At 70.7% G+C, this 56,367-nt stretch carries 49 protein-coding genes and 1 tRNA gene (1 of these 50 only partly in view); 26 read left to right on the top strand and 24 right to left on the bottom strand.

Annotation, left to right across the window (positions count from 1 at the left end):
- Nucleotides 1–107 carry the 3' end of a hypothetical protein gene (locus tag F8271_RS04165; RefSeq protein ID WP_151488244.1) on the top strand. It extends 148 nt beyond the left edge of the window, so only the last 107 of its 255 coding nucleotides appear in the window; its start codon lies off the left edge, out of view; the stop codon is at nt 105–107.
- 207 nt (nt 108–314) lie between these two features.
- Here the strand turns inward: F8271_RS04165 and F8271_RS04160 are convergent, their stop codons facing one another.
- From F8271_RS04160 to F8271_RS04145, 4 genes are all read right to left on the bottom strand, one after another.
- A complete protein-coding gene (locus tag F8271_RS04160; protein WP_151488243.1) occupies nt 315–896 on the bottom strand; it encodes a dihydrofolate reductase family protein in 582 nt (193 codons plus the stop codon).
- 18 nt (nt 897–914) lie between these two features.
- Nucleotides 915–1,388, bottom strand: coding sequence for an SRPBCC domain-containing protein (locus F8271_RS04155; RefSeq protein WP_151488242.1), 474 nt, complete (start codon nt 1,386–1,388; stop codon nt 915–917).
- The gene (locus F8271_RS04150; protein ID WP_151488241.1) at nt 1,385–1,759 is read right to left on the bottom strand and encodes a helix-turn-helix transcriptional regulator; all 375 of its coding nucleotides are present in this window, start codon (nt 1,757–1,759) and stop codon (nt 1,385–1,387) included. Before F8271_RS04150 ends, F8271_RS04155 begins: the two co-directional genes overlap by 4 nt.
- A gap of 137 nt (nt 1,760–1,896) precedes the next feature.
- Entirely contained in the window at nt 1,897–2,457 is a 561-nt protein-coding gene (locus F8271_RS04145; protein WP_151488240.1) for a GNAT family N-acetyltransferase, read from the bottom strand.
- Nucleotides 2,458–2,629: 172 nt separating this feature from the next.
- Here F8271_RS04145 and F8271_RS04140 point away from each other — a divergent pair, with 172 nt between their 5' ends.
- The 3 genes from F8271_RS04140 to F8271_RS32160 all read left to right on the top strand — a co-directional run bounded on the left by F8271_RS04140 (nt 2,630) and on the right by F8271_RS32160 (nt 5,017).
- Entirely contained in the window at nt 2,630–3,217 is a 588-nt protein-coding gene (locus tag F8271_RS04140; RefSeq protein ID WP_151488239.1) for a DinB family protein, read from the top strand.
- A gap of 299 nt (nt 3,218–3,516) precedes the next feature.
- Nucleotides 3,517–4,761, top strand: a complete 1,245-nt coding sequence (locus tag F8271_RS04135) for a cellulose-binding domain-containing protein (RefSeq protein ID WP_151488238.1) — start codon at nt 3,517–3,519, stop codon at nt 4,759–4,761.
- Between the two features lie 109 nt (nt 4,762–4,870).
- Nucleotides 4,871–5,017, top strand: a complete 147-nt coding sequence (locus F8271_RS32160; protein ID WP_192580129.1) for a hypothetical protein — start codon at nt 4,871–4,873, stop codon at nt 5,015–5,017.
- 136 nt (nt 5,018–5,153) lie between these two features.
- Here the strand turns inward: F8271_RS32160 and F8271_RS04130 are convergent, their stop codons facing one another.
- Entirely contained in the window at nt 5,154–5,870 is a 717-nt protein-coding gene (locus F8271_RS04130; protein WP_151488237.1) for a TetR/AcrR family transcriptional regulator, read from the bottom strand.
- 103 nt (nt 5,871–5,973) lie between these two features.
- Here F8271_RS04130 and F8271_RS04125 point away from each other — a divergent pair, with 103 nt between their 5' ends.
- Nucleotides 5,974–6,957: an NAD(P)-dependent alcohol dehydrogenase gene (locus F8271_RS04125; RefSeq protein WP_151488236.1), complete on the top strand. Its 984-nt coding sequence runs from the start codon at nt 5,974–5,976 to the stop codon at nt 6,955–6,957.
- A 52-nt stretch (nt 6,958–7,009) separates the two neighbouring features.
- On the opposite strand, the gene F8271_RS04120 is transcribed toward F8271_RS04125, so the two are convergent.
- From F8271_RS04120 to map, 4 genes are all read right to left on the bottom strand, one after another.
- Nucleotides 7,010–8,245: an RNA polymerase sigma factor gene (locus F8271_RS04120; protein WP_151488235.1), complete on the bottom strand. Its 1,236-nt coding sequence runs from the start codon at nt 8,243–8,245 to the stop codon at nt 7,010–7,012.
- Nucleotides 8,242–8,598, bottom strand: coding sequence for a YciI family protein (locus F8271_RS04115; protein WP_151488234.1), 357 nt, complete (start codon nt 8,596–8,598; stop codon nt 8,242–8,244). Before F8271_RS04115 ends, F8271_RS04120 begins: the two co-directional genes overlap by 4 nt.
- Nucleotides 8,599–8,863: 265 nt before the next feature.
- Nucleotides 8,864–8,995: transfer RNA gene (locus tag F8271_RS04110), tRNA-OTHER, on the bottom strand.
- A 132-nt stretch (nt 8,996–9,127) separates the two neighbouring features.
- Nucleotides 9,128–9,946 carry a type I methionyl aminopeptidase gene (map, locus tag F8271_RS04105; RefSeq protein ID WP_151488233.1) on the bottom strand — a complete coding sequence of 273 codons (819 nt, stop codon included), beginning with the start codon at nt 9,944–9,946 and terminating at the stop codon, nt 9,128–9,130.
- A 102-nt stretch (nt 9,947–10,048) separates the two neighbouring features.
- Here map and F8271_RS04100 point away from each other — a divergent pair, with 102 nt between their 5' ends.
- The 4 genes from F8271_RS04100 to F8271_RS04085 all read left to right on the top strand — a co-directional run bounded on the left by F8271_RS04100 (nt 10,049) and on the right by F8271_RS04085 (nt 14,177).
- A complete protein-coding gene (locus F8271_RS04100; protein WP_151488232.1) occupies nt 10,049–10,315 on the top strand; it encodes a helix-turn-helix domain-containing protein in 267 nt (88 codons plus the stop codon).
- Between the two features lie 140 nt (nt 10,316–10,455).
- The gene (locus tag F8271_RS04095; protein WP_225854148.1) at nt 10,456–12,210 is read left to right on the top strand and encodes a M36 family metallopeptidase; all 1,755 of its coding nucleotides are present in this window, start codon (nt 10,456–10,458) and stop codon (nt 12,208–12,210) included.
- 213 nt (nt 12,211–12,423) lie between these two features.
- Nucleotides 12,424–13,329, top strand: coding sequence for a siderophore-interacting protein (locus F8271_RS04090; protein ID WP_151488258.1), 906 nt, complete (start codon nt 12,424–12,426; stop codon nt 13,327–13,329).
- Between the two features lie 119 nt (nt 13,330–13,448).
- Nucleotides 13,449–14,177, top strand: coding sequence for an alpha/beta hydrolase (locus F8271_RS04085; RefSeq protein WP_347403766.1), 729 nt, complete (start codon nt 13,449–13,451; stop codon nt 14,175–14,177).
- On the opposite strand, the gene F8271_RS04080 is transcribed toward F8271_RS04085, so the two are convergent.
- Nucleotides 14,174–14,968 carry an IclR family transcriptional regulator gene (locus F8271_RS04080; RefSeq protein WP_192580128.1) on the bottom strand — a complete coding sequence of 265 codons (795 nt, stop codon included), beginning with the start codon at nt 14,966–14,968 and terminating at the stop codon, nt 14,174–14,176. The two genes, F8271_RS04085 and F8271_RS04080, sit on opposite strands and share 4 nt — an antisense overlap.
- A 142-nt stretch (nt 14,969–15,110) precedes the next feature.
- On the opposite strand from F8271_RS04080, the gene F8271_RS04075 reads away from it, so the two are divergent.
- Genes F8271_RS04075 through F8271_RS04065 form a run of 3 tightly spaced genes read left to right on the top strand, consistent with a single transcriptional unit; the run spans nt 15,111 to nt 19,575 of the window.
- Nucleotides 15,111–16,322: a fumarylacetoacetate hydrolase family protein gene (locus F8271_RS04075; protein WP_151488228.1), complete on the top strand. Its 1,212-nt coding sequence runs from the start codon at nt 15,111–15,113 to the stop codon at nt 16,320–16,322.
- On the top strand, nt 16,319–17,848 hold the full coding sequence (locus F8271_RS04070; protein WP_151488227.1) for an aldehyde dehydrogenase (NADP(+)): 1,530 nt from the start codon (nt 16,319–16,321) through the stop codon (nt 17,846–17,848). The genes F8271_RS04075 and F8271_RS04070 overlap by 4 nt, the downstream gene beginning before the upstream one ends.
- A complete protein-coding gene (locus F8271_RS04065) occupies nt 17,848–19,575 on the top strand; it encodes an IlvD/Edd family dehydratase (RefSeq protein ID WP_151488226.1) in 1,728 nt (575 codons plus the stop codon). Before F8271_RS04070 ends, F8271_RS04065 begins: the two co-directional genes overlap by 1 nt.
- A gap of 9 nt (nt 19,576–19,584) precedes the next feature.
- Here the strand turns inward: F8271_RS04065 and F8271_RS04060 are convergent, their stop codons facing one another.
- The 3 genes from F8271_RS04060 to F8271_RS04050 are packed head-to-tail and all read right to left on the bottom strand — an operon-like array spanning nt 19,585 to nt 22,523.
- Nucleotides 19,585–20,541 (bottom strand): hypothetical protein, encoded by a 957-nt coding sequence (locus F8271_RS04060; protein WP_151488225.1) that lies wholly within the window; start codon nt 20,539–20,541, stop codon nt 19,585–19,587.
- A 53-nt stretch (nt 20,542–20,594) separates the two neighbouring features.
- Nucleotides 20,595–21,449, bottom strand: coding sequence for a phosphotransferase family protein (locus tag F8271_RS04055; protein WP_225854147.1), 855 nt, complete (start codon nt 21,447–21,449; stop codon nt 20,595–20,597).
- 57 nt (nt 21,450–21,506) lie between these two features.
- Complete coding sequence (locus tag F8271_RS04050) at nt 21,507–22,523, bottom strand: alpha/beta hydrolase (RefSeq protein ID WP_151488223.1); 1,017 nt, start codon at nt 22,521–22,523, stop codon at nt 21,507–21,509.
- Between the two features lie 163 nt (nt 22,524–22,686).
- Here F8271_RS04050 and F8271_RS04045 point away from each other — a divergent pair, with 163 nt between their 5' ends.
- The 3 genes from F8271_RS04045 (at nt 22,687) to F8271_RS04035 (ending at nt 27,426) form a co-directional block, all read left to right on the top strand.
- The gene (locus F8271_RS04045; protein ID WP_151488222.1) at nt 22,687–23,211 is read left to right on the top strand and encodes a GNAT family N-acetyltransferase; all 525 of its coding nucleotides are present in this window, start codon (nt 22,687–22,689) and stop codon (nt 23,209–23,211) included.
- A 495-nt stretch (nt 23,212–23,706) separates the two neighbouring features.
- Entirely contained in the window at nt 23,707–26,610 is a 2,904-nt protein-coding gene (locus tag F8271_RS04040; protein WP_151488221.1) for a BTAD domain-containing putative transcriptional regulator, read from the top strand.
- Between the two features lie 54 nt (nt 26,611–26,664).
- Complete coding sequence (locus F8271_RS04035) at nt 26,665–27,426, top strand: GNAT family N-acetyltransferase (RefSeq protein ID WP_151488220.1); 762 nt, start codon at nt 26,665–26,667, stop codon at nt 27,424–27,426.
- A 42-nt stretch (nt 27,427–27,468) separates the two neighbouring features.
- On the opposite strand, the gene F8271_RS04030 is transcribed toward F8271_RS04035, so the two are convergent.
- A complete protein-coding gene (locus F8271_RS04030; protein ID WP_151488219.1) occupies nt 27,469–30,447 on the bottom strand; it encodes a BTAD domain-containing putative transcriptional regulator in 2,979 nt (992 codons plus the stop codon).
- A 270-nt stretch (nt 30,448–30,717) separates the two neighbouring features.
- Between F8271_RS04030 and F8271_RS04025 the strand changes: the two genes are divergently transcribed.
- Nucleotides 30,718–32,001: an MFS transporter gene (locus F8271_RS04025; RefSeq protein ID WP_225854146.1), complete on the top strand. Its 1,284-nt coding sequence runs from the start codon at nt 30,718–30,720 to the stop codon at nt 31,999–32,001.
- Between the two features lie 66 nt (nt 32,002–32,067).
- Here F8271_RS04025 and F8271_RS04020 read toward each other — a convergent pair whose 3' ends face one another.
- Complete coding sequence (locus F8271_RS04020; RefSeq protein ID WP_225854145.1) at nt 32,068–32,964, bottom strand: alpha/beta fold hydrolase; 897 nt, start codon at nt 32,962–32,964, stop codon at nt 32,068–32,070.
- 339 nt (nt 32,965–33,303) lie between these two features.
- Between F8271_RS04020 and F8271_RS04015 the strand changes: the two genes are divergently transcribed.
- Nucleotides 33,304–35,364: a glycogen debranching N-terminal domain-containing protein gene (locus F8271_RS04015; RefSeq protein WP_225854144.1), complete on the top strand. Its 2,061-nt coding sequence runs from the start codon at nt 33,304–33,306 to the stop codon at nt 35,362–35,364.
- A 40-nt stretch (nt 35,365–35,404) separates the two neighbouring features.
- On the opposite strand, the gene F8271_RS04010 is transcribed toward F8271_RS04015, so the two are convergent.
- Entirely contained in the window at nt 35,405–35,920 is a 516-nt protein-coding gene (locus F8271_RS04010) for an RNA polymerase sigma factor (RefSeq protein WP_192580125.1), read from the bottom strand.
- Between the two features lie 352 nt (nt 35,921–36,272).
- Here F8271_RS04010 and F8271_RS04005 point away from each other — a divergent pair, with 352 nt between their 5' ends.
- Complete coding sequence (locus F8271_RS04005; protein ID WP_255473638.1) at nt 36,273–37,448, top strand: alcohol dehydrogenase catalytic domain-containing protein; 1,176 nt, start codon at nt 36,273–36,275, stop codon at nt 37,446–37,448.
- A 4-nt stretch (nt 37,449–37,452) separates the two neighbouring features.
- On the opposite strand, the gene F8271_RS04000 is transcribed toward F8271_RS04005, so the two are convergent.
- Nucleotides 37,453–37,908 (bottom strand): DUF4333 domain-containing protein, encoded by a 456-nt coding sequence (locus tag F8271_RS04000; protein WP_151488214.1) that lies wholly within the window; start codon nt 37,906–37,908, stop codon nt 37,453–37,455.
- A gap of 16 nt (nt 37,909–37,924) precedes the next feature.
- Entirely contained in the window at nt 37,925–38,617 is a 693-nt protein-coding gene (locus tag F8271_RS03995; protein ID WP_151488213.1) for a hypothetical protein, read from the bottom strand.
- Between the two features lie 233 nt (nt 38,618–38,850).
- Here F8271_RS03995 and F8271_RS03990 point away from each other — a divergent pair, with 233 nt between their 5' ends.
- The gene (locus F8271_RS03990; RefSeq protein WP_007457407.1) at nt 38,851–39,147 is read left to right on the top strand and encodes a WXG100 family type VII secretion target; all 297 of its coding nucleotides are present in this window, start codon (nt 38,851–38,853) and stop codon (nt 39,145–39,147) included.
- A gap of 86 nt (nt 39,148–39,233) precedes the next feature.
- On the top strand, nt 39,234–43,631 hold the full coding sequence (locus tag F8271_RS03985; protein WP_151488212.1) for an FtsK/SpoIIIE domain-containing protein: 4,398 nt from the start codon (nt 39,234–39,236) through the stop codon (nt 43,629–43,631).
- A 72-nt stretch (nt 43,632–43,703) separates the two neighbouring features.
- Here the strand turns inward: F8271_RS03985 and F8271_RS03980 are convergent, their stop codons facing one another.
- Together F8271_RS03980 and F8271_RS03975 are read right to left on the bottom strand one after the other, a co-directional pair.
- Entirely contained in the window at nt 43,704–44,393 is a 690-nt protein-coding gene (locus F8271_RS03980; protein ID WP_151488211.1) for a hypothetical protein, read from the bottom strand.
- Nucleotides 44,390–44,695, bottom strand: a complete 306-nt coding sequence (locus tag F8271_RS03975; RefSeq protein WP_151488210.1) for a hypothetical protein — start codon at nt 44,693–44,695, stop codon at nt 44,390–44,392. Before F8271_RS03975 ends, F8271_RS03980 begins: the two co-directional genes overlap by 4 nt.
- A 203-nt stretch (nt 44,696–44,898) precedes the next feature.
- On the opposite strand from F8271_RS03975, the gene F8271_RS03970 reads away from it, so the two are divergent.
- The 4 genes from F8271_RS03970 to F8271_RS03955 all read left to right on the top strand — a co-directional run bounded on the left by F8271_RS03970 (nt 44,899) and on the right by F8271_RS03955 (nt 48,807).
- Entirely contained in the window at nt 44,899–46,737 is a 1,839-nt protein-coding gene (locus F8271_RS03970) for a hypothetical protein (RefSeq protein ID WP_151488209.1), read from the top strand.
- Nucleotides 46,734–47,312 (top strand): type VII secretion system-associated protein, encoded by a 579-nt coding sequence (locus F8271_RS03965; protein ID WP_151488208.1) that lies wholly within the window; start codon nt 46,734–46,736, stop codon nt 47,310–47,312. Before F8271_RS03970 ends, F8271_RS03965 begins: the two co-directional genes overlap by 4 nt.
- A 278-nt stretch (nt 47,313–47,590) precedes the next feature.
- Nucleotides 47,591–48,091 carry a sigma-70 family RNA polymerase sigma factor gene (locus F8271_RS03960; RefSeq protein WP_225854151.1) on the top strand — a complete coding sequence of 167 codons (501 nt, stop codon included), beginning with the start codon at nt 47,591–47,593 and terminating at the stop codon, nt 48,089–48,091.
- Nucleotides 48,088–48,807: a zf-HC2 domain-containing protein gene (locus tag F8271_RS03955; protein ID WP_151488206.1), complete on the top strand. Its 720-nt coding sequence runs from the start codon at nt 48,088–48,090 to the stop codon at nt 48,805–48,807. Before F8271_RS03960 ends, F8271_RS03955 begins: the two co-directional genes overlap by 4 nt.
- Before the next feature lie 73 nt (nt 48,808–48,880).
- Here F8271_RS03955 and F8271_RS03950 read toward each other — a convergent pair whose 3' ends face one another.
- The 3 genes from F8271_RS03950 to F8271_RS03940 form a co-directional block, all read right to left on the bottom strand.
- Nucleotides 48,881–49,807, bottom strand: a complete 927-nt coding sequence (locus F8271_RS03950) for a hypothetical protein (RefSeq protein WP_151488205.1) — start codon at nt 49,805–49,807, stop codon at nt 48,881–48,883.
- Between the two features lie 109 nt (nt 49,808–49,916).
- Nucleotides 49,917–51,872: a penicillin-binding transpeptidase domain-containing protein gene (locus F8271_RS03945; RefSeq protein WP_370461854.1), complete on the bottom strand. Its 1,956-nt coding sequence runs from the start codon at nt 51,870–51,872 to the stop codon at nt 49,917–49,919.
- A gap of 19 nt (nt 51,873–51,891) precedes the next feature.
- The gene (locus F8271_RS03940; RefSeq protein WP_151488204.1) at nt 51,892–52,620 is read right to left on the bottom strand and encodes a tetratricopeptide repeat protein; all 729 of its coding nucleotides are present in this window, start codon (nt 52,618–52,620) and stop codon (nt 51,892–51,894) included.
- A gap of 397 nt (nt 52,621–53,017) precedes the next feature.
- Here F8271_RS03940 and F8271_RS03935 point away from each other — a divergent pair, with 397 nt between their 5' ends.
- Together F8271_RS03935 and F8271_RS03930 are read left to right on the top strand one after the other, a co-directional pair.
- Entirely contained in the window at nt 53,018–53,788 is a 771-nt protein-coding gene (locus F8271_RS03935; protein ID WP_192580124.1) for a GNAT family N-acetyltransferase, read from the top strand.
- A 239-nt stretch (nt 53,789–54,027) separates the two neighbouring features.
- Nucleotides 54,028–54,270, top strand: coding sequence for a hypothetical protein (locus tag F8271_RS03930; RefSeq protein WP_151488202.1), 243 nt, complete (start codon nt 54,028–54,030; stop codon nt 54,268–54,270).
- Between the two features lie 58 nt (nt 54,271–54,328).
- Here F8271_RS03930 and F8271_RS03925 read toward each other — a convergent pair whose 3' ends face one another.
- Nucleotides 54,329–56,155 (bottom strand): acyl-CoA synthetase, encoded by a 1,827-nt coding sequence (locus F8271_RS03925; protein ID WP_151488201.1) that lies wholly within the window; start codon nt 56,153–56,155, stop codon nt 54,329–54,331.
- Between the last annotated feature and the right edge of the window lie 212 nt (nt 56,156–56,367).

Here is a 56,367-nt window from a genome sequence, read left to right as displayed (position 1 = left end):
CCATCGGGCGGCTGGCTATCCGCCGGGCGGTCGTGCGGGAGCTGCGCGTCGGCCGGTTGGAGATCGATGAGCTGGTGTTTCACAGTCGATCCACTGCCGAGGGATAGACACCTTCCCCCGGCGGGCGAGACGCTACCGCCCGCCGCGTGAAGGCGGATCATGCCGACACGAGCCGTGGTGCCAGCCGTTCACGTGGAGCGGCATCCGTCTCACCGCGCGTCGTGGACCGCGCGGGCGATGTCCTGTCGCACCAGCGCCGCCTCCTCGTCCCCACCTGGTCGGCGTCGTGCCGCAGGGCCTCGCGCGCACGCTGTCTATGCCGTGGGCTGTCGTGCACTGTCGAGAACGCGGTAGTGGAGGTGTACGACGCCGTTGCGGAATCGGCGCTCTGCGAGAAGCTCAAGGTCGGTGCGCGTGCCGGTGGGCAGCCCAGGCTTGCCGCCGCCGACGACCACGGGCCAGACGAGCAGGTGGCACTCGTCGACCAGCCCGGCCGTGAATGCCTGCGTCGCGAGGTCCGCACCTCCCACGGTGAGATCGCTGCTGGCCGTGGCCTTCAATTCCTTGACCGCGGCGGGGTCGAAGCGGCGTTCGAGTCGGGTGTCGGCGGTTGACACCGTGGTGAGGGTCGTGGAGTACACGACCTTGCTCGCCGCCTGCCAGGTGCTCGCGAAGTCGGCCATGAGGTCGGACTGCGCGGCCAGAGCTGCGTCGGTCTCCCAGACGGCCATCGCCTCGTAGAGTCGCCGCCCGTAGAGAAACGTGCCCACCGGCCGAAGGAGGTCGGTGCAGAGCACAAACACCTCGTCGTCCATCGGCATCCAGGCGAACGCGCCGCGTTCGTCCTCAATGTAGCCGTCAAGCGACACGTTCGTCACGTAAATCAGGTTGGCCATGCCTCTCCCTCTCGGTGATCAGCTGCGTGCCTGGACATCTGTCAGCGTTGCGTCCAGCTTGGTGAACGCCTGGCGCCAACCCTCCTCGCTGGGGTTCGCCAGATGGTCGGGGAGCCACTGGCGGATCACCAGTCGCGTCCGTCCGTCCGCCTGGTCGTGGAACTCGAGCCGCAGCCTCGTCTCGAACGGCTCGATGCCATCCTGCAGCCGACCACCGACATGCATGACGCCTGCGAGCAGTTCACCGTCGGCGACGTCGGTGAGGTCGACGTGGATGCGCACGCGAAGGCCGGGGTCGGCGGCGTTGACCTCCGTCCACCGTTGATAGCCGCCGGGGCGTACGTCGAACTCGATCTCGTCGCGCGGCAGTGAGTTGCCGACGGGGCCCCACCACGCCGCCAGGTGGTCGGGGTCGGTGAAGGCTCGGTAGACGAGCTCCCGCGGCGCGTCGAACACACGCGAGATCACGAGCTGCGCAGTTTCCGCTGTCATTCGAGCTCCCTGGGATCGTCGACCATCCGGTCCGATGCCCGTCCGGCGGCCTGCACTGCGGCGAGGTGGGCATCGAGGCGGGTGAGGGACGAGTCCCAGAACCGCCGGTAGCGCTCGATCCAGTCGGCCGCCTCGCGCAACGGGGCAGCCTCGAGGCGGCTCGCGCGCCACTTGCCCGACCGGGACCGCGAGATGAGCGCGGCGCGCTCGAGCACCTTGAGGTGCCGTGACACCGCCGGCATCGAGATGGACAGAGGAGCGGTGAGCTCGGTGACCGTGGCGTCGCGTTCGGCCAGCTCGGCGATGATCGCCCGTCTGGTCGGGTCGGCGAGCGCCGAGAACACGGCGCTGAGCTGGTCGGTGCCAGCCATCGGAAGCCCCCTCATTTAACCAACATGTTAAGCGTATTGGGGCACGAGTGATGTTGTCAACGAACAGGGCGTGAGCCGCGCCGATGGTGCGGTCGGTCGCGCGTGGACAGTCCCGGGACGGCGACGTTCGCCCATCCCTACGGCGCTGCCTCCCGACGCCATGTCTCGGCGAGCAGGGCGTACGTGTAGCCGTCCAGCCAGCCCAGCTCGACGTGCCAGGAATCACCGATGCCGTGCTGCTCACGACGCATGCCGACCTTCTCGAGGATCCGCACCGAGGCGAGGTTGTCCGCGAAGCAGCCAGCGGTGATCCTTCGAATGCCCAGCCGCTCGAACGCGTGCGCCACCACCGCGGTTACCGCCTCGGTCGCGTAGCCACGGCCGCCGTAGGCCGGATCGAAGACGTAGCCGAGTCCGGCCTCCGTCCGCGGCGGCATGCCGGGCTGACCCATGCCGTCGACGACATCGAGCGAAACGGTTCCGATCACCACGCCATCAAGCGTGGCCGCCACGCTGTGGTCGTCGGGGTCTGCTGCCGCGCGCCGCCAGGCATCCCGGAAGGACGCCGGGTCGACCTCCGTGCGGAGGAGCCAACGCGTCACCTCCGGCAGATTGCGGTACTCCAGGATCCGGTCGACGTCCTCGTCGCGCACCGGCCGAAGCTCGAGGCGTTCGGTGCGTAGGGTCGCGTTCTCCATGAGGCGGCACGTTAGTGGACGCACCCCGGCGAGACGCCCGACTATCCGGCCGTCCGGCTGAGCTCGGAGTCGGGCATCCCGGCCGCTTGACCAGGTGGGCGTCATCCAGCTGCTGACGTCGCGATGGTCGCAGGTTGAGGTCGCCCGTGGACTCGTGGCAGGCTCATGGCCCATGATCGATGAGGTCGCGAAGACGTACCTGCACGGCGAGCTGCGGGAGTTGCGCGAGGCGATTCTGTGGAAGCTCGACGGGCTCGGCGAGTACGACATCCGCCGCCCCCTGACCACGACCGGCACCAACCTTCTCGGCCTGGTGAAGCACCTGTCGGCGTGGGAGGCCAGGTACTTCGGTGAGGTCTTCGGACGGCCGTTCCCCGAACCGCTGGCCCGCTGGGACGACGCCGAGGCGCAGGGCAGCGACATGTGGGCGACCGAGCACGAGACGCGCGAGGACGTCGTCGACCGTTACCGGCGCGTGTGGCAGCACTCGGACGCGACGATCACCGCCCTGGCCGTCGACGCACCCGGGTACGTGCCGTGGTGGCCGCGTCCGCAGGTCACGCTGTTCACCATCCTGGTCCACCTGCTCACCGAGACGAGCCGGCACGCCGGACACGCGGACATCCTGCGCGAACAACTCGACGGCTCGATCGGGGTGGCGGGCTGGGACACCGAGGCCCAGCGCGACGCGGCCTTCTGGCAAGCCAGGCGCGCGCACATCGAGCTGGCCGCCAGGGCGGCCGGTCAAGCCGGCGCCTGAGGCGCGTCGCTCACCTGGTGATCGTCGTGGGGGACGCCGGCGCTTGATTAGATGGGCATTCGTCAATAGATTGAGGTTGGGCGCCGCCGGGGTCCGGGTGACCGGGCCGTCGGCGACTGACAGGTCCACCCCGAGCCGGGCACACATCGGTCGTACGCACCGACCAGCCGCCGTGGCGCGCCGCCGCGCCGCACCAGGGCGCCTTGTCGCGCTACACCCCGGGCGCGTTGTCGCGCCGCGTCCGTCCAGGACGCGTCGCCGCGCCGCCACCGTCCCGCTCGATGACAGAAGGACCTCTCATGACGATTCTCCGCGCCCGCCCCGCCCCGACCCTGGCGGTCGTCGCCGCGCTGGCCGCCGCCGGTACCGTGACCGGAACGGCCCTGCTGACCAGCCCGGCCACGGCCGCCCAGGGCTGCCGGGTCGACTACACGCCCAACCAGTGGCCCGGCGGGTTCACCGCCGCCGTCAAGGTCTCACCCGGCGACACCGCCGTCTCCAGCTGGACCGTCACCTGGGCGTACGCGGGAGACGAGCGCGTCACGAACGGCTGGAACGCCACGGTCAGCCAGTCCGGATCGACGGTGACCGCCCGCAACATGTCGTACAACGGCAGCATCGCGGCCGGCGGCTCCACCGAGTTCGGCGTGCAGGGCACGTTCGGCTCCAGCGGCGGCGCGCCGACCGGGTTCAGCCTGAACGGCGTACCGTGCAACGGTGCCGGGCCAACCCCGACAACGGCGCCGCCCACCACCGTGCCACCCACGACGACCCCGCCGACGAGCGCGCCACCGACGACGACCCCGCCGACGAGCGCGCCACCGACGACGACCCCGCCGACCAGCGAACCACCGGTCGGCTGTGCCGGGGCGGTGCTCTGCGACGGGTTCGAGACCCAGACCGGCTCGACGCCGTCCGGCGACTGGGCCGTGGTCAGCCCGGACTGCTCCGGCGCCGGCACGGCCACCATCGACACGACCACCACGCACAGCGGTAGTCGGGCGGTCCGGATCAACGGCGCGGCCGGGTACTGCAATCACGTCTTCATCAGGTCCACGAAGAACCTCGGCGGCGTGGGCAGTGTCCGGTACGGCCGGATCTGGGTACGGCACACCACCGCCCAGCCCACCGAGCACACCACGATGATGGCCATGGTCGACGCGGCCGACGGCAACAAGGATCTGCGGTTGGGCGGTCAGAACGGTGCCCTGCAGTGGAACCGCGCCTCCGACGACGCGACCCTGCCCGAGCAGAGCCCGGCCGGGGTGGCGCAGAGCGTGCCACTGCCCACCAACCGGTGGGCGTGCGTGGAGTTCATGGTGGACGGTGCGGCCGGTCAGCTCCGGACCTGGTTGGACGGCACCGCCGTCACCGGGCTGACCGCGGACGGTGTACCGACGCACGACATCGACGGCCAGTGGTACAACCGCACCTGGCGGCCGCAGCTCACGGACCTGAAGCTGGGCTGGGAGAGCTACGGCGGCGGGGCCGACACTCTCTGGTACGACGACGTCGCGCTCGGGGCCAGCCGGATCGGCTGCTGATTGGGCCGGCCGTCGAGGGGGCATTGGCAGGCAGCGGCGACCACGTCCCGACGGGAGCACCCCGATGGACAGGGTCAACCGCCATCAACCCCGTGAACAAGGAGAGCCCATGTCGGTTCAGGCATTTCTCTACGTCATCGCCGTCATTCTGATCGTGCTCGCCGCCCTGCCACTGCCCACCCGTGGTGTGTCACTCGCGCTTCTGGGTGCCGCCTGCGCCCTGCTCGCGTACGCCTGGCCGGTGATCACCAACTGACCTCGCACTGAGGGAATCGTCGGTGCCGGCAGCCACGTACCCACGTTGCTGCCGGCACCGCGTGCAGACGCACGGGCCCAGCCTCCTCCGTCTGTCCGGGTGGACGGATCGCGGTCAGCGGCTGCCTGCCGATCGCTCACCGGTGTCGGTGCGCCGATGTCCAGCCCTGCTGGTGCAGCCGTTCGATGCCGTCGAGTAGCAGGTCCAGTGCGAACTCGAACTCGAACTGGTCATCGCAGCCCGGCCCGACGACCGACTGGTCGTCGTGGGCGGCCGCCGTGGCGATCTCCGCCAGGTGGGGAAACCGGGCGGCGAATTCCGGCGGCAGTGCGGCCGGTGGTTCGGGATTGGTGGTGCCGGACCGTCCGGCGCGGCGGGAGGCGTCGAACAACTCCTGACTGAAGCCCAGGATCCGGCTGCCCATCGTGTGCATCACGTGGTGGGCGAGGTCCGCGGAGAATCCCCCGGCCTGGAAGGTCCCGACGACCGAGTCGAGGTAGGCGAGGACGGCCGGGGTCGCCATCGTCCGGGACTCGATCGCGAGCGGTGCCCAGGGGTGCCGGCGTAGCGCCTCGCGCGCCGAGAGGACGCGTCGACGAATCGCGTCCTTCCAGTGGGCGTCCGGCTCGGGCGCGTCGATCTGGCCGACGACCACGTCGATCATGCCGTCGAGCAGTTCGTCCTTGTTGGCCACGTGCTTGTAGAGGGCCATCGGCACGACGCCCAGATCATGGGCGAGGTTGCGCATGCTGAGGGATTCGATCCCCGTCTCGTCGGCGAGCGCGACGGCGGCACGCAGGATGCGGTCCCTGCTCAGGGGCGTCCGGCGCAGCGTCCCAGCCTGCTCAGCCATGTCGTCCTCGTCTTGTCCGGCGGTCGTTGAACCATAACCGCCTTGACAGGTATACGGCGTACACCTACCGTTGGTGTACGCCGTACACCCCTGAGGAGGGACCATGAAGGCGATCGTCCAGGACCGGTACGGCCCACCCGAAACGCTCGCGCTCGCCGACGTCCCCACCCCCGTGCCGGCACCCGACGAGGTGCTCGTCCGGGTGGAGGCCGCGGCCCTCAACGCGTACGACTGGCATGCCATGCGGGGTGATCCCCGGATGGCACGGTTGGCCATGGGCCGGTCACGGCCCCGGGCCCGCATCCGAGGCCGCGACTTCGCCGGCCGGGTCGAGGCCGTCGGCGCCCAGGTCCGCGAGGTACGTCCGGGCGACGCCGTCTTCGGCGACCTGGGCGACGCCAACGGCGCGTTCGCCGAGTATGTGTGCGTACCCGAGGCCCTGGTCGCGGCGATGCCGGCGAACCTGACGCCGCACCAGGCGGCGGCCCTGCCCCTGGCGGGCGTCACGGCGCTGCTGGGGCTGCGCGACGTCGGGCGGGTCGGGCCCGGTCACTCCGTCCTCATCAACGGCGCCTCCGGCGGGGTCGGCACCCTCGCGGTGCAACTGGCCAAGACGTTCGGGGCGACCGTGACGGGGGTGTGCAGCGGTCGCAACGTCGACCTGGTCCGCTCCCTCGGTGCCGACCACATCGTCGACTACACCCGGGACGACTTCGCCGACGGCACGCGCCGCCACGACGTCGTGTTCGACCTGGTCGGCAACCGCACCCTCGGCGAGCTGCGGCGGGCGCTGACACCGACCGGGACGCTGGTGCTCTCCGGCGGCGGCGTGTACCGCGGGGGCAGCCTCATCGGACCGGTCTGGCTCATCGCGCGCGGACGGCTGCTCGCGCCACTGGTCCGACACCGCATCGTCACGCTCACGACCGCACCCGGCCGGCACCACCTCGACACGCTCCGCGCCCACGTCGAGGCCGGCCGCCTCACACCGGTCATCGACCGTACCTATCCACTCCACGAGGTCCCCGAGGCCATCCGCTACCTCGAAGGCGAGCACGCGCGGGCGAAGGTCGTCATCACCCTCTGACGCACCCGAGACGGCCCGGCCGGCGCCACCCGCGCGAACGACCAGTGGGCGATCAGCGCAGGTGCCGCCGCACGTCCGTCAACCGCTCGCTGAGGAAGGCACGTTCGACGTCGTTGTCGGTGAGGGTCAGGGCCTCCTCGTAGGCCGTCACGGCCTGCGGCCACTGCCTCAACTGGCGCAGGAAGTCGCCCCGGGCGGCACTGAGATAGCCGTACGTGGCCAGGGCCGGATCGTCGAGCAAGGGTGTCAGCGCGTCGAGCCCGGCGCGGGGGCCGTCGCGCAGCCCGATGGCGACGGCACGGTTGAGGTCGACCACGGGTGAGGGCCACAGCCGGAACAGGGCGTCGTAGAGCCCGATGATCTCGGACCAGTCGGTGTCCTGCCAGGTCGGCGCCTCGGCGTGCACCGCGGCTATCGCGGCCTCCAGGGCGTACCGCGTCGGTGGCCGTCGGCGCAGCGCGTCGGTCAGCAACGCCTGCCCCTCGACGATGAGCTGCCTGTCCCAGCGTGAGCGGTCCTGCTCGGACAGGAGCACGAGGCGCCCGTCGGCGGACATCCGGGTGGCCTGACGTGACGCGTTGAGGAGGAGCAGCGCCAGCAGGGCGCTGATCTCGGCGTCGGTCGGCATGAGCAGGTGCAGCATGCGGGCCAGACTGATCGCGCTGTCGACCATGTCCTGGCGGACCAGGTGCGCGCCGATCGGTGCGGTGTGGCCGGTGGTGAAGATGAGATGGACGACGTCGAGTACCGCGCCGACCCGCTCCTCGAGTTGGTCCGGGCCCGGCACCCGGTAGGGGATCCGTGCCGCGGCGATCTTCTTCTTGGCCCGGGTGATCCGGGCGGCCATGGTGGCCGGCTGCACCAGGAACGCGCGCGCCACCTCGGGCGTGGACAGCCCGCACACCAGGCGCAGGGTCAGCGCGACCTGCGTCTCCCTGGACAACGCGGGGTGGGAGCAGGTGAAGATGAGTCGTAGTCGATCGTCGACGAGGCCGTCCTCCGGGCCGGGCACCGTATCGTCCGCGACGAGCAGCGGCATCTTGCGCCGGAACACCGACTCACGGCGCAGCACGTCCCGGGCCCGGTTGCGCGCGATGGTGGTGAGCCAGGCGCCCGGCCGGTCGGGGATGCCGGTCTCCGCCCAGGTCTCCAGGGCCTGTGCGAACGCGTCCTGGGTGCACTCCTCGGCGAGGTCAAGGTCTCGGGTCAGATGGGCGGTGGTGCTGAACACCTGGGCCCAGTCGCGGCGGTGCGCCCGGGCGACCGCCGCGACGACCTCATCGTTCATCCGTGGTCGACCACCGGACGGATCTCCACGCCGCTGTGCGACGCATGCACCTCGGGAAGCAGTGTCGCCAACGACAGGACCTCGTCAAGATCGGCCGCCTCGAGCAGGTAGTAGCCGCCGAGTGCTTCCTTGGTCTCCAGAAACGGCCCGTCCGTCGTCGTGACCTGGCCGAGTGCGCCCAGCCGCAGCGAGGTGGCCGTGGGCGCCAGCTCCAGCTGCTGCCCGTCGATGATCTGCGAGCCGGCCTTGGCCGCGAACGCCGCGTGGGCGGCGTCGTGGGCCTTCCACTGCTCGTCGGTCATGGCGTCCCACTGCTGAGCGTCGCCGTAGATGAGGACCATGTACTTGGCCATGTCCCATATCCCATCGTCTGCGGGCCCCTCGGTGGTGGGCCTCTACATTACGACGAGCCTGGACGGCGGCAGATCGACAGCCGCCGCGACATTCTGCTCCGACGGCGGAGTGCGGCCGGTGTCAGGTCACGAGCGGTGTCCCGTTGCCAGATAGAGCCGCGCCGCCTGCACGTCGGCGGCGTCGCCGAGACGCAGCAGGGTCACCCGGTCACCGGCCGCGGTGATCAGGGCGTCGTGCGCGGCCAGCAGCTCGGCGTAGGTGTGCTGGCAGGTTGCCGGGGACTCGAACCCCGAACCCTTCGATCCAGAAAGGAGAAGGAAGCACCCCCATCACCGCGCAGGCGGAGAGCGGACGGGCTACTTAGTCGAATGCTCTAGCCAGTCGAGCCAGCGACCCAGATGTCGATCATCGCACCGGCCGCGCCGGCACCGCCATCGAGATTCGGGGTCGCCGCCGCCGTCAGGAGCGCGCCGCCGGCAGCGGACGGTACAGCGGGCCTGACGCCACGACATTGGGCGTGTCCGCCGGTCAGGACGCTGTGGCGGACTGTCCACTGCGATCGCCCGGCCTGGTGTCGTGCCCGGGCCGGCGGGTCAGCACCTGCGGGCCGTCGGCGGTCACCGCGACGGTGTGCTCGGAGTGGGCCGTCCGCGAGCCGTCCGCGGATCGGATCGTCCACCCGTCCGCATCGTATTTGATCTTGTCGGTGCTGCGGCAGAGCCACGGCTCGATCGCGAGCGCCAGGCCGGGCTTGAGCTTCATGCCCCGGCCGGGCCGGCCGTCGTTGGACACGTGCGGGGCCTCGTGCATGGTCCGGCCGATGCCGTGCCCACCGAACTCGTTGTTGACCCGGTAGCCGTAGCGGCGGGCGACCTCGCCGATGGCGGCGGAGACGTCACCGAGCTGATTGCCCGGTCGTGCGGCGGCGATTCCGGCCTCCAGCGCGACCTCGGTGGCCTCGATCAGCTTCAGGTCCTCCGGGGCGGGGGTGCCGACGATGACGGACAGCGCGGAGTCGGCGACCCAGCCGTCGATCCCGACCGCCATGTCGATGCTCAGCAGGTCACCGTCGCGCAGGGCGTACCGGTGCGGCAGGCCGTGCAGCACGGCGTCGTTCACCGAGAGGCACAGGACGTTGCGAAACGGTCCACGGCCGAACGACGGCGTGTAGTCCCAGTAGCAGGACTCGGCTCCGCGCTCCTTGACTCGTCGGCGGGCGTGGTGTTCGAGGTCCATCAGGTTGACCCCGACGGCGGCGACGGCGCGCAGCTCCGCCAGCAACTCGCCGACGAACTGGCCGGTCACGGCCATCCGAGCGATCTCCTCGGTGGACTTCAGTTCGATCATGATCAACCCTCCCTCGCCGTTGCGGTATATTTATACCACGCTGTTCGGGGCTGCCGGCGGGTTGGCATTGCCGGTCCGCGAGGGCGGATCTATCCTGCTCACATGGTCCGCCCACCGCTCACACCCGAACAGATCGCCGCGGGGCAACGCCTCGGAGCGGCGCTTCGGGTCGCGCGCGGCAGCCGCAGCCCCGTCGAGGTGGCCCTGGCGGCCGGCATCTCACCGGAGACGCTGCGCAAGATCGAAGTAGGTCGGCTCCCGGCACCCGCGTTCGGCACCGTCGTCTGCCTCAGCGAGGTGCTCGGCGTCCCGCTCAGCGACCTGGCCGACGTGTGGCTGGCCGACCTGCGTGTCCGCGAAGCGTCCTGAGGGCTCCTTTCCAGGCGGACAACCACTGAAAGACCCGAATCCACCTCGGCGTACGGATCCCGACTCAACCCTGGACGCCGCCGATCGCGTCTCACCCTGCATCCGCACCTGAAGCGAGGCGGATGCGACCTGGAGGCGGCGTGAGTCGGTACGAGGACGACGAACAGTTCCGGCTGTTCGTACAACGGCAGTGGGGGTCGTTGCTCCGAACGGCCTACCTGCTGACCGGCGACCGGGGAACAGCCGAGGACCCGACACAGTCGGCGTTGGAGAAGACCCATCGGCGCTGGGGTCGGGTGCTGCGCAGGGACGCGCCCGAGGTCTACGTACGCCGGGTGATGGTCAACACGGCGATCTCCTGGCGGCGCCGGCGGCGGCCGGTGGAGGTGCCGCTGCTGACCTCCGACGCGCCGACGCCGGCCGCGCGCAGGGCCGCGGTACGGGCCGGGTCGGGTGACTCGGCGGCGACCGTACGCTCCGGAAGCTCGACGTCCGCGACGTTCTCCGACGGTGGCCAGGCCCGCCAGGTCGTCTTCAACACCCAGGCGGGCCCGAGGTTGGCGTGGGAGGTGATCGCCATGGACCAGGGCCAGTTCAGCGTGGTGGACGCCGCCGACGGCGCGGTCCTCTTCCGGCGGAGCCTGGTCGCCAACCACCACGCGACGACGTGGGAGAACTATCCGGGTGCCCCGGTCGGCGGCAGGCAGCACACGGTCAACCTGAACAGGTGGTTGCCACCGAACGCGGGGACCTTGGCGGGCAACGTCGGGCACGTCTACTCCGACGTCAACGCCGACAACGTGGCGCAGCCGTCGGAGGAGGTCCTCCCGGACGCCCGGCGCAGCTTCGACTTCCCGTTCACCGACTTCTCGGGCCAGGTCGGCGCCCCGTGTTCCGCGCAGCGGCAATGCTCGTGGGATCCGGCGGTGCCGTACTCCTGGCAGAGCAACCGGGAGCAGAACGCCGCGCAATTCTTCTCCTACCTGGGGACCTGGCACGACCATCTCGCCGCCAGCCCGATCGGGTTCACCCGGGCGGCCGGCAACTTCGAGGCCGTCGACGGCGACGCGGTCGTCGCCGAGTCGATGGACGGCGCCGACACGGCGAACGGCCTGCCGGACGACCGCCACGCCAACAACGCCAACATGACGACGCCGCCGGACGGCATGGCGCCGCGCATGCAGATGTACCTGTTCGTCAAGTCCGCCAGTGTGCTCGCCGGCAACTCCGGTGACACGGCGGACATCGTCTTCCACGAGTACACCCACGGCCTGTCCGATCGCCTGGTGGTCGACGCCAACGGCAACTCCACGCTGATCAGCGCGCAGGCACTGGCGATGTACGAGGCCTGGAGCGACTGGTACGGCCTGGACTATCTGGTCGACAGCGGTCTGGAGCGCGACGACGCCGTCGACGGTGACGTCCGCGAGGGCGACTACATCCTGGCCGGCCGCTCGGTGCGTAGTGCGGCGATCGACTGTCCGGTGCACAGCGCCGAGGCGATCTGTGCCGGCAACCCCGCCGCCGGCGTCGGCGGTTACACGTATGGTGACTACGGCAAGATTCGCAATTCGCGGACCGTGCCGGGGACCACCGAACCGGAGATCCACGCCGACGGCGAGATCTGGGCGCAGACACTCTGGGACCTGCGTGGCGCGATCGGCAGCCACACGGCCCGCTCGCTGATCACCCGGGCGATGGAACTCTCGCCCGCGGATCCGTCCTATCTCGACATGCGTGACGCGATCCTGCTGGCCGACCGGGTCGTCAACCACGGCCGGGGGCAGCGGGACATCTGGCGGGTCTTCGCCGCACGCGGCATGGGCTTCCACGCGAGCACGGACGGCGCGACGGACACCTCGCCGACCGAGGACTTCTCGCTGCCCTGGAGCTGACGAGCCGGGTGCGGGCCGGCGGGACGTCGCGACTGTCGACGTCCCGCCGGCCTTTCCGTGTTCACGGTGCCGCGTGCCGCGTACCCGCCTTGACAGCGTCCGTGCTGGTTAGGTTAGCCTAACCTCTATCGGGTCTGCGCCGTCGGCGTGATCGGCTTCGTCGGTCTGGTGGCGCCGCACCTGGCCCGCGTGCTCGTCGACCCGAGAGGCAGCATGACCGAGACCCTGCCCATCGCCCCGTGGCGTCTGTTCGCCGTCGAGGTCCGGGCGGTACGCCAGCTCAGTCCCTCCTTCACGCGGGTGACCTTCACCGGGCCCGACCTCATCCGATTCGCCGACAACGGCTACGACCAGCGGATCAAGCTGGCCCTGCCGCTGCCCGGCCAGCGCGGGGTGCACCTGCCCGAGGGGCCGGACTGGTACGCGAAGTGGCGAGCCCTGCCGGAGCACGAGCGCAACCCGGTGCGTACCTACACTGTCCGCGCGGTTCGCCCGCACGCGTCCGAGGTCGACGTCGACCTTGTCCTGCACGGCGACGGCGGCCCAGCCACCCGCTGGGCGCGGCGGGTGCGCCCCGGCGACGAGATCGCCCTGCTCGGGCCGGACGCCGGCTACGACGGTGACCACGGCGGGGTCGAGTTCCGCCCCCCGTCGACCGGAGCCCTGCTGCTGGCCGGTGACGAGACGGCCGTCCCGGCGATCAGCGGCATCTGTGAACGCCTGCCCCTCGACGCGTACGGCATGGTCCTGCTGGAGGTGCCCGACGCCGGCGACGTGTTGCCGCTGGCGGCGCCCCCCGGGATCGAGGTGCGGTGGCTGCCCCGGGGCGAGGGCGCGCACGGCTGTCGACTGGTGCCGGCCGTGGCGGCCGCGGCGGGCGAGCTGCTGGCCGGTGGAACGCCGGTGCCCGCCCAGCCCATCAGTGACGTGGACGTGGACAGCGAGATCCTCTGGGAGGTGCCCGAGGAGGTGTCCCCGTCACGGCTGTACGCGTGGCTGGCGGGGGAGGCGGGCGTCATCCGGACCCTGCGTCGACATCTCGTCGTCGAGCGTGGCCTCGATCGCCGGGCGGTGGCCTTCATGGGCTACTGGCGACTCGGCCGCGCCGACCCCGTCTGAGCCCCAGGCGTCGAAGTCTGCCGACGGTTCGACGTTTCCCGGTCGTACGGCGGGTAATCAGCCGCGCCCACGCGGACGGACGGGCTGCGCACGCGACCCGTCCCGGAGCCAAGGAGCGGATGGCCGTGTCAGACCAACAGCTCACCGTCGTCCTCGTGCACGGCGCGTTCGCCGAGTCGGCGAGTTGGAACGGTGTGATCGAGCGGCTCGGCCCCGCCTACTCCGTGGTGGCCGCCGCCAACCCGCTGCGCAGCGTCGCGGGCGACGCCGCGTACCTGCGCGACGTGGTGCGGGGGATCGGCGGTCCCGTCCTGCTCGTCGCTCACTCGTACGGCGGCATGGTCATCACGGAGGCGGCGGCGGGTGACCCGACGGTGCGTGGCCTGGTCTACGTGAACGCGTTCGCCCCGCAGACGGGTGAGTCCGCGCTGGCGCTGTCCGGCAAGTTCCCGGGCAGCACGCTCGCCGACACCCTGGTCTCCTATCCGGTGTCGACCGGCGGCAACGAGGTGGCGATCGGCCAGGACGCCTACCACGCGCAGTTCGCCGCGGACGTGTCCGACGACCAGGCGGCGTTGATGGCCCGGACGCAACGGCCGGCGACCGAGCAGGCGCTCGGCGAGGCGCTGGCGACGGACACCCCGGCGTGGCAGTCGTTGCCCAGCTGGTTCGTGCTCGGTGACGCGGACCGCAACATCCCGGTCGCCGTACACCGCTTCATGGCCGAACGTGCCGGCGCACGCGGAGTTCGGGAGATCGCCGGTGCCTCCCACGCGATGGCGGTGTCCCGGCCCGGCGAGGTCGCCGAGTCCATCATCGAGGCGGCACGGGGCGTCGGGGCCGCCTAGTCACGGCCACCCCGGCGCGGGCCGTCCGGGTTCTCGGTGGACGGTGGCGTGTGGCCGAGCTCGGACGAGATCCGGTTCGCGGTGTCCAGGAGGAGCGGAAGGTTGCTCTTCAGCTGATCCAGGCTCGCGATGACCTCGATCGCCGTGAGCGAGGCGGCGGCGGTGACCTGCCCGCGTGAATCCCGGATCGGCGCGGCGACGCACATCACGTACGCGTCGTGCTCCCCGTTGTCGGCGGCCCAGCCGCGTTCACGGACGCGGGCGAGTTCGGCGTCGAGGGAGTCGTGGTCGGCGACGGTGGTGGCGGTGAACCTCTCGAGGACGACGTGCGAGAGCAGGCGCTCGCGTTCCTCGGGGGGCAGGTAGGCGAGGATCGTCTTGCCGACGGCGCTCGCGTGCATCGACACCGCCCGGCCTACCCGCGAGGGCAGCTTGACGGCGTCGAACGCCGGGCTGTCGACCTTGTCGATGTAGATGATCTCGTTGCCGGTCAGCTGGGCCAGGTGCACGGTGTGGCCGGTCTCGCGTTGCAGCGCCCGTAGTGGTGCGGCGGCGAGCTGGCGCAGGTCCATCGCGCCGAGCGCGAGCTCGGACAACTCGATCAGCCCGCTGCCGAGCACGTAGGTGCCCGCGCCGGTCCGGCGGACGAAGCGTTCGGCCTCCAGCGTCCGCAGGATCCGCAGGGCCGTGGACTTGTGGACGCCGAGCACGTCCGCCGCCTCCGTGAGTGACAGTGGGCGCTCCGCCGATCGACGGATGAGGTCGATCGCGCGGCGAATCGATTGGGCCACGGGCCAGTTCCCCCTCGCGCGGCTGTCGCGCCGTCGTGTCGTTGCGTCATGTGCAATGTAGTGGATGCGATGCGCAACCACTCCTTGACGCCGTTGCATATGGCGCTACGATCGTTGCAAATTGATCCCTGGGGAGTGGCTCATGACGGTGCCAGAACCCCGAGGGCGGGCCGCCGGCACGGACTGGTTCGGGACCGCTGCCGAGGCGTTACCGGACGACGCCGACCGTGGCGTCCTCATCGGCCGGATCTGGGATCCCCGCGTCGACGGCCCATCACCCGTGACCGTCCGAGACGGCGAGGTCATCGACGTCAGTTCCCGGTTCGCGACCGTTCGGGACATCTGCGAGCTGCCCGATCCCGCCGCGACGGTGGCTGCGCTCGACGGACGGCGGGTGGCCAGCTTCGAGGACGTACTGGCCAACACCGGTGCTGCGACCCGTGACCGCACCCGACCCTGGCTGCTCGCGCCGGTCGACCTCCAGGCGCTCAAGGCGGCCGGCGTCACCTTTCCCGTCTCGATGCTCGAACGCGTCATCGAGGAGCGGGCACGGGGAGACCTGGCACTCGCGGCGGACCTCCGTGGCCGGATGCTCGCCGACATCGGCGCCGACCTGTCCAGCCTGGCGCCGGGGTCGGCCGAGGCGGAGCGGCTCAAGGGTCTGCTGGTCGCCGAGGGCATGTGGAGTCAGTACCTCGAGGTGGGGATCGGGCCGGACGCGGAGATCTTCACGAAGGGCCAGGTCCTCTCCGCCGTCGGCACCGCCGTTCCGGTCGGCGTGCTCGCGGCGTCCAGCTGGAACAACCCGGAGCCCGAGGTCGCGCTCATCGTCCAGTCCAGCGGCCGGATCATCGGTGCCACCCTGGGCAACGACGTGAACCTGCGCGACGTCGAGGGCCGTTCGGCGCTCCTGCTGCCCCTGGCCAAGGACAACAACGCCTCATGCGCCCTCGGTCCCCTGATCCGGTTGTTCGACGACCGGTTCGGCCTGGACCGGGTGCGCGAAGCCGAGGTCGGTCTGACGATCCGCGGCGCGGACGGCTTCCACCTGGAGGCGGTCTCGGAGATGACGCGGATGTCGCGCGACCCGGCGGCCCTGGTGCGGCAGCTGGTCGGCCCGCACCACCAGTATCCCGACGGTGCCGTGCTGATGCTCGGCACCATGTTCGCGCCCATCGAGGACCGGGACCGCCCCGGTGAGGGCTTCACCCACAACGTCGACGACGTGGTGCGGATCGGCTGCCCGGCGCTCGGCACCCTCATCAACCGCGTGCGGCACGCGGAGGAGTGCGAGCCGTGGCAGTTCGGCGTCCGCGATCTCATGGGCAACCTGGCAAGGAGGGGACTGCTGTGAACCTGGTCAGCACGGTCGATCCACGCGATGGTCGACGCCGCGCGACGGATCTCGTCGAGACCGACGAGATCCGGCTGGAGGCGATCACCGCCCAGGCGGCCCGGGCGGCGCGGTGGCTGTCCGACCTGGGGAGACTCGGCAGGGCGGAGCTGCTGGACGCGACGGCCGCCGCCCTGGAGACCCGTCGCGCGGACCTGGTCGCCGCCGCGGTGGCGGAGACCGGGCTGGGCCACGCGCGTCTGGACCAGGAGCTCACCCGGGCGTCGCTCCAGTTCCGGATGTTCGGCGACGTGCTGCGCGACGGCGGGTACGTCGAGGCGGCCATCGACCACGCCGCCGACACACCGATCGGGCGCGGCCCCGATCTGCGCCGGATGCTCGTACCCCTCGGGCCGGTAGCCGTCTTCGGGGCCAGCAACTTCCCGTTCGCCTTCTCGGTCGCCGGGGGCGACACCGCCGCCGCGCTCGCCGCGGGTTGCCCCACGGTCCTGAAGGCCCACCCGTCCCACCCGCTGACGTCACACGCGTCCGCCGACGCGATCGAGTCGGCCATTCGCGACGCGGGCGGTCCCGAGGGCGTCATGACCATCGTGTACGGGGAGCAGCCCGGCCGTTCGCTGGTACGGCATCCCGCGATCCGGGCGGTCGCACTGACGGGCTCCGTGAGCGCGGCCCGCGCCATCCAGGCGGCCATCGACGAACGACCCGATCCCATTCCCCTGTACGCCGAACTGAGCAGCGTGAACCCGATCGTCGTCCTGCCCGGTGCGGCCGCCGACCGGGCAGACCAGATCGCCGAGGGGCTGTTCGCCTCCTTCACGGCCTCGGGCGGTCAGCTGTGCACCAAGCCCGGACTGGCGTTCATCCCGGCGGACCGCGACGGTGACCATCTCGTCGACGGGCTGCGGGCGAGGGTCGGCGCCTCGGGCGGTGCCGTCCTGCTCAACGAGCGGATCCGGGACGCGTACGAGAGTCGGGCCGCGACGCTCGAACGGGCCGGCGCCCGCGTCTCGGCGCGGCCCCACGTCGCACCGGGGGAGGGGTTCACCGTCACGCCGGCGCTGCTGGAGATCGGTCTGTCGGGCCTGACCGCCGAGATCGCCGACGAGTGCTTCGGCCCGCTCATGGTCGTGGTCCGGTATCCCGACGTCGCCGACCTCGACGCGGTGCTGACGACCGTCCCACCGTCGCTGACCGGCTCGGTCCATCGTGGTCCGGACGACGACACCGCTGTCGTACGCCGACTGGTCGACGTGCTCGCCGCCCGCGCGGGGCGCATCGTCTTCGACGGCTATCCCACCGGTGTCCGCGTGTCGTGGGCACAGCACCACGGTGGGCCGTGGCCGTCGACCAACGCCGTGCACACCTCGGTGGGCGCCACGTCGATCCGCCGGTTCCTTCGCCCGCTGGCCTGGCAGGACGCCCCGGACTGGGTCCTGCCCGAGGAACTGCGGGACGGGTACACCGCCATTCCCCGTCGCGTCGATGGACGCTGGGAAGCACGGATGAACAGGGAGGAGCGCTGATGTCGACGACGGATCGTCCGCTGCGCAGCGGACAGTGGTTCGGTGCGGAAGGCCGCAACGGGTTCATCCACCGCTCCTGGATGCGCAACCAGGGGTTCGCGGACGACGTGTTCGACGGTCGCCCGGTGATTGGCATCGCCACCACCTGGTCGGAGCTGACACCCTGCAACGCCCACCTGCGTGACCTGGCCGAGTCGGTGAAGCGCGGCGTGTGGGAGCGCGGTGGTCTGCCGTTGGAGTTCCCCGCGATGAGCCTGGGTGAGCCCCTCATGCGACCCACGACCATGCTCTACCGCAACCTGTTGGCGATGGAGCTGGAGGAGCTGGTCCGGGCCAACCCGCTCGACGGGGTCGTCCTGCTCTCCGGCTGCGACAAGACCACCCCCGGCCTGTTGATGGGCGCGGCGAGCGTCGACCTGCCGACCCTCATGATGACCGGCGGCCCGATGCTCAACGGCAAGTTCCGCGGTCAGGACATCGGTTCGGGCACCGTCGTGTGGCGCTTCACCGAGGAGATGCGGGCCGGCCGGATGAGCGCCGCCGACTGCGCGGAGGCGGAGGTCGGCATGTCCCGCAGCCGAGGTCACTGCATGACCATGGGTACCGCCTCCACGATGGCCTGCGTGACCGAAGCGCTGGGCGTGCAACTGCCGGGGGCCGCCGCCGTGCCGGCGGTCGACTCCCGGAGGTACGCGCTCGCGCACGCCGCCGGACGCCGGATTGTCGACATGGTCGGGCAGGACCAACGGCTGTCCTCGGTGTTGGACCGACGCGCCTTCGAGAACGCGATCCGGGTGAACGCCGCGATCGGCGGTTCCACCAACGCCGTCGTCCACCTGCTCGCGATCGCCGGACGCCTCGGCGTCCCGCTGTCCCTGGAGGACTTCGACACCCTCACCGCCGACGTGCCCATGCTCGTCAACCTGATGCCGTCCGGGGCGTACCTCATGGAGGACTTCGCCTACGCCGGCGGCGTCCCGGCCGTGATGACGGAGATCGCCGGGCTGCTGCACCTCGACCACGTCACCGTCAGCGGGAAGAGCGTGGCCGACAACATCAGCGGCGCCCAGTGCTGGAACCGGGACGTCATCGGCACCATGGCGGAGCCGTTCCAGCCGACCGGCTCGGGCACCGTGGTGCTGCGCGGGTCGCTCGCGCCGTCCGGGGCTGTGCTGAAGGTCTCCGCCGCCTCCGCCCACCTCCTCGCGCACACCGGGCCGGCGCTCGTCTTCGACCGGATCGAGGACTATGTCGTCGCCGCCGACGATCCGGACCTTGCCGTCACCCCCGAGACGGTGATCGTGGTGCGGAACGCCGGACCGCGCGGCTACCCCGGCTTCCCGGAGGTGGGCAACGTGCCGATGCCGCGACGGCTGCTCGCCGACGGCATCACCGACATGGTGCGGATCTCCGACGCCCGGATGAGCGGCACCGGGTACGGCACCTGCATCCTGCACGTGGCACCGGAGGCGTCCGTGGGTGGCCCTCTGGCGCTGGTGCGCACCGGCGACCTGGTCCGCGTCGACGTGCCGACGCGGCGGTTGGACCTCCTGGTCGACGACGAGGAACTCGCCCAACGCCGGTCCGCCTGGCAGCCACCACGGCCGACGGCCGACCGCGGCTGGGCGCGCCTCTACAGCGAGCACGTCCTCCAGGCCGACCGGGGAGCGGACCTCGACTTCCTCGTCGGCGGCAGCGGCAGCGGCGTACCCCGGCACTCGCACTGACCGGAGGTCTCAGCTCTGTTGGTAGTTCACCGCGGTGAACCCGCACGGCTGGTGCAGGTGCAGGTAGTAGGCGCCCTCGCCGAGATCGTCCAGGTCAGCGCCGCCGATCAGACCGACATAGTCCATCGGTTGTCCGCAATCGGGGCAGTCGGGGTGCTCGGCGTCCTGGATCCAGTCCGGCCGGCCGCCCAGCGTCGAGCCGCCCCGGTCCCAGGCACTGGACTGGTAGGGGCTCGCCAGGGCCGGCCCCGGGACCGAGGTCTGCGTCGGCGGGTCCTCCGGCACGGCCGTCTCCGGCGGCAGGTAGCTCGGACGGGTGTTGCCCGCCCACCAGGTGGCGCCACCGCCCGGCGTGACCTGGCTGTAGAGGGTCGTGTAGCAGGCGCAGTTGTGGCAGGTCTCGAACACCAGCCGGCCGGACCAACGCGTGTGTGCCAGCGCGGCGCCGATGGCTGGTTCGGTGGTGTCGAGGTCGGCGGCGACCCAGAGCGGTGCGGCACACCACGGGCAGGTCGGCCCGCCCACACGTCGGGGTTCATCGCGCAGGACCAGGCGGTACGCGGTGTCCCCGCAGAGATCCCGCCGGTCGCCGGTGGGGTCGAGCGTCCAACCACCTTCGAGCGCGTAGCTCAGCGCACCGACGTGCAGCTGGTCCGCGCCGGCCGGCGGGTGCGTCGACCAGCGACGCAGGGCGCTCTCGGCGAGCGGGTGCGCGGTGTGGGCCAGGATCAGCAGCAGATTGTTGAGGTCATCCGTGCTCTGCCCGTCGTCGATCCGCTCGATGACCCGGCGGACCACGCCGGCGTCTGCCGCCCGGTACAACGTCGCCGGCCACCACAGGTCGAGATCGAGCAGAAGCTGATGGTGCGGGACCAGACGTCGCGGGTCGGCGGCGGCGATCTCGCACAACTTTTCCATCGCGTCGTCGTCCTCGGCGGCCGCTCTTTTGATCAGTTCCTCGATCACGAGCGGATGGTAGCCGTGCGGTACGACGAGACGCGCCGCGCTGGTCACCTCGTTCAGGGGTGGGCAGACGAGAGCGCCTCGGCGATCATCCGATGGCCCTGGGCCTCGAACGGCTCGTCACCGACCTGGTAGGCCCAGGCCGCGGTGCCGATCGCCGCGCGGACCCGGTGGCGATGCCAGTCGCCGGCCTCGCGGGGATCGGCGCCGTACCCGTCGAGGAAGGCCACCTCGAGGGCCGGGTCGCGGCGGAAGTCCTGGGCGGCCAGACGGGAGAAGTCCGTGGACGCGGGTCGCATCGCCGCACGGCCGAAGTCGATGACACCCACCAGGCCGTCGTGCACGAGCCAGTTGCGGGGCTGCCAGTCCCCGTGCGTGGGTACGAGGGTCGCGGGCGGCGTCGGCCAGGCGCTGATCTCGGATCGCAGTCGCGACACGGTGGGCGCCGCGATCCGGTGCGGTTGGCCGAGCCACGCCAGCGACTTCTCGTTCTCACGCCGTTCGTGGTCGTCATCCGCGACGGCGGTCTGCGTGTGCAGCAGGGCCAGCAGCTCGCCGGCCTGCCGGTAGGTGGCGGGGTCGTCGGCGTGTTCGCTGCCGAGCACCAGCTCGCCGGGCAGGTACCGGGTGATGAGGATCTTCGCGTCGGCGTCGCCGTGCACCAGCGTCGGCGCGCGACCTTTGCCGGTCCAGGGGCCCAACCAGGTGCGATGGGCGTCAAGTTCCCGCCGGATGTGATGGTCGTCGTCGCCGCCGGCCTTGACGACGAACCGTGATCCGGCGCGGGTCACCTCGAGAACGGTGGTCGTCGTCAGGCCCCAGCTGTGGTCGCGGTCGACGGTCGCGCCCGGGAGCCACTGGTCCACGAGTGCGCGCTGGCGCGCCGAGAGCTTCCCGAGCCCAGAGGTCACGGTGGAGATCATACGAGGCACGCGAGCAGGCGGCGGCGTGCCGCAGTGGGGTGCCGCCTAGGTCCGCTCGGTGCCCTCGTAGAGGTCGAGATAGAACTGCTCGATCTCGTCGGCCCTGCTCCCCAACCCGTCGGGGTCGACGATGTCGTGCCCGATGCCGAACTCACGCGGCAACTCGTGTGTCGAGAACGCGAGGTCGTTCCGGTCGGCGATGCCTCTCGGGATGTCGGTCGCCGCCTGACGGTCGATGACGCCGTCGTTGTCCGAGGTGACGATCGCCAGCTCGCGTAGATGCGGGCACCTCGGGTCGGCCTTGAAGTTGCGGACGACGCGCAGGTACTGCGACAGCGCCGCGGACGAGAAGCCCTCGGAGTCGACCCGGTCGGGGACGAGACCGAAGCCGAACAGGACGGTGAGGGGCTTGACGGCGACGTCGGGCACCCGGTCGGGGTTGGGTGCGTAGAGGGGCGACAGCAGGAGAGCACGATGCACCACGTCGGGACGGTGGCCGATCAGCCAGGTGGCCAACACGCCTCCACCGGAGATGCCCACGACGCCGACCGTGTCGCCCAGGCCAGCCGCGACGTTCAGCGCGTCGTTCGCGGAGTCGACCAGTTCGTAGGCGTCGACCTTCGCGTGCGCCAACCTGTCGGCGACACCGTGTCGGGGCGCTCGTGGCACCCAGACGTTGTAGCCCCGGTCGAAGAACAGCTTGGCCAGTCCGCGGTACTGGTCGGGGCACTCCGTGTGGCCGTGAAGCAGCAGGACGGCCTTCGCGCTCACCCGTCCGTGCGTGAGGAACTGACTCCGGCACTCGGGGAGCACCTGCGGGTCGGCCGTCTCGGCCGCGACGGTCCGCGCCGCCCGATCGCTCGCCGACTCGAAGCTCAGGGTCTCCGGCGTCGCGCGCTGCAGGGCGTCGGTGCGCAGCGGCCACCCGTACACCGTGGCGACGGCCACGACGACCAGGGCGAGGAAGCCGGTCAGTACGAGCGCGACGCGGGTGCGGCGACGGGCACGGACGGGACGGTTCCGGAGACCTCCGGCCAGCTCACTGTCCACCGTGTCCCCCATTTGTGCGCGTCGACGCCGCCATTCTGCCCACCACCCACTGGGCAAACTCTGGAGAAAGTGCGTATCGCCGCCATCGGTGCGGGTTGATCACGTCAAGTTGTGCGGAAGTCCGCGCTGCGAGCATGGCACCTGCCTCACTCCGCCACTCTCCTGGAGCCAATAGGTGCACGACACGATTCTCGACCGACAGCAGGAAACCGCGACCAGGTTGATCGGCGGCTCTCTGGGCAGCGTCACGAGTGCCTCCGGACTGCAATTTCTTCTCCGGCGCGCCACCGCGGACTGCCTGGATCTGGTCAACCGTTTCCATCGTCAGGATTGCTCCCTGGAGAGCCGGGCCGCCCGTTACCACGTCCCCCGCGATCGGATTCGCGTGGCCGAGTGGCGCATGCTGACCAGGGCCGAGGGAGGTTACACCGTCCTGATTTCGCGCCCCGGCCAGAACGATCTGGTCGGGTTGGCGCATCTGTTGTGGCAGGCGTCGGCACCACCGGAGGTCGCTCTGCTGATCGCCGACGCCTGGCAGGGACTGGGCGTCGGCAGGGCCGTCGGCGGGAGGCTGCGCGAGCTTGCGGCCGCGCACGGTCATCCGGTCCTGGGGGCCTGCGTGCGGCCGCAGAACATCCGCGCCATCCGTCTGGCCCGCCGCTTCGGTCTGGAACTCGACGACTCCGCCGACCAGGTGTGAGGCGACTCGCCGTAGATGCTTCCCCGCCGACCAGATGGTAACGGTGAGTATTGAGGACTGGACTGCGGGAGCGCGACCGTCGTCATCCTCATCCTCCTCGTGACGGGATGAAAAGGCAGGCCAGCCAGGGGTGCGGGTGCCTTCCGCGCTCGCCCGCTCGACGCCGAGTTGATTGCCGCGACAGCCGGTCTAGTTGTTGTCAAGAGAATCTTCACTGAGCGTGACTAGCTTGATTCGTGGCTTTGAATCGTGTCAGGGCTCTGGTTTGCGGCAACAGGGGGTTCCCGCAAGCCAGACGCGACGCGGGGGGGAATTCATGCAGAAAACGGGGGGCGAGTGCGTTTTGTCCCGCCACAGTTCGGCTGATACATCGGCGCCAGGGACCAGTGCGTGATCCCAGCCCAGCGCCGTCCATTCGACAGCAATACCCGGCCGGCAGGTGCAGGGGCCGGCCGGATCCACGACGGTGAAGGGGGACCGCTTCGCCTGCAAATCATGGGTCCATTGCGGGTCTGGCGGGGTGCCACCGAACTCGACGCGGGCCCACGGCAGCAACGGTGCCTGCTCGCGCTCCTGCTGGCTCGCGTGGGCCACCCGATCAGCATGACCGATCTGACCGCGCTGATCTGGGGCGCGGACTCACCGCCCAGCGCGGTAAATGTGATCCACAAATACATCGGTGCGTTGCGCCGCCTTCTCGAACCCGACCTGCCGCCGCGTGCCTCCGGGTCCTACCTGTTGCGCAGCGGCAACGGATACCGATTCACCGCGGGCCCGGAGATGCTCGACCTGGTGGCGTTCCGCTGGCGCGTCGCCTCGGCGCAGGCGAGCGTGGCCAAGGGCCGCCCGGACGAGGCGCTGGACTACTACGCCGAAGCCCTGCAACTCTGCCGCGGCTTCGCCGGAGACTCCCTGGCGGACAGCAACCGGGCCGCGGCGACCTTCGCGGGCATCGTGGGCGAATTCTTCGACGCGGTGGTCGACGCGGCCAGGATCGCCGTCCGGGTGCGCCAACCGTCGCGGGTTCTGACACCGCTGCGGCTCGCGGCCGAGATGGATCCGCTGCACGAGGTCGTTCACGCGAGCCTGGTGACGACCCTCGCCGCAGCCGGCCAGCAGGCCGAGGCGTTGGCGGTGTACCGGAAGATCCGCGAGCGCCTCGTCGAGGAGCTGGGCATCGATCCCGGGCACAGTCTCCAGGACGCCCACCGTCAGGTCCTGACCCAGAGCGCCCTGCCGCAGGCCGCCGAGGCGGACTCCGTCGTACCCGGCGTCCGGTCCGACGACGTCCCCGTCGCGCCGCTGGTCCGCCCGGCGCAACTGCCTCCGGACCTGTCGCAGTTCGTCGGGCGGTCGAGCGAGCTCGCCCTCCTGAGCGACCTCGTGGCCGGTATGCGCGACGACGGGAGGACCAGCCCACTGGTGGTGGCGATGGACGGCATGGGTGGCGTGGGCAAGTCCACTCTGGCCGCTCACTTCGCCCGTCTCGTCGCCGACGAGTTCACCGACGGTCAGCTCTACCTCGACCTCCAGGGCGAGCAGGACGACGACGATGCCGTCCGTGCCGGCGACGCCCTGCGCTCCATCCTGTACGCGTTGGGCGTCCCCGCGTCGCAGGTCCCCGACACGTTCGACGCGCGCGTCGGGACGTACCGCAGTTTGACGGCGGGGAAACGCGTTCTGCTGCTGGTGGACAACGTGCGCGATGCCGGGCAGGTTCGTCCGCTGCTGCCGAACTCCGCCGACAGCCTGGTGCTGCTCACCAGCCGGCGTCCGCTGCTCGGACTCGCCGCCTTCGACGGCGCGTACCTGCTGCGTCTCGACGTACCGGATCTCCCGTCGGCCCGGGAACTCCTGGTGCACCGCCTCGAGCGCTGGACGAAACGCAGGATCGGTCAAGCGGACATCGCGATCGTGGACGAGATCACCGAGCTGTGCGGGCGGCTGCCGCTGGCGCTGGCGATCCTGGCCGCTCGCCTCACCGCGCGTCCCACCCTGTCACTGGCGTCCGTCCTTGCCGACCTTCGTGACGGTGCGCGCCGTCTGGAGGCGTTCCCCGGGGGTGTGGGCGCGCACGATCCGCGCACCGCGTTCTCCTGGTCGTACCGGCAGCTCAGCCCCGGCGCGGCCCGGCTCTTCCGGCTACTGGCCGTCTCCCTGACCCCCGGAATCACGGCGCAGGCCTGTGTCAGCCTGTCGGGCCGGGAGTCGGCCAGGACGCACGCCGAACTTGCCGAGCTGACCGAGGCGGCGTTGGTGACCGAACACGAGGACGGACGGTTCACGTCGCACGTGCTGGTCAAGGCGTACGCGCAGGAGTGCCTCCAGGACGTCGAGTCGGCGGAGGAACGCCAGGACGCGGTCTGCCGCCTGCTGCAGTACTACCTGCACAGCAGCTACAACGCGCAGGTGCTGCTCGCACCTCACCGGGTTCCGATCGAGCCCCCGCCGGCGCCGCCCGGTGTCGTGCCCGAACAGCCGGCGACCTACGAGGAGGCCATCGCCTGGTTCGCCGACCAGCGTGAGGTGCTCAAGGAGGCTGTCCGGCTGGCGGAGCACCTCGGGTACGGCATCGTGCCCTGGCAGCTCGCCATCACCATGCAGCAGTACCTGCAGTGGGCCGGGTACTTCCAGGACTGGGAGGACGTGATGCGCGCGGCCCTGCAGGCGGCCCGGGAGGGCGGCGACGAGGTCGGCGAGGCGCACACCCTGCGCAGCCTGGCTGGCGCCCGGTGGTCGTTCGGGGCCAGCGAGGAGACGCTCGACCTGCTGGCGGCCGCCCTGCGGATCTTCGAGGAGCGGGGCATGCGTCTGGAGCAGGCCCTGGTGCACACCAACCTCCACTGGGTGCACGAAGCGCTCGGCCGGCACGGGCAGGCGCTCGTGCACGGCGAGACGGCGTTGGCCCTCTATCGCGAGATCGGCTACCGCCGTGCGGTGACCCTGAGCCTCATGTTGACGGGCAGTTCGCTTGCCCGTCTCGGTCGGCTCGACGAGTCGGCCGCCATGCTGGAGCAGGCCCTCGACCTGCACGAGCAGATCCGTGGCGACCTTGAGGCCGGCTGGGACGCGACGCTGATCGCGATGGAGGGCGAGACGCGGATGGCCATCGCCTCGAACCTCGCCGAGACGGGCCGCGTCCGCGAGGCGGTGGAGCAGTTGGAGTTATCGGCCGAGACCTCGCGGCGGGTGAGCCACCGGCCGAACGAGTTCGAGGCCCTGCACCGGCTCGCCGAACTGTTGATGTCCGTCGGTGACGTCGGCGGGGCGGCAGTGGTGTTCAAACGAGCCGGCGAGGTTCTCGCCAGCTTTCCGGACGGCGGGCCGGAACGGCTACGGGATCGTTTCGCCTGGCTGGCGCAGAAGATACCGTCGGACCACCGCGATGACCAGCGGTAACCTGCCGCCCGGCCACCCGGATCCAGGTGGCCGCGCACTGTCGAGGGGACGGTTATGACCAGCACCGCTGACCGGATGACGGCGGCCTATTTCGACGCCTTCGAGGCGCTCGTGGCGGTGACACCGAAGGGCTGGCACGCCGAGCGGGGCACCGCCCGGGGTTCGCTGACCCACTGCGGCGTGCCGCTGTTGAACGTGGCCTACGACATGACGCCGGAGCCGGATCTCGGGTCGCTCGACGAGGTGGCGACCGAGGTGGGCAGGCAGGGCGCACGGTGGTCGATCATGGTACGGCGTGGCGTGGGCGACGAGGTCGTCGATCTCGCGGCCCGGCACGGGCTGGTCGAGCGCCAGGAGGTGCCGATACTGGGCTGCGCCGTGGACGACCTCGTGTTCCGGGCGAGCGCGGCACAGCGCGAGCTGGTGCACCACGTCGGCGCGGCGAGGAGCGACCTCTACACGGAGATCCTCGCCCAGGGCTTCGAAACGCCCGAGAGCGTCTTCGGACCACTCATGGGCGGCGGCGTGCTCGATGCCGCCTCCATGACCGGATACCTGGCCGAGGACGACGGCCAGCCCGTCGGTACCGGCTTCGGAATCCGGACCCCCGACGCGATCGGTGTCTACAACATCGCCGTCGTCCCGTCCGCACGAGGTCGGGGCCTGGGCCGGGCGATCACCGAGGCGGTGCTGCGCGACGGCGTCGCAGCCGGCGCCCGATGGGCCTTTCTGCTGCCCAGCGTGATGGGCCAGCCGCTCTACGAGTCGATGGGCTTCCGGCTCGTGGACAACTGGACCATGTTCACGGCGCGGTGAGCGTCCGCTCCGGCGGACGACGCCGGAGCGTGGGCAGCCCGGTTACCGTTGCGTGTCCTGTGAGCGCGGCGGGAACTCGGTGACATAGTGCAGCCTGTCGCCGATGTCGCAGACCTTGTCGCGCATCGTCCGGGTGCCGCCGTTCTGCATGGTGTGCATGGCGTCGCAGGCGTTGCGCCACTCCTGGCAGGCCGCCGGCACGTCATCGAGATCGAGGTGCGCCTCGCAGAGCAGGATCGACGCCTGGAAGACACCGGTGCTGTTCTGCGCCTCGACGGCCGCCTCCACCGCCTGCTCAAGTTGCCGGACGGCCTGGTGCTGACGACCCATCTCACCAAGACACTCGGCGAGGGCGAGGCGGATGTCGGCCTCGTCCGTCCTCCACTCGGCCTGCACACTGCGGGCGAGCGCGTCCTGCAGGCACGACAGGGCCTCATCGACAGCGCCCAGCCGGGCGAGTGAGTGTCCCCGGGCCGCCAAGGCCCGGATCGCACCCTGTTCGACACCGGCGGCGCGGTACAGCGCCAGTGCCCTGTCGCTCTCCTCGAGCGCAGACTCGTGTCGGCCGAGCTCGGTGTTGATCCGGTGCAGGGTCGCGTGGACGATCCCCTGTTCCAGGAGCATGCCGTCCTCCGCGAAGACCTCCTGCGCATCCGAGAGCAGGTCGAGGGCCTCGTCGTAGGCGGCGAAGTAGTAGCAGGAGTCGGCGAGGCTTCGCATGGCCTGTGCCGCACCGACCCGATCCCCCCGGTCCCGGGCGGATTTCAGTGCGAGCCGCGTGACGTCCTGCCAGTCGTGGAACCGCCCGCTGCGCTGCAACCACGGCTGCATGGTGAGGGCCAGCTGCCACGGGACGGTGGCGACGTTGCCCTCGGCCGCGTGCCGCACCGCTTCCGGCAACACCTCGCGGTGGTCGTCGAACCACCGCATCGCCTCGCCGTAGCCGGTGGGCCGCTCCGGAACGATCGTGGCCGGCGCCGGTGGCGGGGCGATCATCGAACTCTGCGGCACCAGCGCGGTCGCCGCGTGGTAGCTGCTCTGCAGATAGTGCTGCAGGAGCCGGGTGGTCGCCGCCTCCCGGTCCGACGCGGACTCCTCCTCCAGGAACAGCTCCTGTGCGTACGCCTTGACCAGGACATGGGATGTGAACCGGCCCCTGTCGTCCTCGTCCAGCAGCGCCGCGTCGGCGAGGTCCCGCAGGATGGCGCGGGCGACCCGGGGCTGAGTCTCGGACAGGCTGGCGAACGCCGCGGCCGAGATGCCCGACGCCATGGCGGCGGAGGACAGCCGGAAGAGGCGGGCGGCCTCCGAGCTGAGCTGGCGGTACGACCAGGCGAAGGCGGCACGTGGATCGCGTACGCCTCGGCCGCTGGAGAAGGCCGCGAGCCGTTCGGTCCCGTCGCGGAGCTCGGCAGCCACGTTCGCGAGGGAGAGGTGGGGACGAGCGCTCAGGCGCCCGGCCAGGATGGCCAGCGCCAGTGGGAGGCGACCGCACAACTCGATGATCTCGTCCAGGATGTCGGCCGGAGCGGGGGTTTCCGCCACAGGACGGTTCGGAGCGCGGTCGAGCCGGCGCCGGACCAGCTTGCGGGCGGTCGTCATGTCCGGAGGGTCGAGGTGCAGCAGGTGGGCACCGTCGAGGGCGGAAAGCTCGACGAGCGGCTTGCGGCTCGTCACGAGAACCAGGCTCTCCGTCGAATTCGGCAGCAGCGGGCGTAGCTGCGCCGAGTCGCGTGCGTTGTCGAGGAGCACCAGGACGCGCTTGCGGGCGGTGAGGCTGCGGTAGATGCCGGCACGCGCGGCGAGGGTCTCCGGAACGCTGGACACGTGGACACCCTGGGAGGACAACAGCGACCCCAGGGCATCCCCGGCGGACATGCTCTCGACATCGGTCTGGTCTCCGCGCAGGTCCAGGTACAGCTGGCCGTCGGCGAAGTCACCGGCGACCAGGTGGGCGAAGTGGGCGGCCAGCGTGGATTTGCCGACCCCGCCCATCCCGTCGAGAGCCACGATCAGCGGACCGGTCCGCTCGGCGTCGTCCAGGCCGTCGCGAAGGCGATGGAGAGTCGCGAGTTCGTCGACACGGCCGACGAAGGTGGGCAGGTCGGGTGGCAGCTGTGCCGGCCGCACCAGCGGTGCCGCCGGGAAGCGGTCGAACGTCTGCGCCTCGCGGTCGCCCGCCCCGTCGGTGGCCGGCGCGATCGGCGCCTGGCTCAGCACCTGCCGGTGCGCGGCCTGAAGTGCCTCGCCGGGTTCGATGCCCAGGTCCTCGACGAGGCGGTTGCGTACGGTCCGGAACACCTCCAGTGCCTCGGCCTGGTGGCCGGCCGCGGCGAGGGCGGAGATGAGACCTGCCTGGACGGGTTCGTGCAACGGCGCCATCGAGGCGGCCAGTCGCAGGGGTCGCAGCACCCGTGCCGGACGACCCAGCGACACCGCCAGCTCGGCGGCGGACACGCACACGTCGAGGAACTCACGGTCGAGGGCAATGAAGATCGACATTGCGGGTGTCCCGTAGGCGTACGTGTCGCCCGCGGGCCCGCGCCAGAGCCCCAGCGCCTCGACGTAGCGGTCCAGTGCCTCGTCCCGGTGCCGCAGGACGAGACTGGCCCTTGCGGCGCTGACGAACTCACGGAAGGTGATCAGGTCCAGCATGCCGGGGGACGGAGCGAACAGGTAGCCGTCGCCGTGCCGCCGCAGATATGAACCGGTGCCGCGCAGCGGGAGCGCGGGTTCCATCAGGCGCCGCAACGTGCCGACGTACTTGTGGATCACATTGGCGGCGCTGGCCGGAGCATCCTCACCCCAGATCAGCTCGATCAGCTCACTCATGCTGATCGGCCGTCCGGGTCGAGCGAGCAGCAGGGCCAGCAGGTAGCACTGCTGCCGGGGCCCGGCGTTCACCTCGACGCCGTCGCGCCACAGCCGCAGGGGCCCCAGGATCTCGAAGTGCAGCGTGCCACCGGCCGGGCCTGGTCCCTCGTCGGCGCGGACGGCAAGTGCGCCGGCCGAGTTCGACATGTCAATCTCCTGCTTCTGTTTCGGGGCCCGTCGGGCAGACAGCCGCTCCGATCCCAACGGATCGCGAATGTGTCGTTGCCAGCGGTGCCGCCAAGTCTACGTCCGTCGCGCTGACCAGCCTCGTCGCGCCAAATCGAAACGGACACCCGCCGTCGAACGGCGAGGCCGGGGCGAAACCCTCCCCGCGACTCCGGGACGGAAACCAGAAGATGTCAACTGACCGTCGCCAGGATGTGCCCGGACATGTACCTCCCAGCAAGGACGGCCCCCATGACTGCGTCAGGAAGCAGGACCCTGCGCGCCCCGGCTCACGCCGGAATGCACAACAAGGCGTACGAACCCCAGTGCGCCGCCGAGGAGGACCGGCACACCGGCGAGGCGACGTCGAGCCGCCGGGGCGGACTGACCCTGTTCGCCCTGGCCCTGGGGACCTTCGCCATCGGCACCGGTGAGTTCGGCAGCAACGGGATCATTCAGCTCTTCGCCGCCGACATGGGCGCGTCCATCCCGGTCGCGACGTACGCGATCAGCGCCTACGCGTTCGGCGTCATGATCGGCTCACCGGCGATCACACTCCTGGCGGCCCGAGCCAACCGTCGTACCCTTCTGCTCGGCCTGATCGCGCTCTTCCTGGTCGGCAACGTGCTCTCCGCCCTGGCCCCGAACATCGTGACCCTCATCGTCTTCCGGTTCATCACGGGCAGCGTGCAGGGCGCGTTCTTCGGCGCCGGGGCGGTCGTCGCCGCCTACGTCTACGGGCCCGGCAAGGGCGGAAAGGCCTTCGCCACCGTGATGGGCGGCCTGACCGTGGCCACGGTCGTCGGATCGCCGTTGGGCACCTTCGTCGGTCAGCACGCCGGGTGGCGCACCACCTACTGGACCGTGGTCGGGGTGGGTCTGCTGGCCGGCGCGGCGCTGCTGGCCTGGCTGCCACGCACCGACGACCTGCGCGGTAGCTCGGTGGCACGCGAACTCGGCGCTCTTCGGCGGCTCAACGTCTGGCTCATGGTGGCGGTCGCGGCGCTCGGCATCTCCAGCATCTTCGCCGTCTACACGTTCATCGGGCCGTTCGTCACCGATGCGGCGCGGGAGAGCCCGGCACTCATCCCCGTCGCCCTCGCCGTCTTCGGCCTCGGCATGGCGTTCGGCAACTACTACGGCGGCCGGGCGGCCGACAGGTACGGCAGCCGCCCGCTGATCTACGGCTTCAGCTACGTGCTCGTGGTGCTCGTGGCGATCGGCGTCGCCGGCAGCGACATCCTGATCCTCCTGCCGGCACTGTTCGGCGTCGGCGCGACCATGATGTTCGCGATCCCCACGATCCAGGTGCGGCTGACCGGGTTCGCGCCCGACGCGCCGACCCTGATGGGGGCGCTCAACCTGGCCGCTCTCAACCTCGCCAACTCGCTCGGCGCGATCGGTGGCGCCGTGACCCTCGGCCTCGGATGGGGAACCCTCTCCACCGTCTGGGCGGGATTCGCCCTCACCGCCGCGGGTCTGGTCCTCTACCTCACCACCGTGGGTCGGGTCAGGTCAGCCGGTACGCCCAGCTGACGCGCACGTCGTGCGGTGGGCGGCCGGACCCGCGAGGGCCCGACCGTCCACCGGCACGGGCGTGCGTCACCAGCACAGAGGACGTACCGGCAGGCCGGCCGACTCCGGGTGGTCATGCGGGTTTCGCGTCTCCGGTGCCTCGGAGGGTGGAGTCGACCGCGGCGTCGACGCGCGGCGCGTGAACTCCCGCACCACGTGGGCGAACCGTTCCGCCTCCTCCAGGTGGGCGAAGTGGCCGCTGTTCTCGAACACGCGGAGTCCGGCATCGGGAATGCCCGCCTGCAGGATCGCGGCGCACTCCGGTCCGAAGCTGACGTCGTGCGCCCCGGCGATGACCATGGTCGGCACCGTGATCAGGTGCAGCTCGTCCCGCACGTCGAAGACCTCGTCGAACTCCACCGCCGGTCGCGGCCAGCACCGGAGCATGCCGCGCATGCCCACGAACTCCACCTCCCGCCGCGAATAGTGCGCGAAGTGTGCCGGGACGATCTCCCGCAGGCGTTGGGTGGCCGAGGGCATGTCCTGCCTCGGGGCGCTCTCCACGGCGAAGCTGCCCAGGGTCCGGCGTGCCAGCGCGGCCGGTGCCGTGGCGTAGAGGATCAGACCGGCGGTCTTGTCCGGCCGGCGCAACGCGTAACTCTGCGCGACGAAACCACCGTGCCCGTGCCCGAGAACGACGATCGGCCCCTCGGCGAAGAATCCGGCAACGGCGTCCAGGTGCTCCACGTAGGTGGCGATGTCGTACCGATGATCGCCGGACAGCCCACTCGAACCGCCCGTTCCGGCCGGTTCGAGGTAGATCACCGTGTGGTCCCGTTCGACCAACGGCATCCTCAGATATTCCCAGTGCATTCCGGGACCACCCGGATGCACCACGCACAGTGGGCCGTGGCCGCGAATATGACAGACCAGGGACACTTCGCCCGCTCGAACAGTGTGGCGGCCCTCAGGCGTACGACTCATGGCGTGCAAAGCTCCTCGAAGATCCGAGTTGAAAACGTCCCCAGTCGCCCCCCTGGCCATCGATACTGCCGCAATAAAGTTGATTTCCAGTTCATTTCCCGTCCACTGCCGGGTTAAGAGCCGTCCCGCTGCGTGACGCGGTGGGGTGTCAGGTCGGTCGGGTCGACCTGGCGATATCGCGACGAGGCCGTCCCCGGCGGTCCTAGACTGCGAGCGTGTCCGGCGGCGCTGCTCGTTGCCGGCGGCGAGGGGACGGGTGTCATGCAATCTCGGTCGACGCGGGCCGGACCACGATCCGGCGAACGAACCGGGCCCACCGCCGGTGGGGCCAACCGCGAGATGCCGCCGGAATTGGGCTCGGACGCGATCGGCGTATTTGAGGGCCGGACGTTCATGTTGTCCAATTCGATCGGTGACGTGCCGGCGAACTCCATTGCCGGCCTGGTGCACGACGACACCCGTTTCATCAGCCGGTGGGAGATGACCGTCGACGGGCACGCTCCGCTGGTACTCAGTGCGAGCACGGTCGACGCGTACTCGGCGGCGTTCTTTCTCGCGAACCCGGAGATCCCGGGCCTGCCGACGAACCGGATCGGCGTGCGGCGTGAGCGGTTTGTCGGAGACGGCATGTACGAGCGGATCGCGGTGCAGTATTTCGGCGTCGAACCGGTCTCGGTGTGCCTGCGTTTGGCTGTCGACGCGGACTTCGCCGATCTCTTCGAGATCAAGCGGCAGGGCAGCCGGAGCCGGCAGTCCGACGTCCGGCGCACCCACCGGCCCGACGATTCCACCCTGTGCTTCTCGTACCAGAAGTCGAACTGGTCGGCCGTCACCACGGTCGAGGCCGAGCCGCGTGCCGACCGGCTGGAGGGCGATTCACTGGTCTGGGAGGTGCACCTTCGGCGAGGCGAGACCTGGCATGGCGAGCTGCGGGTGCTGCTGAACTGCCGAGGCAAGGAGTACCGGCCGAGCGGCCGTGGCTTCGGCGAGCCGCACGACCCCGGCCCGGACGACGCGACGTCGCGGTGGCTGGCCAACAAGCCGCACCTCAGTGCGGAATCGGACCTGTTGTACAACGTCTACCACAAGTCGGCAGTCGACCTGGTGTCGATGCGGATCGTCAAGGAGATCAATGGCGAGCAGGTCGTCCTGCTGGCCGCCGGCATGCCCTGGTTCCTGGCGGTGTTCGGGCGGGACACCCTGATCGCCGCGTACCAGAGCATCAGCTGTGGAGCGGACGTGGCCCGGGGCGCGCTGGTCACCCTCGCCAAACACCAGGGCACCGTCGTGGACGACTTCAGCGACGAGGAGCCCGGAAAGATCCTGCACGAGTTCCGGTCCGGTGAGCTGACGCAGCTCGGCGTCATGCCGTACGGTCCGTGTTTCGGTGCCGCCGACACGACCCAGCTGTGGCTCATCCTGCTCTCCGAGTACTGGCGGTGGACGGGCGACGACGCGTTGGTCCGGCAGTTGCGTCCCAACGCCGACGCGGCCCTGCGGTGGATCGACCACTTCGGGGACCGCGACGGCGACGGCTACGTCGAGTACGGCACGCGCTCGCACGAGGGCATGCGCAACCAGTGCTGGCGCGACTCGCCGGACGGCGTGCAGTTCGCCGACAGCACGCTGCCCGCCCTGCCGGTCGCCACCTGCGAGATCCAGGGCTACACCTACGACGCGAAGGTCCGTGCCGCCCAACTCGCCGACGGGCCCTGGGCCGACCCCGCGTTGGCTCGCCGGCTGCGCGCCGAAGCCGCCGATCTGCGGGACCGGTTCAACCGTGACTACTGGCTGCCCGCGCGCGGCGGCTACTACGCGATCGGCCTCGACGCCGACAAGCGTCCCATCGACTCGATCACCTCGAACATGGGCCACCTGCTGTGGAGCGGGATCGTCCCGCCCGACCGCGCCGAAGCGGTCGCCCGGCAGTTGATGTCGGATGAGATGTTCTCCGGCTGGGGCGTCCGGACCCTGTCCAGCGCGGATGTGGGATACAACCCCATCGGCTACCACCTCGGCACCGTCTGGCCGCACGACAACTCGATCATCGCCGCCGGCCTCGCCCGCTACGGCTACCGCGACGAGGCGAATCGGATCGCGACGGCGATGATGGAGGCGGCCGCCCACTTCGAGTACCGCCTGCCCGAGGCGTTCTCCGGGTACGACCGAGGGCTCGGCCGGCGACCGGTGCCGTACCCCACCGCCTGCAATCCCCAGGCCTGGGCCAGCGGGGCGCCCCTGCTGCTCCTGCGCACGATGCTCGGGCTCGACGTCCGCGACGGAACCGTCGCCATCGACCCGCACATCCCCGACGCGTTGGGGAGCATCCGGCTGGCCGGTGTCACCGTGCACGGTGTACGGCGGACCATCGAGGCCACCGGAACGCGCTCCTCCGCCTGATCCGCGCCACACCCCACCGGACCGGTCCGACGCCGACGTCTCATGGTGTCCGGCAACTCGCCCGCAGCGTGGACAGTGCCCAGCGGTGCCAGGACCTGACCGTACGGACCGGCACCCCGAGTGCGCGGGCCGTCTGGTGCGTCGTCCGACCCGCCAGGTAGGTGTGCAGCAGCACCGCGCGATGTTCCTCGGGAAGCCGCCGCAGCAGCGTGATCGCCTCCGCCGTGGCGACGGCGGCATCCGCGTGATCCGGCTGTGAGACGTCGAACTCGGGCTCGATGCTCTCGCGCTGGGCGGCGCACTCCCGAAGAGACGTGACTGCCAGGTCCCGCGCGACGGATGTCAACCAGTCCCGAAGCGGGCTCCCGCCGCAGGGGAGGCGGTGGGTGTGCCGCCACGCCCGCAGGAAGGTCTCCTGGACGATGTCCTCGGCGAGATGGTGGTCCCGCACCAGCGCTCTGACATAGGTGAACAGCGACTCTGCGTGATCGGACATCAGCTCGTTCAGCGATTGCGTTCGGCCGGCGTCCGCACAGTGTTGATCAGTGTTCGCCATCTCTGGTGCCTGGCCTCCCGAGATGTGGGCGGGGAGTGGCCCCACCCCGCGGTACCAGCGGTTGGTCCGCGCCCGACGCTACGGACCGCCACCATCCAGCCTCGTGAAGAACTCTTGGCGGGACGCCCACCGTCGCCGGTTCGGGAAAGTCCTCGTCAAGTCGGCGCCGTGAGCCCGGTCGGTGGGCAGCGCGCTGTGTGTGGCAGTTGGCGCTGATCTGCCACGTTTCGTGCCGGCCACGGCGGGTAGACCGGCGCGAATCACGCTCCAGGCAACCGGCCGTAGGCATCCCCACGCTGATCGGAGTTGTGCGATGAAGGCTGTGGTCTTTCACGGCTTGGGAGACATCCGTGTGGACACCGTCGCGGATCCGGGCCTCGAACAGTCGACGGACGCCGTCGTGCGGGTGACCACCGCGGCGATCTGCGGTACGGATCTGCACTTCGTCCGCGGCACGGTGCCCGGGATGAAGCCGGGAAAGATCCTCGGTCACGAGGGTGTGGGCGTGGTCGAGGAGGTCGGCTCGGACGTTCGGAACCTCAAGCCCGGCGACCGGGTGGTGATCTCAGCGGTGTGGGCCTGCGGGTCCTGCGCCTACTGCCGGGTCGGGCACTTCGCCCAGTGCGACAACGTCAATCCCTACGGCCCTCGGTCCGGCACCGGATCCCCCGGCTCCCCGGAGATGCAGGGCCCGTTCAACGGACTGCAGGCCGAGTACGCGCGGGTGCCGTTCGCGCACACGAACCTGTTCCGGATACCGGACTCGATCTCCGACGCGCAGGCGATCACGTTGTCGGACATCTACCCCACCGGCTACTTCGGCGCCGTCGTGGCCGATGTCTCCGACGGAAAGATCGCGACCGTCTGGGGCTGCGGGCCGGTCGGGCAGTTCGCCGTCCGCTCGGCGTTCCAGCGGGGCGCGGCCCGGGTGATCGCCGTCGACGGCCATTCCGATCGCCTCGAGCACGCCCGGGCCGCGGGTGCCGAGGTGATCAACTTCAATGAGACCGACCCGGTCGAAGCGATCATGGATCTGACCAACGGGATCGGCGCCGACTGTGCCATCGACGCGGTGGGGGTGGATTCCGAGAGCCCGAAGTCCGGCCCGGCGAGCGGCAAGGCCCGCCAGGCCGACCAGCAGTATCGCGACGAGCGCGCGCAGATCGCGCCCGAGACCAACCCGCAGGGCGAGCACTGGAAGCCAGGCGACGCGCCGAGCCAGGCTCAGACCTGGGCCATCGAGAGCCTCGCCAAGATGGGCACCCTCGGCATCGTCGGCGTCTACCCGATGACCGACCGGTTCTTCCCGATCGGCACGGTGCTCGGGCGCAACCTCACCGTGAAGGCCGGCAACGGCAATCACCCCCGCTACATCCCCCGGCTGATGGCCATGGTCGAGACCGGCCAGATCAACCCGGAGACCGTCCTGACCCAGCACGAGCCGCTCGCCGACGCGGTGGCCGCCTACACCGAGTTCGACCTGCGCAGCCCCGGCTGGCTCAAGGTGGCCCTGCGTCCGGCGGGCTGACCACTCATCTCGGGCGCGCGACCTCCAGCTGGCCGGTCCCTCGGACCGTCACCCAGGTCGTGACCGTCGTGCCGGCGACATCGGCGGTGCAGGTGAACCGGTGTCCGTCAATCACCGGCTGGTCGACCGGGCAGGCGACCCCGTCCGCGTCGAGCTTGTAGTCGTTGCGCAGCACGGTCAGCACCTGGCGCTGCAGAGCCGCGGTGTCGAGGACCTTCCGGTCCGACCGGCCGGGCCGGAGCACGGCCAGGACCGTCCCCACCACGATCAGGAGTACGACCGGGACGGCGACGGCCACCACGAGCCTGGCGGACGGTCGCCGCCGGCCACCCGACCCCGAGGCGGCCGTCGTCGGCCCCCACTGCGGCGGGGGCGCCGGCTTCCAGCGCGGTGCCAGCAGGGTCGCTCCGCTGACACCGGCGGTGTCGGAACTGCCGGGACTCCCGTGTGGGCTGCTCATGGTCAACTCCTCGGGCTCAGCGGGTGGCGGCGGTCGGCACGGTGACCACCTCCGGAAGCGGCTTCGTGCGCGCGCCCGTCGGGCTGACCGCGAACCAGGTGCCACCGACTCCCTGGCCCTTGATGTCGCCGGGGGCGGCGTCCTTGGCGAACCGGTAGACCGGCCAACCCCCGATGGTCACCTGGCAGGTCCCGTCGGCCCGTTCGACGTACCCGACGAGCTGTGGGTCGACCCCGTCCGGGTAGATCCGGCCGGGTGACGAGATGAGCACCGGAGGCCAGGTCTTGGCGCAGTCGCCAGCGCAGGTCGCCTTCGACGGCTTCGCCGTGTCCTTGTCGAAACGGTAGAGCGTCATGCCCCGGCCGTCGGCGACGTAGGTGCCGATGTCGTTCTGCTCCATGGCCCGCAGTTGCACCACCGAACTACCCCGACCGCTGTCCGCGGCGTCCCGGATGGGAACGTCGGACGGCCCGCTGTAGATCTGGACCCGACGCTGCGTCTTCGCCACCGTCGGCGCCGGGACCGGAGTCACCTCGACCACCTCCGGCGTCGGATCGGTGCCCGCCGTCGACGTGGCCGGTGCCGGTCCGTTGGACGGCGAGGCGGCGGTGGCGCCCGCACCCGCGCCAGCGGTGTCGCCGCAGGCGGCCAGCGCCGCCAGACTGATCAGTGCGATCGCGTGCCGCGCGATCCGCGCTTGCCCCACCATGTTTGCTCCACCTCGTGCTCGCTGTGGACCGGGCTTGTGCAACGGGTCCGGCACCCACACGGACGACCCCGCGAAACGGTTCACCGTCACCACCGCACGGGATGCCCGCGACGAAGGTGGAACTGCCCTGAACCGGATCGTGCCGGCATCCGTGTGGGTGGCGGCATCGGCGGAAGACGGTCCACCAGGGATCGGCTGTCCGAGCCGGAGACCCAGACACGAGGGAGGGCGACATGGCCACCTACCACATCGTCAGCGAGGACATCCAGGAGTCCGCGAGCTGGCTCCAGCAGAACATGCAGACCCTGTTGGACGGGATGACCCAGGCGAAGAGCAAGATCGACACTCTGATCCAGGGTGGCTACAACACCCCGGGCGCCCAGCAGCAGTTCGGTCCGTACTTCGAGGAGTACAAGGGCAGCGTCGACCAGACCCTGCACGGCATGGAGGGCATCAGCCAGTACCTCACGCAGGTCAGCGACGCCTTCTCCGAGACCGACACGCAGACCGCCGCCAGCCTCAGCCGCTGACGAACGAACGGTCGGGGCCGCGTGGTGAGTGATCACCACGCGGCCCCCGCCGTGTTCCCGACGGTTCATCCGACCAGGAGATACGCGTGCGCCTGTTGCTCACCGTCACGGACCAGTCCACCCCTGCCACCGACTACCAGATCGAGGCCGCCCTCGACTCCACTGTCGCGGAGCTCGCCGAGGTGTTGGCGGAGCGCCGTCCGCAACCCGGCCCCCGACCGCCGACGATCTTCGTCGCCGGCGCGCCACTGGACCCGGGGCTCACCCTCGCCGACGCGCCGCTGTGGCAAGGCAGCGTGCTCGAGCTGGACCACCCCACACCCGGGTCGTCGCCACGGCCGCCGGGCACACTGGAGATCCGGGTGGTCAGCGGTCTGGGTGCCGGCAGCCGGTACCAGCTCGACATCGGTGAGCACACCATCGGCTCCGCCGAGGACAACCAGGTACGCCTGGACGACGTCTCGCTCGGTCCCGTGATCGCGCGGGTCCGGGTCGGCGAGGACGGCGAGTGCTGGCTGCATCCGAGCGGACCCGGGTTGTTGCTCGACCGGGTGGAGATCGAGGACGAGCAGGTCTGGGCTCCCGGAGCGCAACTGGCCGCCGGTTCCTCCCTGCTGGAGTTGCGTCGCCCCGTGCACGACGAGGCGGCTCTGCAGATCTCGGAGGACCGCACCGGCCTGGACTACAACCGCCCGCCGCGGCTGCTGCCCGCGGCGCGGACCACCCAGTTCACCCTGCCCGGGCCGCCGGCGCCGCCCGAGCGGCGGCCGCTCACGCTGATCACCGTGCTGGCGCCGGTCGTGCTCTCCGGCGCCGCGTTCCTGATCACCCGCAACCCGCTCACGTTGCTCTTCGCCATCCTGTCGCCGCTGGTGCTGATCGCGGGCCAGATCGGCGCCCGCCGCCAGGGCCGGGCCACGTACCGATCCCGACTCGCCGACTACGAGGCGAAGAAGGGGCGCATCAGCAGCGAGGCGCAGGAGGCGTTGACCGTCGAACGGTTGGCTCGGCGGGACAACTTCCCCGACCCGGCCGCGACCGGACTGATCGCCGTCGAGCCGCAGCGTCGGCTCTGGGAGCGACGCCGTACCGACCCCGACTTCCTCGAACTACGCGTCGGCAGCGCCGACCTGCCGTCCGAGGTGGTGCTGCGGGACCTGAGCCAGGACGAGAACCGACGCGAGGTCCGGTGGAGCGCCCTCGACGTGCCGGCGACCGTGCCGGTCCGCAAGCACGGCGTCGTCGGGGTGGCCGGCGGTGCCGTCGCCCGCACGACGGCCCGCTGGATGCTGGCCCAGGCCAGCGCCCTGCACAGCCCGGAGGACCTGCAGATCTACCTGCTCGCCGGTGCCGACGACGAGGAGGGCTGGTCCTGGGCCGGCTGGCTGCCACACGTGCGGCCCCGCGACGGTCAGGACACCCTCGCCACCGTCGGCACCGACACGCAAAGCCTGGCCCGCCGGGTGGGCGAGCTGGTGACCATCATCTCGGCCCGGTCCGGCGAGCGGGCCAACGGGGCGTACCGCGACATCCTCGTGGTGCTCGACGGGGCACGGAAGCTGCGGTCCCTGCCCGGTGTCACGCAGATCCTGCGGGAGGGACCGTCGGTCGGGGTGTACGCGATCTGCGTGGACGCCGAGGAGAGGCTGCTGCCCGAGGAGTGCCAGGCGGTCATCGCCCAGCAGCCCGACGGGTCGCTGCTGGTGACCCAGACCCTCGCCGCCCCGATCGACGACATCCACCCGGACGTCGTCCCGCTCGAATGGCTGCACCGGGTGGCGCGCGCACTCGCGCCGCTGCGGGACATCGGCGGCACGGACGAGGAGAGCGCCCTGCCCGGTGCGAGCCGGCTGCTCGACGTACTCGGAATGGAGCCGCCGGAGCCGGATGCGGTGACGGCCCGGTGGACCTCCGGGGGTCGGACCACCGAGGCGGTGCTCGGTGTCTCGCTGGACGGGCCGTTCGCCCTCGACCTCAAGCGGGACGGGCCACACGGCCTGGTAGCCGGCACCACCGGTTCCGGCAAGTCGGAGCTGTTGCAGACGCTGGTGGCCTCGCTCGCCGTCGCCAACCGCCCGGACGCGATGACGTTCGTGCTGGTCGACTACAAGGGCGGCAGCGCGTTCAAGGACTGCGTCCTCCTGCCGCACACCGTCGGTATGGTGACCGACCTGGACACCCACCTGGTGAGCCGGGCGCTGACCTCGCTGTCGGCGGAGCTGCGGCGACGCGAGCACATCCTCGCCGAGGCCGGTGCGAAGGACATCGACGACTACGTCGAACTGCTGCGTCGTGAACCGTCCCGCGTCCCGATGCCGCGGCTGCTCATCGTGATCGACGAGTTCGCGTCGATGGTGCGTGACCTGCCCGACTTCGTGACCGGTCTGGTCAACATCGCGCAGCGCGGCCGGTCGCTCGGCATCCATCTCGTGCTCGCGACCCAGCGGCCGGGCGGCGTGGTCTCACCGGAGATCCGGGCCAACACCAATCTCCGTATCGCGCTGCGGGTCACCGACAGCAGCGAGAGCCAGGATGTTCTGAACGCCCCGGACGCGGCGACGATCTCGAAATCGACGCCGGGCCGCGCCTTCGTCCGTCTCGCCCAGTCGTCACTGGTGCCGTTCCAGGCGGGTCGCGTCGGCGGGTTCCGGCCCGGCGCGCGCACCACCGCCCGACCAGCGCCGTGGCTGGCGCCGCTCTCCTGGCCGGATCTCGGCCGCCCGGCGCCTCGCCGTCCCGGCGGCAAGGCGGAGCCCTCCGCCGAGCTGACCGACCTCGCCGTGCTCGTGGCGGCGATCCGGGACGCCAGCGAACGGCTCGCCATTCCCGCGCAGCACAGCCCCTGGTTGCCCGCGCTGCCGACGAAGCTGTCGGTGGACGCGCTGCCTCCGGCCCGTGCCGGCGGCTACCACCTCCCGGCGGTCGCGTACGGACTGGTCGACCTTCCCGCCCAGCAGGACCAGGTGCCGTTGGTGGTGGACCTGGGCACGCTGGGGCATCTGCACATCATCGGCTCCTCGCGCAGTGGCCGTTCACAGACGCTCCGGACGATCGCCGGGGCGCTCGCCCGCGTCCACTCCGCGGCGGACGTCCATCTCTACGGGGTCGACTGCGGCAACGGGGCGCTGCTGGCCCTCAACGGCCTGCCGCACTGCGGGGCGGTGGTGCAGCGTACCGAGGCGGAACGGCTCGGCCGGCTGTTCGCCCGCCTCGTCGCGGAGCTGGCCCGGCGGCAGCAACTGCTCGCCTCCAGCGGCTCGGCGAGCATGGTCGAGTACCGGGCCGGCGCGGCCGAGGGTGCACGACCGCCACACATCCTGGTGCTCCTCGACCGGTTCGAGGTCTTCGACAAGACCTTCGCCGACTACGACAACGGCACGATCATGGCCGGCCTGCTGACGCTGCTGCGCGAGGGCGCCGGGGCGGGCATCCACGTCGTGCTCGCCGGTGACCGGGCGATGTTCTCCAGCCGGATCTCCTCCACGTCGGACGACAAACTGGTGCTGCGGCTCACCGAACGCGGTGACTACAGCATGGTCGGCATCAATCATCGGCAACTGCCGGACGAGATCGAGTCGGGTCGTGCGATCCGTGCGGCCGACGGTGCCGAGGCGCAGATCGCGCTGCTCGGCGACGACGTGTCCGGCCAGGGACAGGCGCGCGTACTCGCCGAGATCGCCGAGGCGGCCCGGCAACGCGACGCGGACCTGCCGGCTGCCGGCCGCCCGTTCCGGATCGACGTGCTGCCCGACGAGCTGACCCTGGCGGACACCGAGGCGCTCGCCCGGCCGAGCGACCCGCTCTGGACGATGGTGGGTGTCGGCGGCGACGAACTCGCCGCGATCGGCCCGGACCTGACGATCATTCCGAGCCTGGTCCTGGCCGGTCCGCCGCGCTCGGGACGGAGCACCGCGCTGCTGACGATGGTCGCGGGTCTGCTGCGCAAGGGGACACCGGTGGTCGTGGCGGCACCGCGCCGGTCGCCGCTGCGCGAGCTGGCCGGCCTGCCCGGGGTCCTCGACCTCGTTGCGAGCGAGAACCTCACCTCCAAGGGGTTGGCGGCGGCGCTGGCGGAGCGGAACGGCCCGGCCGTGGTCGTGCTGGACGACGCCGAGTTGCTGCTCAAGTGCGATGCGGGAAGCGACCTGGGGGAGATTGCGCGGTCCGGTGCGGAACACGGCCTCGGGCTGATCATGGCCGGCACCATCGACGGTCTGTCCGGCGGCTTCGGCGGCTGGCACGTCGACGCCCGGCGCAACCGGCAGGGTGCGCTGCTCAGCCCTCAGGGCCTCGGCGACGGGGAACTCATCGGCGCCAAGCTGTCCCGCGGTCAGCTCGGTGTGGGGCGCCTGGGCCGGGCGCTGCTCCACCTGGGTGACGGCACCGTACGCCTGGTGCAGATTCCCCGGACCGACCCGGCCGCGCTACGGGCGCTGCTGACGCCCACCAGCGCGGAGCCGCACGTCGCGGCGGCCCAGGAGTGAGGTAGGCGGGCCGCGGCGGACATGGTCAGGGGGACACCGGATCGCGGTGTCCCCCTGACGTGTCCTCCCGGATCAACTGCCGGCCGCGGCCTCCCCGACGGACTCCGTGACGGCGGTCAGCGCCGGGAGGTCGTCATCCCAGGTGAACTTCAACGTCTCGGTGATCGCGCCGAAGAGTTCGAAGATGTCCTCCGCCTCCGCGAGGTTCGGGCTCGATCCGGTGACCACCACGACGTCCGCCGAACCCGGCATGGGCACGACGGTGTGCATCACCGCGCAGCGCATCGTCGCGCCGTCCTGGGTGACGTTCTGGATGCCGTACACCCGGCCCACCGTGCCGATCCCCGGAATCTCGGCGGTGCTCACCCGCCGCCAGGTGCCGTCGGCCCGGGCCGGCTGCCCCACCGCGGTCAGGGCACCGAGGATGTCGCCGCTGGCCGGCGGAGTCGCCACCGCGACCAGCACCGTCGCGGTGAGCGGGCCGTCCTCGTACAGCTGGAAGACACCAGCCGCGTGGACGGCACCGGACCGCCGGGCCTCGCGTACCGACCGGCGCACCTGCTCGGCGTACCGTCCCGCCTGGTCGGCGGTGAAACCGCCGGCGACGGCGTCCGCGCGCGCCCGGTCGGCCAGGCGGTTCTCACTCGCCTCGTCGGCCGTCGAGAAATCGACCCACGCCTCGGGGGTACGCAGGTGGAAGCCGGTCGGGATGGAAGCGGGAGCGTGGGTGTCCGTTGCCACGCCACCCTCGTCGCCGCTCACTGCGCCGCCTTCTCGTCCGGCGCCGTCAACGCGTTGACCGTCTGCTGATCGGCTTCCCGGAACGCGTCGGCGACAGCCTTCGCGGCATCACGCACCCCTTCGAGGTCCTTCGCCACCACATGCCGACCGTCACCCCACCGCTTCTCGAAGTGACGGGCGGCATCTTCCAGGTCGCGCTGCCCGAGCGTGTCGACTACCGCGCCCATCGACCTGACCGACGCGCTGTCCATCAGTTCCTTCGTGCGCTGTAGCAGCTCGTGGACCCGCTCCAGCTCCGCACCGGGTACGTGGATCACGCTCATCGCCCCAACCCCCCGGCCGGCATGCCATCCCGTTCGCTCATCTCCGCACCCCTCTGACGTCACGGCACCTTCGCCGTACACGGATCGGCAGGCGGAGCGGTTCAGCAGTGGTGCTGAACCGATCTTCGGCCGGCTACGTGTGCGAGTCGGCTCCCGTCGGATGGCTCGGGCGCCGGCCTGACGATGCGATGGGGAGGTTCGTCATGACGCGTCCGGGTGACGTCGAGTGGTCGGTGTTGCAGCTCGATTCGGATCCGGTGCCGGGTGATTCGGAGTCTTTTCAGGAGATCACGAGGGCGTATCAGGAGCTGGCGAGGACCACTCAGGAGGCGCATGACCTGTTGGCGTCGGGGAGTCAGGTCGATGTTGGTCAGGGCAAGGCGATGGAGGCGTTTCGGGATCTGATCGGCAAGCTGCCCGGGCGGTTGGACGGGATGGCGAATTCGTACGCCGCTGCGGCGGACGCCTACCTGCGCTATCTGCCGTCGCTGGAGGAGGCGCAGGCGATGTCGCTGCGTGCTCTGGATCAGGCGCGGCAGGCGGCGGGGGATCAGAACGCCGCGCAGGCGGCGGCCGCCTCGGCGGTGGCGGCGCTCGCCGCGTTGAACGCCGATGCCGCCCCGGACGCGAAGGAGCAGGCCACCGACGACGCCACCGCCGCCCGCAACCGTGCCGCCGATGCTCAGCAGGCGTTGGACGGGGCGAAGGCGTTGCTCGGTCAGGCGACGGCGTTGCGTGATCAGGCGGCGCGGACGGCGGCGGTGGCGCTGGACCAGTTGGCGAAGGACGCGCCGCAGCGGTCGCTGTGGGACAAGATCGTTGAGGCGTTTCACGCGTTCGTTGATTTTTTGCGGAGCACGGTGATCGAGTGGATCACCACGATCCTGGACGTGCTCTCGGTGGTGGCGTCGTTCATCTTTCCGCCTCTGGGTTCGGCGATCGGCTTCCTCTCCGGCGCGATCGACCTCGCCGCGGCCGCCGTCGGAGGCGATCCGGCCGAGATCGCCCTCGCCGCCGGTGGGTTGGCGCTTGGTCTGGTGCCGGGTGGGCGGATCATCAGCCGGGTCATCAAGGTCGCCGGCAAGTTGGGCAAGGTACGCCCCGGCAGCGTCGCGGACGGCATCAAGAACAGCACCAAGGAAGTCACCGGCAACCGCGGTGTCGCGGACGTCAGCGGCAGCGCCGCCACACCGGGTCGCGGGATCGACGCGAACGTCACCCGTCTCGGTGTTGGCAAGACGATCAAAGGCGTGTTCAACCGGGTCGGTCAGAAGATTTCGGATCTACGCTTTGATCGTGACCTCAAGGCAGCTCAGAAGAAGGCCGCACAGGATCCCACCCTCATCATCGGGCAGAGCAGTAAGGGCCGCCTGACGACCTTTAATGCCTCGGACGTCCGGTCCGTGCCGCTGACGAACAGCGACGGCAAGCAGATTGGCGTCCTCTTTCCCAGTACGGCCAACGACACGGAGACTTTCACCGACTGGGCGAGGATGGAGGCGAACGTTCCTCTCGGCAGCAACCTCGGCGGCTCTTTGAACGTTGGAGGCGCCAAGCTGGTTCGAACGATCGAAGGCAAGAGTGCCCCGTTGAGCACCGACCAATTTGATCTTGCACCCTGGGCCCGACTGAAGAGTCCGCCCATCTTCATCCTCGCCCACGGTGATCCGCACTCCGTCGACATCACCCTCAACGACGGCAGGGTGTTGTCGGTGCCGGGCAGGCAGTTCGGCAAGCTTGTGCACTTCGACGAGGTTTTCCAGGCTGCCGCAGGATCGAACAAGAAGGGATCCATCGTTCTGGTCTCCTGCAACTTCGCCAATCCTGCGGGAAGCGCCGGTCAGGATTTCGCCGACGTGATGCGGGATCTCGGCAACAACCGGAAAGTCTTCGCGTCGACGGAAGTCGTGCAGGCGAGCCGCGGCGTCGACGTTGACGGCCTGTTTACCGAACCCGGCAAGAGCATTGCCAACCTGACGGTGGAGAGCATGGGCAGTTTCCAGGAGATGAAGCCGGGCGTGACGAGGGATGTGACGAAATGACGGAGCAGGTCGAGGGCGAACAGCAGCGGAACTGGATGCTGCTGCTGGACGAGGAGTTGGCCGGGCCCGACGGCGCGGACGCCGACGCGGCGCAGATGCCACCGGTGGAGTACATCGTCGGTGGTTGGCTGGTGGAGTCGGACGGCACCGTCGGCCGTTTCACGGCCAACCCGCTGTACCGGCCGAAGGATCCGGAGGCGCCCACGAGCCCGGTGGACGCCACGGCGAGACTGGTCGCCACCGGTCGCGTTGGCGTCGACGCGGTGCTGCTGGCACTGCGCGACAGCCTTGTCGAGGTGGCACTGGACAGCGAGGGTCACGCCATCGTGACGCCGGCACCGGACGGCGTTCCCTGCGTGCTGGTCGCGACCAGCGCTACCGACCAGGCTCGGGTCGACGCGGCCGACTGGCGGCAGGTCGACCTGGACGAGTTGCTGGCGCTGCTGCCGGCCGGCGTCGACGTCCTGCTGAATCCGGGCGGGCACCGCGCGATGCGGTTGTTCGCCGACGCGTTGCGCGACATCGCCGCCGAGGGTGTGCCTCAGGGCGGCGAGCCGTGGCCGTTCGTCGAGTAGGGCGTCGTGGAACCGCTTCCCGCTGGGCTCGGATCGATCGTCCGAGCCCAGCGGGGATGGGCCGCGAGACGTATCGGCCACCGCTGACGTCTCGAATCGGCCTCAACGTGGGTCGGTAGACAATTTCTCGGGTGAACAACAGGCCCTGAGAACGGGGAGCGCATCCTGAGGACCCGTGAGCATTCGGCGGGAACGCCGGCGACGTGAGGGTCAGCAAAAGGGTGGTAGCTATGGCGGGATCGGGACCTGTTCGTCGGCGCGAAGTGGCAGGCGAAGCATTGGTCCGGTCCATATTCGAGGAGCACGGACGCGCGATGCTCGCTTACGCGACACAGTTGACCCGAGATCGCGCAGCCGCGGAGGACGTGGTGCAGGAGGCGCTGGTGCGCGCCTGGCGTCACCCCGACAGCCTCGTCAACGGCAAGGGCTCGGTGCGAGGGTGGCTGCTGACGGTCGTCCGCAACATCGTGACCGACACTGTACGCGCGCGAAGGGCGCGGCCACCCGAAGTGCCGGAAAGCCCGACCGAGGCGGCGACCGAACGTGACCTCGCTGAGCAGGTGGTGAACTCGATCGTGGTGACGGACGCGCTCAACCATCTCTCCCGCGAGCATCGACAGGTGCTGGAGCAGGTGTACCTGCTCGGGAGTACAGTCGCGGAAGCCGCCCAGGCGCTCGGTATCCCCCCGGGCACCGTGAAGTCTCGCTCCTACTACGCACTCCGGGCGCTCCGCGATCTCGCCGAGCGTCCAGCCGGGGTGGAACGGCCTGCCTCATGACGTCCGACAGTTCATCGCCCCACGCCGACCAGCTGGACATCGGCGGGTACCTGCTCGGGGCGCTCGACCCGGAGGAGACCCGCCGGGCCGAGGAGCACCTGACAGGTTGTGCGGAGTGCCGGGCCGAGGTCGAGTCGTTGCGGACGTGGTCGGGCGCGCTCGAGAACGTACCCGACGTGATGCTGCTCGACGGTCCGCCGGAGGACGGCGATCTTCTGTGGCAGCGCACCCTGCGGCAGATCCGCAGCGAGGCGGCCGACCAGCGGCGGCGCCGCCACGCGATGACCGGTGTCGCCGCGGCGGTCGTCGCGTCCGCCGTCCTCGGCGGAGTCCTCCTCGGCCCGGCGGGCGACGAGGCGCAGGACGCGACCGCGCAGCCGCAGCCGCAGCCGAGCGTGACGGCCGACCGGGGGAGCCGGACGGCCAGCGCCGCCGATGCGACCACCGGCGCTCGTCTCGCGGTGGCCGTGCAACCGGCTCCCGGCTGGGTACGCCTCCACGCGACAGTCTCCGGCATCCCGCAGGGCCAGCGGTGTCGGCTCCTGGTTGTCGGCAGGGACGGCAGCACGGTCCTGGCGGGCAGCTGGCTGGTGTCGGAGCGGGGAGCCGGCGAGGGCACCACGCTTGACGGCAGTGCCCTGATCGACCCGACCGAGGTCGACAGCGTCCGGGTGGAGACCACCGACGGCACGGCGTACGTCAGCGTGAAGCTCTAGCCCGAACGCACCCGGACAGCAGGACGCCGGCCCGGCCAGTTGGCCCGGGCCGGCGTCCACGCCGCCGCACAGGTCAGCCCAGACGGACCGAGACGACCGCGTTGTCGAAGTCGACCGTCGCCAGATCCGCGACGTCGCCGTTGATCACCTTCGAGCGACCGGTGCAGTCCTGGCCCGTCCAGATCTTGAGCGAGCCGGGCGCCGCCACGGAGGAGGCGACACCCGGACGGCTCAGGTTCTTGCAGCCGGTGCCTGCCACACCCTGCGAGCCGGCGCCGTCGCCGAAGGCCGGGTCGTCGAAGAACACGGCGCTGGTGGCCGGCTGGGCCGGCGCGGTGTCGGGTGCGGGCTCGTCGCCGCCGGCCACGCCGGCCTTCCCACCGGTCGGGGTCACCCCGAACCAGGTGCCGCCGACGCCCTGGCCGTTGGTGTCACCCGGCTTGGTGTCCTTGGCGAACCGGTAGATCGGCCAACCGTTGATGGTGACCTGACGGCTGCCGTCCGCGCGCGCGACCGTACCGACGGCCTCCTTCCGGACCCCGGCGACGAAGATCTTGCCGCCCGGGGAGACGGTGACCGGCGGCCAGGTGACGGCGCAGTCACCGTCGCAGTTCGAGACCGGCGGCTCGTTGCTGTCCTTGTCGAACCGGTAGAGGGTCAGCCCGGCGCCGTTGACCACGACGGGGTCGAGCTTCCCCGCCTTGCTCGCCGTCAGCTGGACCCAGCGCTGGGCGGATTCCTGAGTGGCCCCGGTCGCGACACCTCCGTTGGGCACCGCCCAGTCGCCGGTACCCGGCTGCGAGTTGTTGGACTTCGCCGTGCCGGGAACGAGCGCGAGGCCGCCGACGCCGGCCCCGCCATTCGGGGACGCCGCCTGGCTGGCGCCGAGGTCGGCGGCACGGGCCGGGCCGGGCGGCACCTGGTTCGAGCCGCACGCCGTCAGCGTCGCCGCGCCGGCGGCCAGCAGGGCGACGAAGGGAGTCAAGTGCTTGCGCATCATCCGGGGTTCTCCAGTGGTTACCCGGGCTCCCAGGATGTCCGGAAGCCGTTCGCCATCCACACGGCGCAGGTCCGCGATCGGTTCAGGCTCGGGCCGGGTACGCCTCGCGTCAGCGGGGGAGCGCGCGGAGGAACCGTTCCGCGATCGGGATGGCGGACGTGGCGCTGGATCCGCCCCCCTCCACGAAGACCGCGAACGCCACGTCGCCCTGCCAGCCGACGATCCAGGAGTGGGCGTGGGCCGGGTTGTTGTCGTACTCGGCGGTGCCGCTCTTGCCGTACACCGCCTTGCCGGGCACGTCCTTGAGCGCGTTGGCGGTGCCGTCGGTGATCACCTCGCGCATCATGGCCTGGACCGCCTTGACCGAATCCGGCTTCAGCTCGATGCGCGCGGCCGGTGCGGCCGGTGCCGGGTCCAGCAGCAGCTTCGGCTGCTCGAAGTGCCCACGGGCGACGGCCGCGGTGGCGGCGGCCATGGCCAGTGGGCTGACCAGGGTGGTGCCCTGCCCGAACGCGGCGGCGGCCTGTTCGGCGGGCGACCCGTTCGCCGAGACCTTGCCGGTGAACACGTCGACGCCGAGGTCCCACTTCCCCTCCAGCCCCAGGGAACGACCGGCGAGAGCCAGCCCGTCACCACCGAGCTTGGGTGCCAGGGATGCGAAGGCGGTGTTGCAGGACTTGGCGAAGTCGGTGCGGAACGGCACCCGGCCGAGCACGAAGTCGTGGGAGTTCTTGAACGAGCGGCCGCCCACCGAGAGGGACTTCGGGCAGTCGACCATCGCGTCCGGGGTCACCGCGCCCCTGTCCAGCAGGCCGAGCGCGCTGACCATCTTGAACGTCGAACCCGGTGGCACCTGAGCGTCGAAGGCCAGATTCGCACCGGCCGCGCCGGGACCGTTGGCGGTGGCGAGCACCGCGCCGTCGCTGATCCGTACCGCCACAATGGCGGCCCGCCGCTGCTCGGCACGCAACGCCGCGTCCGCCGCGTTCTGGGTGGCGACGTCGAGGGTGGTCGTCACCGCCTGCCCCGGCTCGGGCTCCCGGTGGAACACCTCGGTGCCGGTCGGCGTCGGCTTGCCGTCCTGGCCCGGCCGCTGGACGGTCACGGTCAACCCGGACCTGCCGCGCAGCCGGTCGTCGTAGCGCTCCTGGAGACCGCCATGACCGACCAGGTCACCGACGACGTATTTGTCGGGATGGGCGGCCAGGTCGTCGGCCTGCACCGAGTCCACCGAGCCGAGCAGCGCGCGGGCGAACTCCCGCGTGGGTGCCAGATCGAGCTTCTCGGTCCGGAACGTGGTGCCCGGCAGGGCCTGGAGGCGGGTTTTGACCTGCTGGTACGCCTCGTCGCGCAGCGTCACCACCTCGACGAACGCGTCCGGGTTCGCCTGCGCGAGCCGCTTCGGCAGGTCGGCGACGTCGACGGCGGGTACCAACGTCGGACGGATCGCGCCGAAGGCGGCGTCCAGCTCACCGACCAGCTTCTGCACGTCGGTCACCTGGTTCGGCTGCACGCCCACCCGCACCACCGGCCGGGGTGCCACGATGGGCTTGCCGGCGGCGTCCAGCACTCCGCCGCGGGGGGCAGCGTCGCGGCGCAGCCCCAGCCGGTCTCCCGTGGCGAGCTTCTCCTGTACCAGCTGCGGTTCCCAGATCACCCGCCACGTGTCGTCGCCGTCGCGGGTCAGCCGCACCGGCCGGTCGTACGTCCAGTGGGTGTCGCCGGGCAGCGTCCAGTCCACCCGGATGGCGGCGGTCGCCGTGTCGTCGTCCACCTTCGGGTCGCCCTGCCGGCTGACGGTAGGTGGGGTCGGGGCCAGCTCACCGGACAGTTCCTTGAGTTGCCGGGTCACCTCGGCCGCCGGCAGCGCGGCACCCGCCGGGTCGACGAAGGTGACCGCCCGCAGGTCACCGCTGCGCCAGCCGGCCGCGAAGGCGTCCACGCTGTCCTCGGGGCCGGTGTCGTCCGAACAGGCCGTCAACACGCTGCCGGCGATCATCGCCACGGTGATCGCGGTGAGCGACCGTCGGAGGTGGCCAGCACGCGGTGGGTGAGACGGATGCAGCACGCGGTTTCTCCTGCGTTCAGTGGTGATCGTCGTCGAGCACGGTACGCGGATCCAGGTGCTTGCCCCGCGCACGCTCCAAGGCGAAGGCGTTCACGCCGAGCGCCTTGACCCCGACGGTACGGACGGCGGCGAGGTCGGCAGCGTCGTCGGGGTCCGGCACCTGACCGAGCGCCGCGAACGCGGCCTCCGCGACGCCGCTCAGCCGTGCCGCGCGTGCGTGGTCACCCTCGGTGGAGGCGAGGACGGCACCGGCCAGGCAGACGTACGGCACGAAGTCGGTCCAGTCGTTGCGGAAGATCCGCTCGCGGCTCTCGGCCAGTAGTTTCCTCGCCACGTCGAGGTTGCCCAACCCCAACTCGCAGAGCGCGAGGTTGTGCATCTCGGTGGCGACCATCCTGGGCTGGTCCAGAACCTCGTTGAGCGCGATGCTCTCCTGGTACAGCACGCGGGCACGGCCGAGGTCACCGGACATGCGCGCCACCGCGGCCAACACGTGCCTCGGCCGTTCCTCCAGGCTCCGGTCGCCGGAGCGCAGGGCGACTCCGAGTGCTTCTCGGGCTCGGGCCTCCCCGCCGGACAGGTCGCCGCCGCGGAGGGCGACCCTGGCCAGGCTGTACCGGGCCTCCACCTCGCCCGCCGGGTCGCCGGCTTTGCGGGCACGCTCGATCTCGGTCTCGCTCATGCGCACCACGGCGTCGGTCTCACCCCGCCGGAAGGCCGAGCGGACATCGTCACTGAAGCTCACGAGTCGTTCCTCAAATCCGTCATTCGCCGGCGGTATGCCCCCGCACCGCGTACCCGCCGACCGCCCTCTCGTCGACCCTCGGCCGGGGCCACGCTAGCCCGGACGACTTGACAGACTCTTACCCGTGCTGACCGGCGTGACCATTGCGGTGAGGTCGACGGGGCGAGCCAGTGCGTCCGTTTCCGCATCGTCGCAACCGACATCGCCTGTGGTGCTCCCTTTCCGGAATCGGTGCGGCCCTCGTTTTCGGCTGCAGAAGCTCTTCACAATGCGTCGCTAGCGTTGCCGCCATGCTGTCCGGCAATGCGGCCGTCGACTGCGCGGTGCCGGGTCAGGCGCGTACGAGGCACCCGAACGCGGCACCAGTATGTTCGAGAATTCAGGAATAGAGGATCTGATGGACGCGACGCGTTCCCTGCGCGATCTCGAGCCGCAACTCGCGGCGAACCGGCGTTACTGGACCGGCTGGGCCGGCACCGACTCGAACGCCGATCCCGGGGCGGATCTGACCGTCTACCGCTCCGACATCGCGCACATCCTGCTCAATGGGGTCCTCCGGGTGCGGGACGTGCCGCTCGACGCGGCGGTCGCGGAGGCGGAGCGGCAGTTGGCGGGTACACGGTGGGCCTGGTGGGTCGGCGCCGACAGCGACGAGGGCACCGCCGAGGGCCTGCTCGCCCGCGGCGCCCAGCAGGTCGGCGACATGCCGGTGATGGCGATCGACGTCACGACCGTCGACGACGTGGACACGCCCGCCGAGCTGAAGATCAGCACGGTGACCGAGCCGGCGGAGATGCGGGAGTACGTCGAGGCGTACGCCGGGCCGTTGGGGTTCGAGCCGGGCAGCATCGACTCCGTGGTCGACCGGGAGTTGGGTTTCGGCTACCCCGACGTGGTCCGGCTCGCCGGCATCGTCGACGGCAGGACGGTCGCCACCTGCACGGTGTCGCTGGGCACCGAGGTCGCCGGCATCTACTGCGTCGCCACTCACAGTGATTATCGCCGGCGTGGCATCGCCACTGCTCTCACCGCCGAGGCGCTGCGCATCACCCGCGAGTCCGGGCGGCGCATCGCCACCCTGCAGGCCAGCAGCGACGGCGAGCCGGTGTACCGGCGCATGGGCTTCGAGGTCGTCACCCGCTACCGCCTGTTCGCCCTCCCGCAGTAGCGCTCGGAGGTCCGTCAGGCACCGCACCGCCCGGCAGGCTGGCGTAGCCGCTGACCCGCCTTCTGCGCAAGGGCGAGACCAGCGGCTACGCCAGCCTGCCGAGCGGTGGGGCGGGCCCGGGTATGCCGTACGTCCAGCTCTACCTGGATCGGGGCAAAGACGTCGCCGACGGGACCGTTGATCCCGCAGGACCGCGCCTTCGTCATGAACCTCATGGGTAAGGTGATCCCCGAGCAGCGATGTTGCCGGGCAGTCGCGACACCTACGTCAAGAACGGCTGGGACAACGTTGACGCCGATGGCGGCCGCTGGCTGGTGAACAGCATCGGGCGGATCGTCGAGCCCGGCCATGACTGGCTGATCGCCGTGCTCTCCGACCATCACGTGAGCCAGAAGGATGGCGTCCGCGTCGTCGAGAAGGCCGCCAGCTACGTGCTTCAGGAAATGCGCGCCGCCACCGCGCACGACGCTCCGGCCGCGTGACAGCCCGCCCGGGCAGGTCGGCCGTCGGTGCGGTCGACCTGCCCGGCGCGGGGCACGTCTACGTGCTGCGGAGTCGCGACCGGAACGAATAGCGCCCGAGCACCTCCCGGATCCGGTCCGCCTCATCGGTGCCGGCGCTCACCTCGGCCACGGGTACCCCGTCCTCGATCGCGACGACCACCTCGACGCCCGGGATCTCGGCCAAGAGCACCCGGCGGACCGCGTCGGCGCGCAGCGCCGGCTTGAAGTCCTTACCGACGGCCGTGACCGGCAACTCGTCGAGCACGTGGACGGCCTTCGGCGCCACCGCCCGTTCGGCGACACGCCCCGCCGCCCAGCGCGTCAGCTCGTCCTCGCTCGCCTGGGCGCCGGGCCGCAGCGTGACGTAACAGACCGGCACCTCACCGGCGTGCCGGTCGGGTTGGCCCACCGCCGACGCGGCCGCGACCGCGGGATGGCTGAGCACGGCCTCCTCGACGAGGGCCGGGTCGATGTTGTGGCCACCCCGAATGATCACGTCCTTGAGCCGGCCGGTGATGAACACGTAACCATCGGCGTCGACATGGCCGAGGTCGCCGGTGTCGAGCCAGCCGTCGACGACCTTGCCCAGCGGATCCACCACGATGTCGCCGTCCGGCCCGGTCGTGACGTAGCCGGGAAACACCGCCGGGCCGCTGATCGTGATCACGCCGGTCTCGCCCGGCGGCAGCGGGCTGCCGTCGCCCGGCCGGACCGCGCGGATCTGCTGGTACGGCATCCGCAGACCCACCGAGCCCTCGCGTGGGTGCCCGGGCAGGATCCGCGCCGAGGCGCAGGTGGCCTCGGTCAGCCCGTACCCGTCGCAGATCGCCACCGACGTGTGGTCCTCGAACGCCCGTCGAACCGTCGACGGCATGGCGGCGGCACCGCTGACCGCGAACGTCAGCGACGAGATGTCCGCACCGCCGATCGGCACCTGGGCCAGCCGCGCGTAGACGGTCGGCACGGCGGACATCGTGGTGACCCGGTACCGCTCGATGAGCTGCCAGAACGCGGGGTAGAGCGCCGGATCCCGGTATCCCAGCGGACCGGGCCAGACCACCCGGGCCCCGGTGACCATCGGCGCCAGCACGGTCACCATGACCGCGTTCACGTGGAACATCGGCAGGCCACCGAGCACGGTCGCGTCGAGGCCGTCGATGCTGGCCGCGCCGCTCCAGGCGACGAACACCTGGCCCGCGTGGGTGTGCGCGGCCAGCCTCGGCGTACCGGTGGTGCCGCCGGTGTGGAAGTAGGCCGCGATGTCCCCGGGTGCCGCCGGCGCGGCGGCGAGGGCGTCGGCGCTCTCCTCGGCCGCGTGGTCCTCCAGGTAGCCGACCGTGACCGCGGCATCGTCGAGGTGCGGCCGTTCCCCGTGCTGACCCTCCGGGCGCAACGCCAGGACGGCGTCCAGGCCGAACCGCTCGCCCAGATGCACGGCGAGGTTCCACAGCGGAACGCTGATCTCCGGTCCGGCGGCGATCAGCACCTTGGTCCGGGCGAGCTGGAGCATCGCCGCGATGGCGTCCGGCGCCAGGACCGGGTTGATCGGTTGTGCGATGCCCACCGCCTCGGCGGCCAGGATAGCGGTGAGCAGCTCACCGCTGTTCGGGCCGAGCAAAGCGACGGCGTCACCGCGCCCGACGCCGATCCTGGACAGCGCGTTGGCAGTTCCGGTCACCCGGCGTAGCAACTGCTCGTAGCTGACCGTCCGGGGCGCGTCATCGATCCCGCTCAGCAGGACCAGCGCCGTACGGTCGCCGTGGCTCTTGGCCGTCCGTTCCAACAGGGCGTACGTGCTCGGGGGCAGGTCCCGCGCGGAGAGCGGAACCTGCTCCATGGCGGTCGGATCGAGGACGGAATTCATTCGAGGTGCCGTCTCGCTAGGAGCGCGGGTCGGTAACGAGCAAGCTGTCGCGGGGTCGGGTCGGTGACGCTAGTGGCGTTTCGGGTCGGGTGGTTGGATGCCCGTGTCCGGTTGCCTGTGTCGGGTCGTCTGGGGCCTGTGGGGGCATGTCTGGGGCCGCGGTAGCGGCCTGTGGGGAGGTCTCAGCCGGTGGCTGCGGCCAGCCCGGCGGT

The sequence above is a fragment of the Micromonospora sp. ALFpr18c genome, from assembly GCF_008868155.1.
Taxonomy (GTDB): Bacteria; Actinomycetota; Actinomycetes; order Mycobacteriales; family Micromonosporaceae; genus Micromonospora.
Note: the sequence above shows the minus strand (reverse complement) of the source record. Positions and strands in the feature narration are given on the sequence as shown.

What these genes read in the sequence shown, in the direction of transcription:
- F8271_RS04160 (WP_151488243.1), bottom strand. Translation starts at nt 896, where the DNA reads ATGGCCAACCTGATTTACGTGACGAACGTGTCGCTTGACGGCTACATT.
- F8271_RS04155 (WP_151488242.1), bottom strand. Translation starts at nt 1,388, where the DNA reads ATGACAGCGGAAACTGCGCAGCTCGTGATCTCGCGTGTGTTCGACGCG.
- F8271_RS04150 (WP_151488241.1), bottom strand. Translation starts at nt 1,759, where the DNA reads ATGGCTGGCACCGACCAGCTCAGCGCCGTGTTCTCGGCGCTCGCCGAC.
- F8271_RS04145 (WP_151488240.1), bottom strand. Translation starts at nt 2,457, where the DNA reads ATGGAGAACGCGACCCTACGCACCGAACGCCTCGAGCTTCGGCCGGTG.
- F8271_RS04140 (WP_151488239.1), top strand. Translation starts at nt 2,630, where the DNA reads ATGATCGATGAGGTCGCGAAGACGTACCTGCACGGCGAGCTGCGGGAG.
- F8271_RS04135 (WP_151488238.1), top strand. Translation starts at nt 3,517, where the DNA reads ATGACGATTCTCCGCGCCCGCCCCGCCCCGACCCTGGCGGTCGTCGCC.
- F8271_RS32160 (WP_192580129.1), top strand. Translation starts at nt 4,871, where the DNA reads ATGTCGGTTCAGGCATTTCTCTACGTCATCGCCGTCATTCTGATCGTG.
- F8271_RS04130 (WP_151488237.1), bottom strand. Translation starts at nt 5,870, where the DNA reads ATGGCTGAGCAGGCTGGGACGCTGCGCCGGACGCCCCTGAGCAGGGAC.
- F8271_RS04125 (WP_151488236.1), top strand. Translation starts at nt 5,974, where the DNA reads ATGAAGGCGATCGTCCAGGACCGGTACGGCCCACCCGAAACGCTCGCG.
- F8271_RS04120 (WP_151488235.1), bottom strand. Translation starts at nt 8,245, where the DNA reads ATGAACGATGAGGTCGTCGCGGCGGTCGCCCGGGCGCACCGCCGCGAC.
- F8271_RS04115 (WP_151488234.1), bottom strand. Translation starts at nt 8,598, where the DNA reads ATGGCCAAGTACATGGTCCTCATCTACGGCGACGCTCAGCAGTGGGAC.
- map (WP_151488233.1), bottom strand. Translation starts at nt 9,946, where the DNA reads ATGATCGAACTGAAGTCCACCGAGGAGATCGCTCGGATGGCCGTGACC.
- F8271_RS04100 (WP_151488232.1), top strand. Translation starts at nt 10,049, where the DNA reads ATGGTCCGCCCACCGCTCACACCCGAACAGATCGCCGCGGGGCAACGC.
- F8271_RS04090 (WP_151488258.1), top strand. Translation starts at nt 12,424, where the DNA reads ATGACCGAGACCCTGCCCATCGCCCCGTGGCGTCTGTTCGCCGTCGAG.
- F8271_RS04085 (WP_347403766.1), top strand. Translation starts at nt 13,449, where the DNA reads ATGGCCGTGTCAGACCAACAGCTCACCGTCGTCCTCGTGCACGGCGCG.
- F8271_RS04075 (WP_151488228.1), top strand. Translation starts at nt 15,111, where the DNA reads ATGACGGTGCCAGAACCCCGAGGGCGGGCCGCCGGCACGGACTGGTTC.
- F8271_RS04065 (WP_151488226.1), top strand. Translation starts at nt 17,848, where the DNA reads ATGTCGACGACGGATCGTCCGCTGCGCAGCGGACAGTGGTTCGGTGCG.
- F8271_RS04050 (WP_151488223.1), bottom strand. Translation starts at nt 22,523, where the DNA reads ATGGGGGACACGGTGGACAGTGAGCTGGCCGGAGGTCTCCGGAACCGT.
- F8271_RS04040 (WP_151488221.1), top strand. Translation starts at nt 23,707, where the DNA reads ATGGGTCCATTGCGGGTCTGGCGGGGTGCCACCGAACTCGACGCGGGC.
- F8271_RS04035 (WP_151488220.1), top strand. Translation starts at nt 26,665, where the DNA reads ATGACCAGCACCGCTGACCGGATGACGGCGGCCTATTTCGACGCCTTC.
- F8271_RS04030 (WP_151488219.1), bottom strand. Translation starts at nt 30,447, where the DNA reads ATGTCGAACTCGGCCGGCGCACTTGCCGTCCGCGCCGACGAGGGACCA.
- F8271_RS04025 (WP_225854146.1), top strand. Translation starts at nt 30,718, where the DNA reads ATGACTGCGTCAGGAAGCAGGACCCTGCGCGCCCCGGCTCACGCCGGA.
- F8271_RS04020 (WP_225854145.1), bottom strand. Translation starts at nt 32,964, where the DNA reads ATGAGTCGTACGCCTGAGGGCCGCCACACTGTTCGAGCGGGCGAAGTG.
- F8271_RS04015 (WP_225854144.1), top strand. Translation starts at nt 33,304, where the DNA reads ATGCCGCCGGAATTGGGCTCGGACGCGATCGGCGTATTTGAGGGCCGG.
- F8271_RS04010 (WP_192580125.1), bottom strand. Translation starts at nt 35,920, where the DNA reads ATGGCGAACACTGATCAACACTGTGCGGACGCCGGCCGAACGCAATCG.
- F8271_RS04000 (WP_151488214.1), bottom strand. Translation starts at nt 37,908, where the DNA reads ATGAGCAGCCCACACGGGAGTCCCGGCAGTTCCGACACCGCCGGTGTC.
- F8271_RS03995 (WP_151488213.1), bottom strand. Translation starts at nt 38,617, where the DNA reads ATGGTGGGGCAAGCGCGGATCGCGCGGCACGCGATCGCACTGATCAGT.
- F8271_RS03990 (WP_007457407.1), top strand. Translation starts at nt 38,851, where the DNA reads ATGGCCACCTACCACATCGTCAGCGAGGACATCCAGGAGTCCGCGAGC.
- F8271_RS03975 (WP_151488210.1), bottom strand. Translation starts at nt 44,695, where the DNA reads ATGAGCGTGATCCACGTACCCGGTGCGGAGCTGGAGCGGGTCCACGAG.
- F8271_RS03970 (WP_151488209.1), top strand. Translation starts at nt 44,899, where the DNA reads ATGACGCGTCCGGGTGACGTCGAGTGGTCGGTGTTGCAGCTCGATTCG.
- F8271_RS03965 (WP_151488208.1), top strand. Translation starts at nt 46,734, where the DNA reads ATGACGGAGCAGGTCGAGGGCGAACAGCAGCGGAACTGGATGCTGCTG.
- F8271_RS03955 (WP_151488206.1), top strand. Translation starts at nt 48,088, where the DNA reads ATGACGTCCGACAGTTCATCGCCCCACGCCGACCAGCTGGACATCGGC.
- F8271_RS03950 (WP_151488205.1), bottom strand. Translation starts at nt 49,807, where the DNA reads ATGATGCGCAAGCACTTGACTCCCTTCGTCGCCCTGCTGGCCGCCGGC.
- F8271_RS03935 (WP_192580124.1), top strand. Translation starts at nt 53,018, where the DNA reads ATGGACGCGACGCGTTCCCTGCGCGATCTCGAGCCGCAACTCGCGGCG.
- F8271_RS03930 (WP_151488202.1), top strand. Translation starts at nt 54,028, where the DNA reads ATGTTGCCGGGCAGTCGCGACACCTACGTCAAGAACGGCTGGGACAAC.
- F8271_RS03925 (WP_151488201.1), bottom strand. Translation starts at nt 56,155, where the DNA reads ATGAATTCCGTCCTCGATCCGACCGCCATGGAGCAGGTTCCGCTCTCC.